This window comes from Palleronia sp., from assembly GCF_042089775.1.
In the GTDB taxonomy this organism is placed as follows: domain Bacteria; phylum Pseudomonadota; class Alphaproteobacteria; order Rhodobacterales; family Rhodobacteraceae; genus Palleronia.
Genome location: NZ_JBELKF010000002.1, coordinates 54,973 through 109,694, shown reverse-complemented (window position 1 = coordinate 109,694; position 54,722 = coordinate 54,973). Strand labels below are relative to the sequence as shown.

Genomic DNA, 54,722 nt, shown 5'->3' with positions numbered 1-54,722 from the left:
ACAGGAGCGGCACGTTGTCCGAGAACTGCACCGAGTAGCTGCCGACGATCACAGTTGTGCCGCGGTCGGTCCAGGACCACATGCCCTGGCCGCGGCCGGGAATTTCGGCCGTGCAGGCTTCGGTCAAATAGATCGTCTCGTTGCCAGTCGTGAGGCGGCTGGCGGAATGACCAGCGCTTTCGGCATAGACGACGCCCGAATCGGAGACGAGCGCCCGCTCTGCCAGGGTCGGGGTCGCGCAGAGCGCGGCCGCGGCGAACGCCAGGGTGCGAATGGCCTGCATATGAACTGCTCCTTTTCTTGTTGCTGACGAGTACAGCGCAGCACCGGCGATTCGGTAAACTTGTATACGGGGGAAGACCGGATTCCGTGGCGGAGCGTCACCGTTCCATCACATGGTGGCCTCTGCAGGGTCCAGTTCTAGCCATGAGCCCGGCGCAAGGTTGCCAAGCTCGTACGGTCCGACGGACCAGCGCACCAGGCGCAGGCAGGGCAGACCGACATGGGCGGTCATGCGCCGGACCTGGCGATTGCGCCCCTCGCGGATCGTCAGGCTGAGCCAGGCGTCGGTCACCGACTTGCGCTCGCGGACCGGCGGATCGCGGGGCCAGAGCTTGGGCGGGGCGATCAGCTCTGCCGTGGCAGGCAGGGTGGGGCCGTCCTTCAGCTCGACCCCCTCGCAGAGGGCCTTCAGGTGCTCGGGCTCGGGCGTGCCTTCCACCTGGACGAGGTAGGTCTTGGGCATCTTGTGACGGGGATCGGTCAGGCGGGCCTGGAGCTTTCCGTCATTCGTCAGCAGCAGCAGCCCCTCGCTGTCGCGGTCGAGGCGACCGGCGGGATAGAGGCCGGGCAGGTCAAGATGTCGCGCCAGACCCGGCCAGCGGCCGTCGTCGGTGAATTGCGACAGCACGTTCATCGGCTTGTTGAACGCGATCAGCCGGGTGCGACCGGTCTGCTTCGCATGGGGTTTTGGGCGGGAGCGGGCCATGATCGACTGCCGGTCTGCTGAAAAGGTCAGGGGCCCGTTTCGGCCAAGAGCGCCCGTCGTGCAACCGTCGGGGCGGTGGCTTAGCTGGCCACCCACCACACCACGAAGGCCACCAGAAGCGCGACGGCGAGCGCCGCCATCGCCACCATGCCGCTGGCGCGGCGGTCGCGGCTGGCGGGAGGAGGTGCCGCGGGGGGAACGCCCGAGGCCGAGCCCTCGGCCGATGCGGCGCGCAGCGGCACGCTTGCCGGCGTGCCGCGCTCGAGCCGGTAGGACCCGAGGTGGCGCAGCGGCTCTTGCGGGCGGAACGACTGACCGACCGCGCGCGGGCGCAGGATAAGGACCGGCCCCTTCACCGCCATGAGCCTACCGGCATCGGGCTCGATACTTTCCTTGGTGATGCCCTCGCCCTCGACGAGGTAGTTCGGCAGCCCGAGATCGCCGAGCGAACGGCTGTCGAGCGCGACGGCCCGTTCCGGATCGGCGCTGACACCGCCGAGCGCGCGGCTGAGCGCAGCGCCGTCGCCGGCAAGCTCCACCGTCTCTTGCATGGACAGGTCCACGGCGAACACGTGGATCGTTTCGGGGTCTGTGATAATCTCCGGCATCCGGCCCTCCGCTTTGAAAGCGCAACGTGGTGGGCGCCCGTGAGGTTCATCGGAATGCGCGGGCGACAGCTTGAGAGGGGTGTTGGATGGTTCGGACGATTGCAGTGGTGGTGGTTCCGTCTCTCATGCCGATAGCGACCGCCGCGGGCTGCGATGGGCAGAACCAGGCCGAGATCAACTTCTGCGCCAGAGAGCGGTGGAGAACCGTGGACACCGGGTTCAACCGGCTATGGCGCTTGGTCAAGCCGATGGCCGGCACACGGAGCAGGGCAGCCACCTTCTGCGTGAGCAGTGCGCGTGGCTGCGCCACCGCGACGCCACCTGCGATCTCGAACTGTCGGGCGGCGGATAGGCCGCCTGGGTGTTGTACTGGTTCTGCATGGAAGATCTGACGACCGCCCGAAACCACGAGCTGCGGGCGCGCTTGCGCTAGACGCGGGTGCGCCGGTTCCGCGCCAGCAGGTCCATCGCGGCCATGCGCACGGCCACGCCCATTTCGACCTGTTCCTGGATGACCGAGCGGTTGATGTCGTCGGCGATGGTCCCGTCGATTTCGACCCCGCGGTTCATCGGGCCGGGATGCATGACGATGGCGTCCGGCTTCGCGTGGCCGAGCTTCTCGGCATCGAGTCCGTAGCGGTGGTAGTATTCTCGTTCGGACGGGATGAAGCCGCCATCCATCCGCTCGCGCTGGAGACGCAGCATCATCACCACGTCGGCATCGGCAAGACCCGCTTTCATGTCGTGATGCACCTCGACGCCCCAATCCGCCGCGCCCGCGGGGATCAGCGTGGGCGGCCCGACGAGGCGGATGCGGCTTTCCATCTTGCCCAGCAGCCAGATGTTCGACCTTGCGACGCGGGAATGGGCGATGTCGCCGCAAATCGCCACCGTCAGGCGGTGAAGCCGTCCCTTGGCGCGCCGGATCGTCAGGGCGTCAAGAAGCGCCTGTGTCGGATGCTCGTGCCGCCCGTCGCCCGCGTTCAGAACCGCAGCGTTCACCTTCTGCGCCAAGAGGTCCACCGCGCCGGAATGGGGGTGTCGCACGACCAGAAGGTCCGGGTGCATGGCGTTCAGAGTCAGCGCCGTGTCGATCAGAGTCTCGCCCTTTTTGATCGAGGACGCCTGCATCGCCATGTTCATCACGTCCGCACCCAGCCGCTGGCCCGCGATTTCGAAGCTGGCCAGCGTGCGGGTGGAGTTCTCGAAGAACATGTTGATCTGGGTGAGGCCCTTCAGCGCCTGCGCGTGCTTTTCGGCGCCGCGGTTGAGATCCACGTAGGTCTCGGCCAGGTCGAGGATCGTCGTGATCTCGTCGGGGGCGAGGGGCTCGATCCCCAGAAGGTGGTCCTGCCGGAAGGCCATGCGCGCTCCTGTCGTTCGGGCGCGGTATGGAAAGGTGCGGGCGATCCGTCAAGCGTGGTTCGCGCTCACGAGATCTTCAGGGTGGGGGCGTGGGTTCCGCGCGGGTTTCTGCTAGGACGCGGGGAAGCTCAACCGGAGGTTTGCAATGTTGCGCGTCGTTCTCTTGTCGATCCTGATGGCTCTGCCCGCCGCTGCGCAGGACCGCGTGGGGGTGGAGCAGCAATTCCGCGCATGGCTGGACCAGACTGTCTGGCCCCGTGCGTCGCGCGAGGGGGTCTCTCGCGGCACGTTCGATGCGGCCTTCGATGGCGTCACCTTGCAATGGGAGCTTCCCGACCTGCGCCCGCCTGGCTTCCCGCCGCCCGCCGAGACGCGCCAGACCCAGGCCGAGTTCGGCCAACCCGGCAAGTACTTCAACCGCGGCTCGATCGACGGGGCGACCAGCATCGGGCGGCAGATGGCGCGCACCCACGCGAGCGCGCTTGCGGCGGTCGAGCGGGCGACGGGCGTGCCCGGCCACATCATCCTCGCGATCTGGGGCCGCGAAAGCGGCTACGGGCGCGTGGACATCCCGCATAACGCGTTCCGGGTCCTTGGCACCAAGGGCTTCATGAGCACGCGGGCTGACTACTTCACCGACGAGCTGGTGGCGCTTCTGCAGATCGCCGAGGCAGGTCATGCCCCGGAAGCCGCCATGCGCTCAAGCTGGGCCGGTGCGCTGGGTCAGCCGCAATTCATGCCGTCGAGCTTCCTCAACTACGCGGCCGACGGGAGCGGGGACGGGCGCGCGGACATCTGGCGGTCCGAGGCCGACACGATCGCGTCGATCGGAACGTATCTCGCGCGGCATGGCTGGCAGCCCGGCCGCGACTGGGGCTTCGAGGTCGCGGTGCCGGAAAACGTCTCGTGCACCTTGGAAGGGCCCGATCAGGGGCGCCCGATCGCCGACTGGGCCGCGATGGGCATCAAGCGCGTGGGCGGCAAGTCCTTCCCCGCGCACGAACTGCGAGGCGAGGGCTACCTGCTGATGCCGGCCGGGCGCAACGGGCCCGCCTTCATCGTGACGCCGAATTTCTACGTCCTGAAGGACTACAACATGAGCGACCTCTACGCCCTGTTCGTCGGCCATGTGGGAGATCGGATCGCCTATGGAGTCGGCGACTTTCAGGGCGACTGGCAGGCGGTCGGCGGGCTGATGCGCTCGGACGTGGCGGAGATGCAGCGTGCGTTGCAGGCGCAGGGGCACGATGTCGGTGGGGCGGACGGGCTGGCGGGGTTCAAGACGCGCCGCTCCATCGGCCTGTGGCAGGAGGCGAACGGACGCCCCGCGACCTGCTTCCCGGAGCCTGAGATGCGGGCGGCCCTTCGCTAGGCCTCAAACAGGTTGCGGATGCAGGCGCAGCAATCTAACGGTTACGCATAGCGATACGACACAAAGTTGCGAGGCCGCGCCAGATGTCCTTCAGGGTCCAACCCACGCCCCCCGCCCGCCCGAACCGTTGCCAGCTGTTCGGGCCGGGCTCGCGCCCATCGATCTTCGCGAAGATGGCGGCCAGCGAGGCGGACGTCATCAACCTCGACCTCGAGGACTCGGTCGGCCCCGACGACAAAGCCGAGGCGCGCAAGAACATCGTGCAGGCCATCGGGGACGTGGACTGGGGGGACAAGCACCTGAGCGTGCGGATCAACGGGCTCGACACGCCCTACTGGTATCGCGACGTGGTCGACCTGCTGGAAAACGCCAGCGACCGGATCGACCAGATCATGATCCCCAAGGTCGGCAACGCGGCCGATCTCTATGCCGTTGATGCGCTCGTGACCTCCATCGAAAGCGCCAAGGGCCGGACGAAGCCGATCGCCTTCGAGGTCATCATCGAGACGGCAGCCGGCCTGTCGAACGTGAACCAGATCGCTGCCGCCACGCCCCGCCTTCAGGCGATGAGCCTCGGCGCCGCCGACTACGCCGCCTCGATGGGCATGGCGACGACGGGAATCGGCGGCACGCAGGAGAACTATTACATGGTCCACGAGGGGCAGAAGTTCTGGGGCGATCCGTGGCACTGGGTCCAGACCGCCATCGTCGCCGCCTGTCGGACGCATGGCGTGCTGCCCGTGGATGGTCCGTTCGGCGATTTCAGCGATGACGAAGGATTCCGCGCGCAGGCGCTCCGGTCGGCCACGCTTGGAATGGTCGGTAAATGGGCGATCCACCCCAAGCAGGTCTCGCTGGCGAACGAGGTCTTCACCCCCTCGGACGAGGCCGTGACCGAAGCCCGCGAGATCCTTGCCGCGATGGAGGAGGCCAAGCACACCGGGCAGGGAGCTGCGGTCTACAAGGGACGGCTGGTCGATCTGGCCTCGGTCCGGCAGGCCGAGGTCATCGTTACGCAGTCCGACATGATCGCGGCACGCCAGTAGTTCCGCCCATACGTTGAATCCGCCGCGCGACCCGGCTAGATGCCGGGGCGACAGGCATGGAGCGTGCGGATGACCCAGTATCTCGATTTCGAGAAACCCCTGGCCGATCTGGAAGGCAAGGCAGAGGAACTGCGCGCCCTTGCCGAATCCGACAAGGACGTCACAGATCAGGCCAAGGCGCTCGACCAGAAGGCCAAGGCGCGGCTGGAGCAGCTTTATACCGGGCTGACCCCGTGGCAGAAGTGCCAGGTCGCCCGCCACCCCGAGCGTCCCCACTGCCGCGACTACATCCGCGAACTGTTTACCGAATACACGCCACTCGCCGGCGACCGGAACTTCGCCGACGACCACGCGGTGCTGGGCGGTCTTGCGCGGCTGGAGGGGCGGCCGGTCATGGTGATCGGCCACGAGAAGGGCCACGACACGAAGTCCCGGCTCGAGCATAATTTCGGCATGGCCCGCCCCGAAGGCTACCGCAAGGCGATCCGCCTGATGGAGATGGCCGACCGCTTCGGCCTGCCGGTCGTGACGCTGATCGATACGCCGGGCGCCTATCCCGGTAAGGGCGCCGAGGAACGCGGCCAGTCCGAAGCCATCGCGCGGTCGACCCAGACCTGCCTGCGTCTTGGCGTGCCGCTGGTGTCGGTGGTGATCGGCGAGGGCGGCTCGGGAGGTGCTGTGGCCTTTGCAACGGCCAATCGGATCGCGATGCTGGAACACTCGATCTACTCGGTAATCTCGCCCGAGGGCTGCGCGTCGATCCTGTGGAAGGACGCCGAGAAGATGCGCGAAGCCGCCGAGGCGCTGCGCCTGACCGCGCAGGATCTGAAGAAGCTGGGCGTGATCGACCGCATTATCGCCGAACCCGTGGGTGGCGCACAGCGCGCCCGCACCGAGGCGATCCTTGCGGTGGGTCGCGCCATGCAGGAGATGCTGACCGACATGGACGGCCATGACGCCGAACGCGTGCGGGCCGACCGCCGCGCGAAATTCGTCGCCATGGGCGCAAAGGGCCTGACCGGGTGACGCCCGCCCCCGCGCTGCAACGCAGTCGCGGGCATGGCCGCATCGTCGTCGGCCCGCGTGGCCTGAGTGGCCTGCGGCAGGAGGGGGCGGCGCGGATCGGCCTGCCGCGCGGACCCGGCGCCGTTCAGGCCGTGCTTGTGAACACCTCGGGCGGCATGACCTCGGGCGACCGGATGCTGTGGGAGGCCGAGGCCGGCGCCGATCTGACCCTCACCACCCAGGCCTGCGAGCGCATCTACCGCTGCGACGACGACGCGGCCAAGACGACGGTGCGCCTGACCGCCGGCCCCGGCGCCCGTCTGGCCTGGCTTCCGCAAGAGACGCTGCTGTTCGAAGGCGCGCGCTATCGCCGCCGGATCGACGCCGAACTCGCCCCCGATGCAGAACTTCTGGTGGTCGAGCCGCTGCTGTTTGGCCGCCTCGCCATGGGAGAGACCGTGCGTCGTGCCGATCTGCGGGACGACTGGCGCCTGTCGCGCGGCGGTCGCCTGATCCACGCCGAGGCGCTGAGGCTGGCGACCGACGACCTGCCCTACGAACTCGCCGGGGTCGCCGGAGGGGCTTGCGCCCTTGCGACGGTGGTTTTCATTTCCGCCCGTTCCGAAGGCATGTTGCCGAATGTGCGCCGCATTATCGGGCAGTCGGGCGGAGCCTCGGTAATGGGCGAGCGGCTGGTCTGTCGGCTGATGGCGCCTGACGGCTACGAGTTGCGCAAGCGCCTCGTGCCGCTCGTCGCCCTGCTCGCCGGCGACGTGCCGCGCCTCTGGAGGCTTTGAGGAAGACACATGAACCTGACCCCGCGCGAGAAGGACAAGCTGCTGATCTCGATGGCCGCGATGGTGGCGCGGCGGCGGCTGGAGCGGGGGGTCAAGCTGAACCACCCCGAGGCCGTGGCGCTGATCACCGATTTCGTCGTCGAAGGGGCGCGGGACGGCCGGTCCGTCGCCGACCTGATGGAGATCGGCGCGACCGTGCTGACCCGCGATCAGGTCATGGAGGGCATCGCCGAGATGATCCACGACGTCCAGGTCGAGGCCACGTTTCCCGACGGCACCAAGCTCGTCACCGTTCACCAACCGATCCGCTAGAGGAATCCCGATGCGCGCCTTCGCCGTCCTGATGCTGTCCGCCCTTCCCGCCGCCGCCCATGAAGGCGCGCACCTGCACCCCCACGGCTCCGGCTCGTGGCTGATCGTCGTCGTGGCCCTCGGACTCGTCGCCGCCGTGGGCTTGGCGGGCCGCCGCGTCCTGACCCGCCGGTCAAGGGACGAGGAATGATCCCCGGCGAGGTCATTCCCGCCGAGGGCACGCTCGCCCTGAACGAAGGGCGCGAGACCCTGACGCTGAAGGTCGCGAACACCGGCGACCGTCCTGTGCAGGTCGGCAGCCACTACCACTTCGCCGAATCCAATCCGGCACTGGACTTCGACCGCACCGCGGCGCGGGGCATGCGCCTGGACATCGCGGCCGGCACCGCCGTGCGGTTCGAGCCTGGACAGGCCCGCGACGTGACGCTGGTGCCATATGCCGGCGATCGTCGCGTCTTCGGCTTCCGCCAGGACGTGATGGGAGACCTCTGACATGGCCGAGATCAGCCGCGCTGACTATGCCGCGATGTATGGCCCCACCACCGGCGACCGGGTGCGGCTGGCCGACACGGACCTCGTGATCGAGGTCGAGCGTGACCTGACGACCTACGGCGAAGAGGTGAAGTTCGGCGGCGGCAAGGTGATCCGCGACGGAATGGGCCAATCTCAGGCCAGCCGCGCCGAGGGCGCGGTGGACACCGTCATCACCAACGCGCTGATCGTGGACCATACCGGCATCTACAAGGCCGATGTGGGCCTTCGGGACGGCCGCATCGCCGCCGTCGGCAAGGCCGGCAACCCCGACACACAGCCGAATGTCGACATCATCATCGGCCCCGGCACCGAGGCCATCGCCGCCGAGGGTCGCATCCTGACCGCCGGCGGCTTCGACAGCCACATCCACTTCATCTGCCCCCAGCAGATCGAAGAGGCGCTGATGTCGGGCGTCACCACCATGCTCGGCGGTGGCACCGGGCCCGCCCATGGCACTCTGGCCACGACCTGCACGCCCGGGCCGTGGCACTTGGGCCGCATGATCCAGAGCTTCGACGCCTTCCCGATGAACATCGGCCTGTCAGGCAAGGGCAACGCCTCGCGCCCCGCAGCCTTGGTCGAGATGGTCGAAGGCGGCGCCTGCGCCCTGAAACTGCATGAGGATTGGGGCACCACCCCCGCCGCCATCGACTGCTGCCTGAGCGTCGCCGACGACATGGACGTGCAGGTGATGATCCACACCGACACGCTGAACGAGAGCGGCTTCGTCGAATCCACCATTGACGCCGTCGCCGGCCGCACCATCCACGCCTTCCACACCGAGGGCGCGGGCGGCGGCCATGCGCCCGACATCATCAAGGTCGCGGGCTTGCCGAACTTTCTGCCGTCCTCCACCAACCCGACGCGGCCCTACACCGGCAACACCATCGCCGAGCATCTGGACATGCTGATGGTGTGCCACCACCTCGACCCGTCGATCCCCGAGGATATCGCCTTCGCGGAGTCGCGCATCCGCAAGGAGACCATCGCGGCCGAGGATATCCTGCACGACATGGGCGCGTTCTCGATCATCGCGTCGGACAGCCAGGCGATGGGGCGGGTGGGCGAGGTGCTGATCCGCACCTGGCAGACCGCCGACAAGATGAAGCGCCAGCGCGGGCGGCTGGCCGACGAGACGGGAGAGAACGACAACCTGCGCGTCCGCCGTTACATCGCCAAGTACACGATCAATCCGGCGATCGTGCACGGCATGTCGTCGCAGATCGGCTCGATCGAGGTCGGCAAGCGTGCCGATCTTGTCCTGTGGAACCCCGCCTTCTTCGCCGTGAAGCCCAAGATGGTGATGATCGGCGGCATGATCGCCGCGGCCCCCATGGGCGATCCGAGCGCCTCGATCCCGACGCCCCAGCCGGTGCACTTGCGTCCGATGTTCGGGGCCTATGGCGGGGCGGTGGCGGCGTCCTCGGTCACGTTTGTCAGCGCGGCGGCGGCCGGTAACGGTCTGCGCGAGCGGCTTGGCGTGGCGAAGGAGTTGGTCGCCGTCGAGAACACTCGAAAGATCGGCAAGTCCGACATGATCCTGAACGACGCGATGCCCGAGATCACCGTCGATCCCGAAAGCTATGAGGTCCGCGCGAATGGCGAGCTTCTGACCTGCGAACCGGCGGACGTCCTTCCCATGGCCCAGAGGTATTTCCTGTTTTGATCCGCGCGACCGAGGTTCTGTCCCACACGCACGCACCTGTGGACACGATCACTCTGGACGAGGGGGATCGCCACCGGCGGCGCATGGCGATGCGCTCGGACGGGGGAATCGAGTTCCTGCTGGACCTGCCTGCCGCGCGGCTTCTGCGCCACGGCGAGGGACTGCGGCTGGGGGACGGCCGCGTGATCGAGGTGCGCGCCGTGCCTGAACGCCTGCTCGAGGTGCGGGGCCGCGACGCGCGGCACCTGCTGGCGCTGACCTGGCAGATCGGCAACCGCCACCTTGCCGCCCAGATCGAGGACGGGCGCGTCCTGATCCGCCATGACCGCGTGATCGCCGAGATGCTCGAAGGGCTTGGCGCGAGCCTGCGCGATGTAGAAGAGGCGTTCGACCCCGAAGGCGGCGCCTATGGTGGCCACCACCACGACCACCACCATGATTGAGCTGACGCTGCTCAGTTGGCTCTCGCCCGTGTTCCCGACCGGCGGCTACGCCTATTCCGGCGGGCTCGAAGCCGCTGTCGCCGAGGGCCGGGTGCATGATGCCGAGACGCTCGCACGGCGGATTGCGACCGTCGTGGGGCAGGGTGCGCTGTGGAACGACGTGGTCCTGGCGATGGCTGCGTGGCGCGGTCAGGACGTGACGGACTTGGCCATTGCTCTTGCCGGATCGGCCGAGCGGCTGCGCGAGACGGTCGATCAGGGCCGAGCCTTCCGCGCGGCGGCCGTCTACTGGGCGACGGTGCCGGATCTGCAAGGCGACGTCCCGTTTCCCGTGGCATTGGGCGCGTTTTCCGCCGCAGCCGGAATTGCGCCGCTTTCGATGTGCGCCACGTTCCTTCATGCTTGGGCGTCGGCGCAGGCGCAGGCCGCGATTCGCCTGTCGGTCACCGGGCAGGACGGCGCGGCGCGGGTGCTGGCGGGGTTGCAACCCGTGATCGCGGAAACCGCTGCCCGCGCGGCGGACAGCGATCTGGATGCGCTTGGCGGTTTCGCCCCCGGCCCCGAGATCGATAGCCTCAGGCACGAAACGCTGGACGGAAGGTTGTTCTTGTCATGAAAGACACCCCTCTTCCCGAACGCCATGCCCCGACCACCGGCCCCCTGCGGGTCGGCATCGGCGGCCCCGTGGGGTCGGGCAAGACGACGCTCACCGCCCGGCTGTGCGAAGCGCTGCGCGACACGTTGTCGGTCGGCGTGGTGACCAACGACATCTACACGCGCGAGGACGCCGACGCGCTGGTGCGGATGCAGGCCCTGCAGTCGAGCCGTATCGAAGGGGTCGAGACCGGCGGCTGCCCCCATACGGCGATCCGCGAGGACGCCTCGATCAACCTGCGCGCCATCGAACGGCTGCGCGAGCGCCACGACGACCTGGACCTCGTGCTGATCGAGTCGGGCGGAGACAACCTGGCCGCGACCTTCTCGCCCGACCTTGCAGACATCACGATCTATGTCATCAGCGTCTGCCAGGGCGACGACATCCCGCGCAAGGGTGGCCCGGCCATCAACAGATCCGACCTGCTGATCGTGAACAAGACCGACCTTGCGCCGTATGTCGGGGCCGACCTCGACCGAATGCGGCAGGACGCGGCCTCGGCCCGCGCGGGCCGGCCGACGGTATTCGCCGACCTGCGTCATGGTGCAGGCCTGAAGGGGATCGTAGACTGGCTGAAGGCCACCGGCGGCGTATAGCCGCCGGTCGTGGGTGGGATCAGGAGGCGACGCCCGTCCCGATGGGGCAGGTCACGCCTGTGCCGCCAAGGCCGCAGTACCCGCCCGGGTTCTTGGCCAGGTACTGCTGGTGGTAATCCTCGGCATAGAAGAACTCCGGCGCGTCGAGGATCTCGGTCGTGATCGGGCCATAGCCTGCCTCGCGGAACTTCGGTTGCACCGCCTCTTTCGTCCGCTCCGCCGCCTCTTTCTGCGCCTCGGTGAAGGTATAGATGCCCGACCGATATTGCGTGCCGCGGTCATTCCCCTGCCGCATGCCCTGCGTCGGATCGTGGCCCTCCCAGAAGACCTTGAGCAGCTCTTCGTAGGACACGCCCGAAGGGTCGTAGATCACGCGGACGACCTCGTTATGGCCGGTCCGACCCGAGCAGACCTCTTCGTAGGTGGGGTTGGGGGTGTAGCCGCCGGCATAGCCGACCATCGTGTTCCACACGCCCGGCACCTTCCAGAACATCCGCTCGACGCCCCAGAAGCAGCCCATGCCGAAGATGGCTTCCTCCATCCCCTCGGGGATGTCGCCCTTCAGGGGGCGATCGTTGACGAAATGCTGTTCGGCGGTCGGGATCGCGCGATCGCGGCCGGGCAGGGCCTCGTCCTGCGAGGGCATTTCCGTGGATTTGCGCAGGATCTGGAACATGGGGTCGTCTCCTAATCGTGGTCGCCCTGATATAGGGGCGCCCCGTGCCGGGTGCTACTCGGCCGGGGTGGCGGTTTGCACAAGCGGGGCAAGCACAGTCTCGTGACCCGGCGCAGGGTGGCGCGTGATCAGCAGGCCCAGCGCCAGCGAGGTCGCGGCCATGCTCGCCGCCAGCACGAAGACGCCGCCCGGTGCCACCACCCACATGTATCCCAATGCTGCGGGCAGGAAGACCGCCGCGATACGGTTGATGGTGAAGGCGACGGCCGCCGTGGGGGCGATGTCGCGGGGGTCGGCGATCTTCTGGAAATAGGTCCTCAGCGCCAGGGCCAGCCCGAAGAAGATGTGGTCGATGATGTAGAGCGTCGCCGCCAGCACCACGCCCCAGCTGAAATAGTAGACCCCGCCATAGGCCAGGAACACGAGGATCAGGCCCCCGTACTCCACCGTCAGGGTGGCGCGCTCACCGAAATGGCCGACGGCGCGGCCCAGAAGCGGCGCGATGGCGATGTTCGCGAGGTAGTTCACCAGAAGCAGGGCGGTGACCTCGTGCACCTCGAAGCCGAAGCGCTCGACCATCATGAAGCCGGCGAAGACGACGAAGATCTGCCGGCGGCCACCCGACATGAACTGCAGCGCGTAATACAGCCAGTAGCGCCGGCGCAGCACGAAGGTCTTGAGCTGCGGGTGCGGCGCCTCGAACTGCGGGTAGGCGAACAGGCAGAACACGGCGATCAGCGCGCAGAGCCCGCCGCCCACGCCATAGACGAAGGCATAGCTCAGCTCGAAGGACCGCCAGGTCAGCACCAGCAGTCCGTAGGACAGAAGCGACGCGGCCGAGGCGGTCGCCATGATCCAGCCGAGCATCTGCGGCGCGCGGTCCTTCTCGATCCATTGCAGCTGTAGCGACTGGTTCACCGTCTCGAAGTAGTGAAACCCGATCGAGCTGAGCATCGTCAGCGCGAGGATGCCGCCGAAGGTCGGGAAGTAGGCCGTCAGCGCCGTCGCGATCCCCAGGAGCAACAGGGACAAGAGCCCCAGCACCTGTTCACGGATGACCATGATCAGCGCGATGACCCCGATCGCGAGGAAGCCGGGGATCTCGCGGACCGTGTGCAGCCACCCGGTCTCGACCCCCGAGAAGTTTGCGACCTCGATCACGAAATTGTTTAGCAGGGCCATCCATGTCGCAAAGGCCAGCGGCATCGCGAACGCCATTAGGAAGAGAAGCGCCTCAGGCCGCTTCCACAGCGGCAAAAGGCGGGCTTCGGAGAGGGGCAGGGTGCGCATGCCATCGGCGGTACGCCGCCCGTTTCGCCCTGGCGACCAAAAACGGAGTGGAACAGGGCGCCCCTCCGTCCGTTGGATGGACGAAACGTCAACTGGACGCAGAATTTGGAGGTTTCCATGAACCGTAACCGTATACTTTCCCCCGTTCTCGCCGCCGCTCTGATCGCGCCGGTCTCCCTTCCCGCGATGGCGCAGGAAGCCGAGGTCAATGTCGATAGCCCAACCGCGCAAGGCACAACCGAAGCCGACACGATCGGCGTCGACGGCGATCTGACGCCCTCGGGCGACACCAGCTCGGACAGCATGTCCGATGCCGGCGGCTCCGACGCTTCGAGCGACACGAACATGTCGAGCGACGGTTCCTCGGACAGCTCGAACGCCACGGATTCGGGCGAAATGACCGCCGATCCGCTGATCGTCACCGTGGGCGATGCCGAGATCACCGCGTCGGATATTCAGACCGCCATCGAGGCGTTCCCGCCGCAGCTGGCCCAGCAGGTTCCGCCCGAGCAGCTGCTTTCGGTCGCCGTTGACCAACTGGTCCTGCGCGAACTGATCCTGCAGCGCGCCGAGCAGGAGAACCTCGCCGACGATCCCGAAGTGCAGCAGATGGTCGAAGAGAACGGCGAGCGCAGCCAGGAAGACGCGATCGTGCAGGTCTATGTTCAGCGCGTGCTGGACGAGTCGGTCTCGGACGAAGCCGTCCAGAGCGCCTATGACGAAGCCGACTCGCAGACCGAGCAGGAGCTTCCGCCGATCGACCAGGTGCGCCCGCAGATTGAACAGCAACTCCGCCAGGAGCGTCTGGGCCAGCTGCGCCAGGACCTGATCGACCAGGGTACCGTGATCACGTTCTACGACGAGAGCGGCCAGCCGGTGGAAGAAGGCAACGCCGGCACCTCGAACGGCGGCAGCATGTCGACCTCGACCGACGGTGACGCGTCGGCCAGCGGCAGCGCTTCGGGCTCGACGGACGGCGACGACATGTCGAGCGACAGCAGCTCGCCGAACGGCGACGACGCGTCCGACGACAGCAACTCGTCGAACAACGGCAGCTCCCAGTAAGATCGGGTAATGATGCGCCGGGTAACCGGCGCACCGCTACACTTCCGCCCGCCGGTTACCGCCGGCGGGCGGTTTCGTGTCCAGAACCCGCAGTTTCCGAGCCGATGCGGCCACGGCCTTCGCCTCGATGCCGAGGCGCCGTAGCTGCCCTTCCGGCGCTGCGCGAAGGCCGACGAAGTAAAGCCCCCGCGCCGCCGTCGGCTCTCCCACGACAAGCGGCCGCCCTTCCTTGTCCAGCACGTCGTCACGCGCGCCCAGGATCGGGCGCAGGTCGACCTTGTAGCCGGTGGCCCAGATCACCGCGTCGAAGCTCTCGGTGCGGCCATCCGCAAACCGGATGTCGTGCCCACTCGCCGCTTCGATTCCGGCCCGGACGGCAACGCTCCCTGCGCTGATGAGGGGGAGGACGCCCGGGTCGATCAGCGGCACCCGCCCGTCCTCGACCAAGCGCTGCATCGGCCCCTTGGGGTGCTGGCGCAGCCCGTAATCCTCGGGCCGTCCGATCGAGCGGCGAAACAACGGCGCCGCAGCCCGGTCCGCGGCCTTCGCGCCCAGCACCTGCCGCAGGAGGCCCAGCGAGGTGACCGGCACGCCGAACAGGGTCTTCGGGACGAGGTTCACCGGGCTGCGCACGGACAGCGCCACGTCGATCCCTGCTTCGGCCAGTTGCACAGCAATGTCGCCGCCCGAATTGCCCAGACCCACGACAAGCACGCGCTGGCCCCGGAACGCGTCGGGCCGGCGATAGACCGAGGAATGGAGCACCTGTCCGGTGAAGCCCGGAAGCTCGGGCTGCACCGGCTGGTTGTTGAGGCCTGTCGCCACCACGACAATTCCCGCCGTTTCGCTGCCGCCCTCCCACTCCACGCGCCAGCCGCCGCTGGTTTCCGCGATCCGCTCGACCGTCGCGCCCGCCCGGATGTCGAGCGCGAAGTGCCGGGCATAGGAGTCGAGGTAAGCGACGACCTGCTCACGGGTGGGAAAGCGGGGGTAGTCCGTGGGCATCGGCAGCCCTGGCAGACTCGAGCGGGTCCGGGCGGTGTGCAGCTTCAGCCCGTCGTAGTGGCGGTGCCAGGCCGCGCCGAGGCGGTCGGCGCGCTCCAGCACATGAACCGAGAGTCCCGCGCGGGTCTGCAGCATGGCGGCGACCGCCAGACCGCCGGGACCGGCCCCGATCACGATCGCCTGTGCCATTCTTCGCGCCTCCGCCCGTCGCTTCAGCTCATAGGTAGCGGGGCGCGATGGTCAGTAGAAGCTCTGCGGATCGATATCGACGCTGAGGCGGATGTCGCCCTTGATCCTGACCTGCGCGAGCCAGTCCGACACGGCGCTCTGCAGGGGCGCGCCTTTTTCGGCCTTCACCAGCATCCGCAGTCGGTGCCGCCCGCGGATGCGCGCGATCGGCGCGGGCGCAGGGCCGTACAGCACCGCCCCGATCCGCCGGAGCGGCCCGTCGATCCGCGCAAGGTGATTGCCCAGGTCGAACACCGCCTGGATGTCGGGTGAGGAGAGAACGATCCCGGCCATCCGGCCGTAGGGCGGCACGCCTGCGGCCTTGCGCTCGGCGGCTTCAGCGGCCCAGAAGCCGTCCTCGTCGCCGGACAGGATTGCCTTGATGACGTGGTGCTCGGGCTGGAAGGTCTGAAGCCACGCCTCGCCCGGCCGCTCGGCACGGCCCGCGCGCCCCGCGACCTGCCGCATCAGCTGGAACGTGCGCTCCGCCGCCCGCAAATCCGAGCCCTGAAGCCCCAGGTCCGCGTCGATCACGCCCACCAGCGTCAGCAGCGGAAAGTTGTGTCCCTTGGCAACAAGCTGCGTGCCCACGACGATGTCGGCATCGCCCGCCGCGATGGCCTCGATCCGGGCCTTCAGCGCGCGGGCGGATTGGTACATGTCCGAAGACAGCACCTCGACCCGCGCGTCGGGGAACAGGGCGGCGGCTTCCTCGGCCATCCGCTCGACGCCGGGGCCGACGGCAGCGAGTTTGCCCTCGACCTTGCACGAGGGGCAGACCTCGGGCATCGGCTTGGTCTCTCCGCATTGGTGGCAGACGAGGCGCTTGAGAAAGCGATGCTCGACCATGCGCGCGTCGCAGTGGTCGCAGGCGATCATCTCGCCACAGGCCCGGCAGATGGTCACGGGCGCATAGCCGCGGCGGTTGAGGAAAAGGAGGCTCTGCTCCCCTCGTTCCAGCCGGTCCGCGATCTGGCCCTGAAGCGAGGGTGAGACCCAGCGGCCCCCTGGCAGATCCTCGCCCCGCATGTCGATGGCGCGCATCTGGGGCATGGCGCGGTCGCCAAAGCGCGACGTCAGGGTCAGCGCGCTGTATTTCCCGGCTTCGACATTCGCCCAAGTCTCCAGCGACGGGGTGGCCGAAGCCAGCACCACCTGCGCCTTGCAGATCGAGGCGCGCAGCACCGCCATGTCCCGCGCGGAATAAAGGACGCCATCTTCCTGCTTATAGGACGTGTCATGCTCTTCATCGACGACGACCAAGCCCAGGTCGCTGAACGGCAGGAACAGCGCGGACCGCGCCCCGACGATCAGCGAGGAATTGCCTTCGCCAACCATCCGCCAGCAGCGGCGACGCTCGGTCTGGGTGACGCCGTGGTGCCATTCGGCGGGCTTCGCGCCGAAGCGGGCCTCAACCCGGGACAGGAATTCCGAGGTCAGCGCGATCTCGGGCAGCAGCACCAGCGCCTGCCGCCCCTGTCGCAGGCATTCGGCGACGGCTTCGAGGTAGACCTCGGTCTTGCCCGAGCCGGTGACGCCGCGCAGCATCGTGGTGCCGTAGGTCCCGCTTGCCACGGCCTTGATCAGCATGTCCGCGGCTCCGGCCTGATCGCCCGCCAGCGTCTTGCCCGGCAGGTCGGGGTCGAGCCGAGGGTATGGCGCGTCACGGGGGGTGTCGCGCTCGATCACCGCGCCCTGCTTGACCAGCCCCTTCACGACGGAAGAACCCACGCCCGCCATCTCGGACAGCTCCGACAGGGTGAAGGACAGGTCGCCGTATTCGGCCAGCGCGTCCAGAACCCGACGGCGGGCGTCGGTTATCCGGTCGGGCTCTTCTGACCCGCGCGCATAGACCTTGCGCATCGACACATCCGACCCCAGCCCCGGCGAGCGCGTGGCCAGCCGCAGCATCGCGGGCATCGGGGTCAGCGTGTATTCGGCGGCGCGGTTCAGGAACTGGCGCATCTCGTCCCGCATCGGCACAACGTCCAGCACGCGGTTGATCGTGCGGACCTTTGATAGATCGTAGCCGCCGATCCCCTCGCCCCAGACCACCCCAAGCACCTTGCGCGGGCCCAGCGGTACCTCGACGAAGTCACCCGTCCCGCAGCCGCCTTCCGGCGCGCGGTAGTCGAGCGCCCGGTCGAGCGGCTGGGTGGTGAGGACGGCGACGAGGTCGCCCGGCGCGAAGCGGATCATGGCGTGGTCGATGTGCCCCCTCGGGCGCGGCGCTGCAAGGGCGCTGACCTTTGCACGCCGATCCTGTAGACGGGCCGAAACAGGAGCCACTGCCCATGAAGTTCTTCGACGTCCGCTCGCCCTGGTTTCGCCCGATGTGGCGGCGCATCCTCGTCTTCGGCGTCACCGCCGCGTGGAGCGTGTTTGAGCTGGTGAACGGCAACCCCGGCTGGGCGCTTCTGTTCGGGGCGGCGGCAGCGTGGCTGGCGTGGCAGTTCTTCTTCGTGTTCGACCAGGCGGACTAGGCCGGGTCGACTTGTTCGATCGTGCACTCGGCGCGGAGGGTCTCGATCATGTCGGGCTGGCACAGGTCGGTGGCCGGCGTCGTGACGGTGGCCGCGGCGGCGGCGGTGCCCCAGCGCAGCGCCTCTTCGGGTGGGGTGCCGATGGACAGCGCCCAGGTCATCGCTGCAAGGAAGCTGTCGCCCGCGCCGGTCGCAGAGACGACCTCGACCTTCGGCGGGCGGACGAACCAGACCCCATCGGCCGAGGCCAGGAGGTTGCCTTCGGCATCGCGACCCACGACGACGTAGCGCGCGGCACCTGCGGCCACTGCATCGGCCGCAAAGCGCGCGGTGTCGCCCAGCGCGGGCATCGGACGCCCGCCGGCCTCTTCGGCCTCGAGATGGTCGATACGCAGCAGCTCGGGCCGCATCTCCGGATCGCTGTCGGGGGTGCGGACGAGATCGTTCAGCGCTGCGCCCGAGGTGTCCACGACCAGCCGCGTGCCCATTGGACCCGAGGCACGGGCCAGCGCACGCGGGAACGTGCCCGCCAGCGCGCCGGGGAGAGAGCCTGACAGCACCACGAAATCGCCCCGCACCGATTCCTCGGATACGGCCTGGATGGCACGCTCGCCATCCTCGACCGTCAGGTCGGGTCCCGGCAGGATGAAACGGAACTGCTTGCCGGTCGAGCGGTCGGTGACGCCGAGGCTGGCGCGTGTCTCGCCCTCGACCGGGATGACGCGAACCGACAGCCCCTCGCGCTCCATCGCTTCGTGCAGGCGCTGGCCCATGCTGCCGCCAAGGGCAACGATGGCCGCCGTTTCGCCGCCCAGCCGTTGCACGAGGCGCGAGACGTTGATGCCGCCGCCGCCCGGATCGACGCGCGGGGCGTCGCACCGCAGTTTGGGACCCGGAACGACCCGCTCGGTCCCCGTGGCAAGATCGAGCGCGGGGTTCATGGTCACGGTCAGGATGGCGGGCAGCTGGTCGATGCTCATGGACGCCAAGGTGCGCAGGAGGCCCCGCAAGTCAACCCCGTCCCTCTTCCCGGATGGGGGCGGGACGATTACCTGCGCCAGAGCCCCGACCGAAGGTCCGCCATGCTTCGCCTTGTCCTCTGCCTGCTGCTGCTCGGCCTTCCCGCGTGGGCCGCGCCCGATCATGGGTTGATCGAGAATCGCACCGGCCTTCCGCTGACCCTGCCCCTGCAGGTTCGAACTGAGCCGGGGCGAGACGTCTACCTCGTGATGCGCGACGCAGCGACGACCGAGATCGCGGTGATAGCCTATATCGAGGGCGGACGGTTCTTTCAGCTTCTGATGCCGCCGGGCACCTACACGATGCACACCGCGATCGGCCGCGAGTGGCGAGACGCTGAGGAGCTGTTCGGCAAAGACACCGAGTTCCATACCCTGCCCGAGGCGCTGACCTTCCGGGCCGGGATGACGCGCAAGCGCGGACATCTTGTGGATCTCACCGCCCGCGACCGCCTGGCAGAGGCGCCGGTCCGCGACATCGCCCTGTGCCAGTATTACGGCGCCGCACCCGCACCCGAGCGACCTGCACCGCCCCGCGACCAGACCCGGTCCATCGCGCCCGAAGTGCCGGATGGCTTCCCGCGCCCGCCGGGGCCGCGCGACCCGCTTCTCGACGGCGCGCCCGAGCTGGGGCTGGAGATCGGCAACACCGTCCCCGACATTCCGCTGTGGCAACGGCTCGACGCACCGGACTCGCGGATCGCGGCAGAGCGCGAAGGGGCCGAACGGGCACCCCTGCTCCAACGCCCCTGTGATCCGGCCTGATGGCTGGCACCGGCGCGCGGTTCGTGGCATTCCACGCGCACCATTAGGAGGCACATCATGAGCGGCGCATTCGGCAAGGGCCACCACCTGCACCTGATCGACGGATCGGCCTTCATCTTCCGCGCCTTCCACGCGCTGCCGCCGCTGACGCGCAAATCCGACGGGCTGCCGGTGGGGGCGGTCTCGGGCTTCGTGAACATGCTGTGGAAGACGGTGCAGGACAACAAGGGCGCCGACGCGCCGACCCATGCGGCGGTGGTGTTCGACAAGGGCTCGATCACCTTCCGCAACGAGATGTACGACCTGTACAAGGCGAACCGGGACGAGATGCCCGAGGATCTGCGCCCCCAGATCCCCCTGACGCGCGACGCCACCCGCGCCTTCAACATCGCCTGCCTTGAAGAAGAGGGGTTCGAGGCCGACGACATCATCGCCACGCTCGCCTGCAAGGCCCGCGACGCCGGGGGGCGCGTGACCATCGTGTCGTCGGACAAGGACCTGATGCAGCTCGTGGGCGATGGCGTGGTGATGTTCGACGCCATGAAGAACACCGTGATCGACCGCGAGGGGGTCGAGGCCAAGTTCGGCGTCGGCCCCGAGCGCGTAGTGGACGTGCAGGCGCTGGCCGGCGACAGCGTGGACAACGTGCCCGGCGCGCCCGGCATCGGCATCAAGACCGCCGCCCAGCTGATCAACGAATACGGCTCGCTCGAAGAGCTTCTGTCCCGCGCCGAGGAGGTCAAGCAGCCCAAGCGCCGCCAGACCCTGATCGATCACGCCGACCAGATCCGGCTGTCGAAGAAGCTGGTGCAGCTCGATTGCGGGATGGCGCTGGATTACGACCTCGACACGCTCGAGGTGAAGGACCCCGACGCCGACACCCTGATCGGCTTCCTGACCGAAATGGAGTTCCGCACCATCATCCGCCGCGTGGCGCAGGAGCTGGGCGTCGAGGCCCCCGCCGTGCCCGAGACCGCCCCGGTCAGCGCCGCCGCCGAGGCCGAAGAGATCGAGCAGCCCCCGTTCCCCGAGGACTACATCTGGATCAGGACCGAGGAAGAACTGGCCACCTGGATCGCCCGCGCGAAGGATCAGGGCTACGTCGCCGTCGACACCGAGACGACGGCCCTGAACGAGATGCGGGCGCTGCTGGTCGGCGTCTCGCTGGCGCTGGCCCCGGGCGAGGCGTGCTACATCCCGCTCGCCCACAAGGAGAACGCCGAGGCCGACCTTTTCGCCACCGACGCGCTGGCCGAGGGGCAGATGCCGATGGAGCGGGCGCTGGCGCTGCTCAAGCCGTTGTTGGAGGATGAAAGCGTTCTGAAGATCCTCCAGAACGCCAAGTACGACTACAAGATCCTCAAGCGCAACGGCATCGAGATGCGCCCGATGGACGACACGATGCTGATCTCCTACGCGCAGCATGCGGGGCTGCATGGCCACGGCATGGACACGTTGGCCGAGCGCTACCTCAGCCACACCTGCATCCCCATCAAGGACCTGATCGGAAGCGGCAAGGCGCAGGTCACCTTCGACAAGGTCCCCGTGGACAAGGCCGTGCGCTACGCCGCCGAGGATGCCGACGTGACCCTGCGCCTGCACGAGTTGCTGAAGCCGCAGCTTCACCGCGCGCGCGTGACGACCGTGTACGAGACGCTGGAACGCCCGCTGATCCCGGTTCTCGCGCGGATGGAGATGGCTGGCATCGCCGTCGACCGCAGCACGCTGTCGCGCATGTCGGGTGCCTTTGCGCAGAAGATGGGCGCGCTCGAGGCAGAGATCCGCGAGATTGCGGGCGAGGGGTTCAATGTCGGGTCGCCCAAGCAGCTGGGCGACATCCTGTTTGGCAAGCTGGGCCTGCCCGGCGGCAAGAAGGGCAAGACGGGCGCCTACGGGACCGGGGCCGACGTGCTCGAGGATCTGGCGACCGAGCACGAGCTGCCCCGCAAGGTGCTGGACTGGCGGCAGGTCTCGAAGCTGAAATCGACCTATACGGACGCGCTGCAGGACCATATCGACCCTGTCACGGGCCGCGTCCACACCTGCTATTCGATCGCCGGGGCCAACACCGGCCGCCTCGCCTCGACCGACCCGAACCTGCAGAACATCCCGATCCGCACCGAGGAAGGCCGCCGCATCCGCGAGGCCTTCGTCGCGCCCGAGGGCAAGACGCTGGTCAGCCTCGACTACTCCCAGATCGAGCTGCGCATCCTCGCCCATATCGCCGGGATCGACGCGCTGAAGCAGGCCTTCAAGGAAGGGCAGGACATCCACGCCGCCACCGCGTCCGAGATGTTCGGCGTGCCTTTGGACCAGATGACCCCCGACATCCGCCGCCAGGCCAAGGCCATCAATTTCGGCGTCATCTACGGGATCAGCGGCTTCGGCCTTGCCCGCAACCTGCGCATCCCCCGCGACGAGGCGCAGGGCTTCATCGACCGCTATTTCGAGCGCTTCCCGGGCATCAAGGACTACATGGCCGAAACCACGGCCTTCGCGAAGGAGCACGGCTACGTCCAGACCCTGTTCGGCCGTCGCATCAACACGCCCGAGATCAATGCCAAGGGTCCCGGCGCAGGCTTCGCCAAGCGCGCCGCCATCAACGCTCCGATTCAGGGAACCGCCGCCGACGTGATCCGCCGCGCGATGATCCGGATGGAGGCCGCGATCGAGGGCCTGCCCGCCACCATGCTGCTGCAGGTCCACGACGAACTCCTGTTCGAGGTCGACGAGGGCCACGAAGACGCCCTGATCACTCGCGCCCGCGAGGTGATGGAGGCCGCAGCCGCTCCGGCGGTGCACCTGACAGTCCCCCTTGACGCCGATGCGGGGCAAGGCCCGAACTGGGCGGCCGCGCACTGAACCAGCCCGGTCTGGCAGGGCGGCCCCGCGCGCGCTAGGTGCGGGGCGCAGGCAGCAAGGAAGGTCTCGTCATGCGCGTCGTCTTCATGGGAACGCCCGATTTCTCGGTCCCCGCGCTCGAGGCGCTGGATCGCGAGGGGCACGAGGTGATCTGCGCCTACACCCAGCCCCCGCGCCCTGCCGGACGTGGCAAGAAGGACCGTCCCACCGCCGTCCACCGCGCCGCCGAGGCGCGCAGGATCGAGGTGCGCCACCCCCGCACGCTACGCGATGCTGACGCGCAAGCCGAGTTCGCCGCGCTGGGCGCCGACGTGGCGGTCGTGGTGGCCTACGGGCTGATCCTGCCGCAACCGGTGCTGGACGCGCCGCGGCATGGCTGCCTGAACATCCACGCCTCGCTCCTGCCGCGCTGGCGGGGGGCCGCGCCGATTCACCGCGCGATCATGGCGGGCGATCCCACGACAGGAGTGTGCATCATGCGGATGGAGGCGGGGCTGGATACCGGCCCCGTGATCCTGCGCGAGACGACCCCCATCGGCCCCGAGGATACCACCGGCGATCTGCATGATCGCCTTTCGGGCATGGGGGCGAGCGCCATCGTCGCGACGCTGGGGCGGCTGGGTGCGCTGCCAGAGATGCCCCAGCCCGAGATCGGCGTGACCTATGCCGAAAAGGTCGACAAGGCCGAGGCACGGATCGACTGGTCGCGCCCCGCGGTCGAGGTGGACCGGCAGATTCGCGGCCTGTCTCCGTTCCCCGGGGCCTGGTGCGAGGCGGATGGTGCCCGGCTGAAGCTGCTGCGCTCGCGGCTGGCCGAGGGGGCCGGCGTGCCGGGCGAGGTGCTGGAGGGTTTCACCATCGCCTGCGGCAACGGCGCCGTCGAGATCCTCGAGGTGCAGCGCGAGGGGCGGCGGCCGCAATCCTCGGACGAGGCTCTGCGGGGCATGGCGCTGCCTGAGCGGCTGACTTGACCCCTAGCGGCCGTTTTGCCGGCGCCGAGGGCAGCGCTAAATCCAGCGTATGACGCCCCCGAAGCAACAGATGGCGGAAGAGCGCACAGATTGGGCCGAGGATCGCACGATGCTCGCGGCCGAGCGCACTTTTGCGGGCTGGGTGCGAACAGGTCTGACCATCATCGTCCTCGCCATTGGCCTTCAGGCGCTGTTCCGCGCGGCCGAGCCGACGTGGCTGCCGAAAGCTATCGCAAGCCTGTTCCTGATCACGGCGATCCTGATCTTCGCCGCGGCCTGGCGCGAGGCGATCATCAGCCATCGCAACTTCACCAATCACGGCTGCACCGTGCAGCCGATCTGGCGGGTGTCGCTCCTGTGCGCGCTTCTGATCGTCGGGACGACAGGAACGGGCCTCGTGCTCTGGCTGCTGTGAACCGGGCGCGGTAGGGTCGAGGCGACCCGACTCGGAACAGAGGTGTCATGGCCGACAGTCCCGCCTACCAGGTGCTTGCCCGGAAATACCGCCCCGCGACCTTCTCCGATCTGATTGGGCAGGACGCTATGGTGCGCGTGCTGAAGAACGCCTTCGCCGCCGACCGGATCGCGCAGGCCTTCATCATGACCGGCATCCGCGGCACGGGGAAAACCACCACCGCACGGATCATCGCCAAGGGGATGAACTGCATTGGTCCCGACGGCAATGGCGGCCCCACGACCCAGCCCTGCGGCGTGTGCGAGCCCTGCCGCGCCATCACCGAGGGCCGGCATGTCGACGTAATGGAGATGGACGGCGCCTCGCAGACCGGCGTCAACGACATCCGCGAGAACGTGCTGAACTCGGTCCAGTATGCGCCCGCCTCGGCGCGCTACAAGATCTACATCATCGACGAGGTTCACATGCTCTCGACCAGCGCGTTCAACGCGCTGCTCAAGACGCTGGAAGAGCCGCCCGCCCATGTGAAGTTCATCTTCGCCACGACCGAGATCCGCAAGGTCCCGGTCACGGTCCTGTCCCGCTGCCAGCGCTTCGACCTGCGCCGGATCGAACCCGAGGTGATGATCGGCCACCTGAAGTGGATCGCCGAGCAGGAGGGGGCGCAGGTTTCGGACGACGCCTACGCGCTGCTTGTGCGTACCGCCGAGGGGTCCGTGCGGGACGCGCTGTCGCTGATGGATCAGGCGATCGCGCATGGGCAGGGCGAAACCTCGGCCGAGCAGGTGCGCGCGATGCTGGGCCTCGCCGACCGGGGCCGGGTCATGGACCTGTTCGACATGGTGATGAAGGGCGACGCGGCGGCGGCGCTGTCGGAACTGGCTGGCCAATATGCCGACGGCGCCGACCCCATGGCCGTGCTGCGTGACCTGGCCGAGGTCACGCATTGGATCAGCGTGGTCAAGATTACCCCTGACGCCGCCGAGGATCCCACGGTCGGCCCGGACGAGCGCGAGCGGGGTCGTGACATGGCCGAACGTCTGCCGATGCGGGCGCTGACGCGGATGTGGCAGATGCTGCTGAAGGCGCTCGAGGAAGTCTCGGCCGCGCCGAACGCGATGATGGCCGCCGAGATGGCGATCATCCGCCTGACCCACGTGGCCGATCTGCCGCCGCCAGGGGACCTCGTGCGCAAGTTGAAGGACGGTCCGCCCGTGGGGGCGCCCGCTCCGCAGAACGGTGGCACGCCAGCTGGGGCAGGTCCGACCGCACACATGGCCGCGCCGCCCGCGCGCGCGGGACATGGGGGACACGGCACGGCGACCGCGCTCGCGCACCAGCCCGACGACGCGCTGATCCGCTATCAGCGCTTCGATCAGGTGGTCGAGCTGATCCGGGCCAACCGCGACGCCAAGCTGCTGATCGACGTCGAGACCGGCGTCCGGCTCGTCCACTACGCTCCTGGCCGGATCGAGTTTGCGCCCACCGACGCCGCACCGCGCGATCTTGCCGCCCGCCTTGGCGCCGCGCTCAGCCGGTGGACGGGGGTACGCTGGGGCGTCTCGGTGGTTTCGGAAGGGGGTGAGTCCACCATTGCCGAGGTGCGCGACGCCGCAGCCGAAGCGTTGCGCGCCAAGGCGTTGGCGCACCCGATGATGCAGGCGGTGCTCGACGCGTTCCCCAAGGCGAAGATCGTCGAGATCAGAACCCCCGAACAGATTGCCGCCGAAGCCGAGGCGCAGGCCCTGCCCGAAGTTGACGAGGAATGGGACCCCTTCGCCGAAGACGATTGATGGACCCCGGCGCGATCACGCGGCGTTGAGCGGTGCAACATCAACCGGAGACCCCAATGTCGCGCATCATCTACCTCATCGGCCTCGTCGTCGTCATCGCCATCATCCTGTCGCTGCTGGGTCTCATCTGAGCCGCCGCTTGAACGGCAGACCCTGCGCCCGTATCTGAAGGACAACTTCACATACGGGAGAGAGCGATGTTCAAGGGAATGGGCGGCCTCGGCGACATGGGCAAGATGATGAAGGCCGCGCAGGAAATGCAGGGCAAGATGGAGACCCTGCAGGAAGACCTGCGCAACATGCATGTCACCGGCGAAAGCGGCGCGGGGCTGGTCAAGGCGACCTCGACCGCCAAGGGCGAGCTCGTGGGCCTCGACATCGACCCCTCGATCTTCAATCCGGACGAAAAGGAAGTGGTCGAGGATCTGATCCTTGCCGCGATCAAGGACGCCCAGCAAAAGGCTTCGGACAAGGCGCAGGAAGAGATGTCCAAGCTGACCGAGGGTCTGGGCCTGCCGCCAGGCATGAAGCTGCCGTTCTGAGCAGCGCCTGATGCCCGATGCCCCCAACGACATCCAGGCGCTGATCGATTTGATGGCGCGCTTGCCGGGGCTCGGGCCGCGCTCGGCCCGTCGGGCCGTGCTGCACCTCATCAAGAAGCGCGCCGCCGTCATGCGCCCCCTCGCGCAGGCGTTGACGACCGTCGCCGACGAGGCCCGCGAATGTCTCGTCTGCGGTAATATCGGGACGCAGGACGTCTGCGAGATCTGCCGGTCCGAGAAACGCGCCACGGGCGAGATCTGCGTGGTCGAGGATGTCGCCGATCTCTGGGCGATGGAACGTGCCGGCGTCTTTCGTGGCCGCTACCACGTGCTCGGTGGCACACTATCGGCGCTGGACGCCGTGGGGCCGGACGAGCTGCGCATCCCCCGCCTCGAGGCGCGCGTGACCGAAGAGGGGATCAGCGAGGTGATCCTTGCCCTTGGGGCGACCGTGGATGGGCAGACCACCGCGCATTACATCGCCGACCGTCTCGCGGGGATCGACGGGCTGCGGCTGACCACGCTGGCGCAAGGCGTGCCGGTGGGCGGCGAGCTCGACTTCCTCGACGACGGGACCATCGGCGCAGCGTTGCGCGCGCGCCTCAGTCTCTAGGCGCTCTGTCACAGAAACGTATCAATCGGCATCCCATATCTTGCGTTCGGCGCGCGGATATCCACAACTTTGCGGCTGCCCCACGCAAATTACCGCTTTACAGATTCGCGGAGTGCCCACACCATATCTTGTGAGGACAGGGGGCGAACAAGACCCCTCCTCGTGCAGGCACCGAGACCTTGGGCGATTCGCAGCATCCCCTCGGTCCCACAGACATGGGGATGCCAATGTCGTTGAGCGAGCAGTATATCACGCCCGAAGATCTCGACCCGATCGACCTGGTCGAGCATCTGGCGACCTACAACGAATGGGAATTCGACCGCGTTGCCGACGACCAGATCGCCATGGCGGTCGAGGGCAAGTGGCGCACCTACTCCCTCACCCTGGCCTGGGCGCCCTATGACGAGACGCTCCGCCTGATCTGCACCTTCGAGATGGAGCCCCCCGAGGAGCGTCTACCCGAACTCTACGAGGTGCTGAACGCCGCCAACGATCAATGCTGGCTGGGCGCCTTCACATACTGGGCCGAGCCCAAGCTGATGGTCTATCGCTATGCGCTGTCGCTGTCGGGCGCACAGCTTGCCGGGTCCGAGCAGATCGACCGCATGATCGACGCCGCCATCCGCAATGCGGAACGCTTCTATCCCGCCTTCCAATTGGTTTGCTGGGGCAATCGCGCGCCCCGCGACGCCATGCAGGTCGCAATAGCCGAGGCCTACGGCCGGGCGTGACCTGCCCCCGCAGGGGCCGCGATCACAATCACCTCTCATAAGAATCCAGATCGCGGCCCCACTCCTTAATCCACGCTAACCACCCCAGCGGTTTTCGCCTGCGCCCGGCCGTACGGCGGGCTAGATAGGGCGTCATGGCCGGCGAACTCGAACTTGCAGCGATCCTGTGCAGCCTGATCCTTGGTGGTGAGACCGAGGTCAGCCACGCCTATTCCGTGGGCTATGACCTGCACCGCGTGCGCGTCGATTGCGAGACCGAAGGTACGGTGATCGAGGTCGGGCTCGACAAGCGCTCGTCGCTCGACAGCGTGCAGCAGGCGATCTTTGCCGGATCGCTGACCGGGAAGCGGCCCGTGGTCGTGCTGATCGACACCGACGGGCGCGAGGGGCCGTTCGAACTGCGCATCCGCACCGTGTCCGATCTTGCAGGCGTCGACTACCTGACGTGGAGCGCGGATGCCCTGCTGCGCCACGAGGCCGCCCAAGCTCCGCATCCTGCACCGGCTCCCTTGGTGCGGGATCGCCAGCCCAGGCCGGACGAGGGTTCCTGAGTACCTCCCGCGCCCCCGTGACATCTCCGCCGGCCTCTGGTCTGTTGCGCCAAACGGAAGAGGTGACGCGATGGACATGAACGAACTCAAGCGCCGCGGGCTGGTGCTGCTGGGCTGCGGAAAGATGGGCTCGGCGATGCTCGAAGGGTGGTTAAAGGGCGCGCTCGACCCGGCCGACGTGTGGGTGATCGACCCCAAGCCGTCCGAGTGGCTCCAGCAGACGGGCGTCCACATCAATGAGGGGCGGCCCGAGAACCCGGCCATGCTGCTGGTCGCCGTCAAGCCGCAGATGATGACCGGCGCGCTGCCCGACGTCGCGGCTTTGGGTGGCGGCAAAACGGTGGTTCTGTCGGTTGCTGCCGGCGTCACCATCGCCAAGTTCGAGGACGCGTTCGGCGCGGGCACGCCGATTGTGCGCGCCATGCCCAACACGCCCGCCGCCGTCGGGCGCGGGATCACGGCGATCGTGGCGAATGACGACGGGCAGTCGTCGCTCGACCTTGCGGCCGAGTTGCTGGACGCCGTCGGCCAGACGGTCAGGCTCGAGAGCGAGGGCCAGATGGATGCGGTCACCGCCGTCTCGGGGTCAGGGCCGGCCTACGTGTTCCACATGATCGAATGCATGGCCAAGGCCGGCGAGGCGCAGGGCCTGTCGCCCGATCTTGCGCTCGCTCTGGCCAAGGCCACCGTCGGCGGCGCGGGCCAACTGGCCGAGGACAGCCCCAAGGACCCGACGACCCTGCGGCAAGAGGTGACCTCGCCCAACGGGACGACGCAGGCGGGGCTCGACGTGCTGATGGCAGACTTGCCGGACCTCATGCGCCGCACCATCACCGCCGCCGCCGACCGCTCGCGCGAGCTCGGCGCATGAGCGCCACGTTCGACGATTTCCTCAAGCTCGACATCCGCGTCGGGCGCATCGTCGAGGCCGAGCCGTTCCCCGAGGCGCGCAAGCCTGCAATCAAGCTGCGCGTGGATTTCGGGGGCGGGATCGGCGTGAAGAGGTCATCGGCCCAGATCACCCGGCACTACGATCCCGAAGCGCTTGTCGGCAAGCAGGTGCTGGCGGTGGTAAACTTCCCGCCCCGCCAGATCGGCCCGGTCAAGTCAGAGGTCCTGGTTCTGGGCGTCCCCGATCCCGACGGCGAGGTCGTCCTCGTTGCGCCGGACCAGGACGTGCCCCTGGGCGGCAAGCTGCATTAGCGCTGGCTGAGGATGGCGTGGGTCTGCGAGCGGTACTCGCGCGCCCAGATCACCCAGAACACCACGACGCTCGCCAGGATCAGCGGCAGCGGGCCGATCAGCCACGCCAGCGCCGCCAGCGCGACATAGATCGCCCGCAACCCGCGATTGAAGTTCCATGCCGCGCGAATGTTCAGCTCTGCCGCGCGGGCGGCGCGGGGCAGCGCCTCGGGATCGTCGGGGTCGTTCGGCACCGCCGCCATGACGACCGCACAATAGCCGAACAGCCGATTGGACCATACGAATTTCAGGAAGGACTCTGTCAGCAGAAGCGCCACGAAGCCCAGCTTCACCTGGTAGATCACCGGGGTTGCATGGGCGCCGAGCTCTTCTGCCACGCCGCCGATCTGTTCCGCGTTGCCGATCAGGGCCAGCACGCCTCCGATGGCAAGGACCACGGTCGAGGCGAAGAAGCTTGTCGCCTGCCGCAGGGTGGACAGGATCGTCGCGTCGAAGATGCGCGGCTGCCGGGTGACCATCTGCACCATCCACGCGCGCCGCTCGGCCATCATCAGCACCGTGACCGACGGCTTTCTTGCCCCCTCGCGCTCAATCCAGAAGCCGAAAGCCTGCCACCCCGCCAGAAGCAGAAAGACAGCGAAAGCGTCGAGCGGGGACAGGTGCAACAGGCGGTCAAGCAGAGACATGACGCGGACCATAGGCCGCGCCCGCCGCGCTTGCCAGTGCCCGGCCCCGCGCATAGCCTCGAGTCTTCAGGAGGACCCTTCATGCAGATGCCGGACCCGAACCCCGCCATCCTGTCGCGCAAGGCGGCCGTCGTGCGCCGCCTGGCCGAGGCGCTGCCGGACGGCGCGGTGATTCACGCCCCGGAAGAGGTGCGCGCCTACGAATGTGACGCGCTGACGGCCTATGCCTGTCCGCCGCTGGCGGTGGTGCTGGCGTCGTCGACCGAGGAAGTCTCGGCCTGCCTGCGCATCTGCCACGAAGAAGGTGTCCCCGTCGTCCCGCGTGGTGCGGGCACGTCGCTGGCGGGTGGCTCGTTGCCCACGGCTGACGCGGTGGTCCTTGGCGTTGCCCGGATGGACGAGGTGCTCGAGGTCAGCTACCCCGACCGCATCATCCGGGTGCAGACTGGGATCACCAACCTCGGCGTGACCGGCGCGGTCGAGGAGGACGGGTTCTTCTACGCTCCCGACCCCTCATCCCAGCTGGCCTGCGCCATTGCCGGGAACATCGCGATGAACTCGGGCGGGGCGCATTGCCTGAAATACGGGGTGACCACGAACAACCTTGTGGGTGCGACGGTCGTGCTGATGAACGGCACCGTGGTCGAGCTGGGCGGCGGTCACATGGATGCGCCCGGCCTCGACCTTCTGGGCGTGATCTGCGGGTCTGAGGGGCAGCTTGGCGTCGTGACCGAGGCGACGCTGCGCATCCTGCCCAAGCCCGAGGGCGCGCGCCCGGTCCTGATCGGCTTCGACCGGTCCGAGGTGGCGGGGCGATGCGTCAGCGACATCCTCAAGGCCGGCATCCTGCCCGTCGCGATCGAGTTCATGGACAGCCCGGCCATCCGCGCCTGCGAGGCTTTCGCAGGCGCGGGTTATCCCGACTGCGCGGCGCTGCTGATCGTGGAGGTTGAAGGCTCGGACGCCGAGATCGACGCGCAGTTGGATCGGATCGCCGAAATTGCCCGCCGCCTGGATCCGGTCGAGCTGCGAGCCTCGACCAGTGCCGAGGAAAGCGCAGCGATCTGGCTGGGCCGCAAGTCGGCCTTCGGCGCGATGGGGCAGCTGGGCGACTACATCTGCCTCGACGGCACGATCCCGGTGGGCGAGCTGCCCCGCGTCCTGAACGGCATCACCGAGTTGACCGAAAGCTACGGGCTGGGCGTCGCCAACGTCTTCCACGCGGGCGATGGCAATATGCACCCACTGATCCTGTTCGACGCGAACAAGGCTGGCGACCTGGACAAGGCCGAGGCCTTGGGCGCTGACATCTTGCGCCTTTGCGTCGAGGTGGGCGGCTGCCTGACGGGCGAGCATGGCGTCGGCGTCGAAAAGCGCGACCTCATGGAAGTGCAGTTCGACCCCGCGGACCTAGAGGCGCAGATGCGGGTGAAGGATGTGTTCGACCCGAAATGGCTGCTGAACCCGGCCAAGGTGTTTCCGCTGTCCGTCAGCGCCGGGCGGCGAGCGGCCTGACGATGTTGCAGCCCGAAACCGAGAGCGACCTCGCCCGGATGATCCGCAGCGCCAACGCGCCCTTGGCCGTGCGCGGCGGCGGCACCCGCGCCCCGGTCGAGGCTGGCGACCTGACGACCCGCGGCCTGACGGGGATAACCCTCTACGAGCCCGGCGCACTGACGCTCGTGGCGCGCGCCGGAACGCCGATGGCCGAAATCCACGCAGCCCTCGACGCGGAAAACCAGCGCCTCGCCTTCGAGCCGTGGGAGGCGGCAAGCGTTCTGGGCCGCTCCGGCACCTCGACGCTGGGCGGCTGCATCGCCACGAACGCGAGCGGCCCACGTCGCATGGTGGCCGGTGCCGCCCGCGACGCCGTGATCGGCGTGCGCTTCGTCGATGGCGAGGGGCAGGTGGTGAAGAATGGCGGCCGGGTGATGAAGAACGTCACCGGGCTCGACCTCGCCAAGCTCATGTGCGGCTCGAGCGGTCGGCTCGGCGTGCTGACCGAGGTCGCGCTGAAGCTGCTGCCCGGTGTCGCGGCCACGGCGACACTTGCCGCCGATGGCCTCTCGCCTCAGGCCGCCGTCGATGCGATGTCGGCGGCGCTTGGCACGCCATTCGAGGTGACGGGCGCGGCACATGACCCCGCCGCCGGCACGTTCCTGCGGATCGAGGGCGACGCCGAATCCGTCGCCTACCGCGCGGAACGCCTTGCCGCCGCATTGCCCGATGAATGGCGGCAGATCAACTATGACGCGTGGCCCGCGATTCGGGATGCGACCGCCTTTGCAGGGGGCGAGGGCGACCTCTGGCGCCTCTCGGTCCGCCCCTCTCATGCGCCGGCGCTGGTCGCGGCGCTGCCCGGTCGCTGGTTGATGGACTGGGGTGGCGGTCTCATCTGGGCCGAGGCGCCTCCCGGCACCGACCTGCGCGCATCGATGACCTGTCCCGGCCACGCCACTCTCATCCGCGCCGCGCCAGAGACGCACGCCCGGCTCGGCACGCTCCATCCCGAAACCGCGCCCGTCGCACGCCTGACCGGCGGGATCGCCGAAAAGTTCGACCCCAAGCGCCTCTTCGCGCAATCGTGAGAGAGACATGCAGACCCGTTTCACCCCCGAGCAGCTGACCGACCCCGACATCGCGCGGTCGAACCAGGTGCTGCGCGCCTGCGTTCATTGCGGATTCTGCACCGCGACCTGCCCGACCTACAAGGTGCTGGGCGACGAGCTCGATTCCCCACGCGGGCGCATCTATCTGATCAAGGACATGCTCGAGAACGGTCGCCCCGCCGACGAAAAGACCGTAAAGCATATCGATCGCTGCCTGTCCTGCCTCGCCTGCATGACGACCTGCCCCTCGGGCGTGCACTACATGCATCTCGTCGATCACGCGCGGGTGCATATCGAACGCACCTACCGCCGCCCTTGGCGCGACCGCTCGCTGCGCTGGATGCTGGCCCGCGTGCTGCCTTACCCCGGGCGCTTCCGGCTGGCCCTCCGCGCCGCAAAGCTGGGCCGACCGCTCAGGGGGCTGATGCCTGACAAGCGGCTGAGGGCGATGCTCGACATGGCGCCGCCCCGGCTGGCGCGGAGGTCCGACGTGGATCGTCCGCAGACCCACCGCCCCGAGGGCGAGACCCGGATGCGCGTGGCGCTGCTGACCGGCTGCGCGCAGTCAACGCTCGACCCCGCGATCAACGAGGCGACGGTGCGGCTGTTGACGCGGCTGGGTTGCGAGGTCGTGGTGGCCGACGGCATGGGCTGCTGCGGGGCGCTGGTGCACCACATGGGAAAAGAGCACGAGGCACATGCCTTCGCGAAGGCCAACATCCGGGCGTGGCAGAAGGTAAAGCGCAATGGCGGGCTCGACGCGGTCGTGGTGAACACCAGCGGATGCGGTACGACGGTGAAGGACTACGGGCACATGCTGCGCACGACCGACATGGCCGAGGAGGCTGCCGAGATCAGCGCGCTGGCCTGCGACGTCTCTGAACTGCTCGCCCGGTTGCTGCCGGGTACGGAGCGGCTGCATACCCCGAACGAGGCCGCCGAACGCGTTGCGGGGATCGAGGCGCAGGCGCCTGCGGCGGCAGGGCAGGGACCGGTGCGGGTGGCGTATCACGCAGCCTGTTCGCTCCAGCACGGGCAAAAGGTGCGGGGCATGCCCAAGTCGCTGCTCGCCCGTGCTGGGTTCGAGGTGGTCGAGCCGAAGGACAGTCACCTGTGCTGCGGATCGGCCGGCACCTATAACCTGATGCAGCCCGAGATCAGCGCAGAGCTGAAGGCGCGCAAGGTTGCGACGCTCGAGGCGAAGGCGCCGCAGGTGATCGCGGCGGGCAATATCGGCTGCATGGCGCAGATCGCCAGCGGCACCGCCGTCCCGGTCGTTCACACGGTCGAGCTGCTGGACTGGGCCACCGGCGGCCCCCGTCCTGACAAGATTCCGCCCGATTTGCCCCGACCTTTCTGAGGTTCCGCCCCATCGCGGCCATCTGGGCCGCTCAGGGTAATGGGACCGAGCCACGGAAGGTCCCACCATGCGCATCCTTGCCACCCTCAGCCTCATCGCCCTGACGCTTGTGGCTGCGGGGGCGGCAACGGCGGCGGACAGTGACCTGCGCCAGCTTGCGACCGGCGACGACGTGCGGGCGTTCCGTGCGGTCGGACGGCTCGAGATCGCGGGGCAGGGGTTCTGCACGGCGACCCTGATCGACACGCGGCTGGTGCTGACCGCGGCCCATTGCGTCACGGACGAGGCCGGCGGCGCGGTGGCCTCCGACGTCCTGGTGTTCCGCGCGGGCCTGCGGGACGGCCGCGCGGATGCCGAGCGGGGCGCGCGGCGGGTGGTGATCTCTCGCGCCTACCGCCCCGGGGCCCTGGGGACCGAGGCGCTCGCCGCGGACATCGCGCTGATAGAGCTCGACCGCCCGATCGATCCGCATATCGTCGCGCCGATCCCCGCGGGTGCGATGTCGGGCGTGCGGATCGGTGTGGTCTCTTACGCGCATGACCGGGCAGAGCGCCCCTCGCTGCAACAGGAATGCCGCCTCCTGGCGCGCGAAGCCGGGGCGCTGGTGATGACCTGCGACGTCGATTTCGGCTCGTCCGGCGCGCCGGTCCTGCGGTTCGACGGCGCTGTGCCGCAGGTTGTGTCGGTGGTCTCGGCCAAGGCCGAGGCGGACGGGCGCAAGGTGTCGGTCGGAGCCGACATCGCCCATGTCTTGCCCGCGCTCCGGGCCGAGCTGACGTCCTCGAACGGGGTGTTCTGGCGCAGCGCCGACAGCGGTGCACGGCCTGAAACGGGCGCCAAGTTCGTCCGGCCCTGATCCGAACTAGGCGACTGCTTTCGCGGGATAATATCGCGCCCCGCAGACCTCTTGAACCGGATTTCGCCTCATCCCATATTGCTGATGTCGGACGCCTGTCGAGGGTCCGGCCGCCGCCTGTCCCCGAAGGGGAAGGCAACGAAAATTGGTGATCGCTTAACGCAAGGATGAACCGATATGCGAACCTTTGATCTTGCTCCGCTGTACCGTGCCACCGTTGGCTTCGATCAGATGGCCGACCTGATGGACCGCGTTCTGCGTGACAACGCGAATGCGCAGACGACCTACCCGCCCTACAACATCGAGAAGACCGGCGACGACGCCTGGGCCATCGAGATCGCCGTGGCGGGCTTCACCGATGACGAGCTGAACGTCGAGCAGCGCGAGAATGCGCTGATCGTGTCGGCGAAGAAGGCCGACGATGACTCGGGCCGCACCTACCTGCACCGTGGGATCGCCACCCGCGCCTTCGAGCGCCGCTTCCATCTTGCCGATCACGTCCGTGTCGAAGGTGCCCGCCACGTCAACGGCATGTTGATCGTCGAGTTGAAGCGCGAGGTGCCCGAGGCCCTCAAGCCCCGCCGCATCGCCATCGAAGCTGCGCCGAAGACGGTCGAGCACCAGGTCGCGGCCGGGTAAGCCAGACCTTTGACTGGCAAAGGCCGCGCCCAGCCGGGCGCGGCCTTTTTCGTGCGACGCTGGCTCCGTCCGGCGTCGGCGCGTCGGGGTGGATCAGCTCTTCTTCCTTGAGCGCGTCCCAGAACGACGGATCAACCGGGTTCGCCATCGCAGCCACGTCGTCGATCGCCTCGTCCGGGCGCCCCATGCCCACGACCACCGCCTGGCAGACATCGGGGGCCTTTGCGAATTGCAGCGCCGCAGCCAGCACGTCCACCCCGTGGTCGAAGGCAAGCTCCTTGATCTTGCGCCGCTTCTCCATCCGCGTGGCCGAGATCATCGTGTTCTCCGGGCCGTAGTGATAGCGGTGGACACCGGCAAGGAAACCCGCGTTCAGGGCCGAGCCGATGACGAAGCTGTTGCCCTTCTCGCGGGCCTTCGGGAACACCGTCTCGACCGCCTCGTCGTGCTCGATCAGGGAATACTGGCTGGCCAGAAGGTGCAGGTCGGGGTCGCTGTCCTCCATGCATTTCAGGATCGGCTCGGGGCAGTTGACGCCCATCCCCCAGGCCTTGATGACCCCCTCGTCGCGCAGTTCGCAAAGCGCGGGGAAAGCGCCCCCGACCGCTTCGGGCCAGACTTCGTCCCACGGCTTGGGCAGGGCGCCGTTGTCGGGCGACAGGTCGTGGACATAGACGATGTCGATGCTGTCGAGGCCGGTGCGCTGCAGCGAATCCTCGATCGAGCGCATTACGCCGTCCCGGCTGTAGTCGTAGACCTCGGCATTGGGCGAGGGCGAGAACGGCATCTGCTGCTGGTCGCGGTGTTCGCGCCCGGCTTTCAGAAGACGGCCGATCTTGGTGGACATCACGAAGCTGTCGCGCGGCTGGTGGTGCAGGAACTGGCCGTAGCGACGCTCGGCCAGGCCCAGCCCGTAATGGGGTGCGACATCGAAATAGCGGACGCCGCACTCCCACGCGGCGGCGAGCGTGTCGGCGGCCTGCGCGTCGGTGGTGACGCGGAATTCGTTGCCCAAGGACACGCCGCCCATGCCGAGGTCATGGGGCAGGCGGTAGTGGTCGGTGGTCATGGGGGATCCTGTCGTCGGTTTCATGGTCCGAACGGGTTCGGCGCCATGCTGTTCCGCGACAGGAAGGGCCGCCCGTCCGGCGGCCCTTCGCAGGCGTCAGATCTCGACGTCGAGGCAGACGTATTTCATCTCGAGATACTCGTCGATGCCGTGCCGCGAGCCCTCGCGCCCGAGGCCGGACTGCTTCACTCCGCCGAACGGCGCGACGGGAGTCGAGATCAGGCCGGTATTCACCCCGACGATGCCGTATTCCAGCGCTTCGGAGACGCGGGTGATCCGGCTGTAGTCCTTGGCGAAGAAATACGACGCGAGGCCGAAGATCGTGTCGTTGGCCAGCTGGATGCCCTCTTCCTCGGTCTCGAACCGGAAGAGCGGGGCGAGGGGGCCGAAGGTCTCCTCGGTCGCGAAGGCCATGTCCTGTGTCGCGCCGGTCACGATGGTCGGCTGAAAGAAGGTGCCGCCCATCTCGTGCCGGTCGCCGCCATAGATCACGTCGGCGCCCTTGGATTTGGCGTCGGCGATATGGTTCTCGACCTTCTGCACCGCATCCTCGTCGATCAGCGGACCGAAATCGACCTCGCCTTCGAGCGCGTCGCCCACGCTCATCTGCGACACCCGGTCCTTCAGCTTCTGCGCGAACGCATCATAGACGCCCGATTGCACGTAAAGGCGATTGGCGCAGACGCAGGTCTGTCCCGCATTGCGGAACTTGCAGGCGATGGCGCCCTCGACCGCCTTGTCGAGATCGGCATCGTCGAACACGAGGAAGGGGGCGTTGCCACCAAGCTCCATCGAGGTCTTCTTTACCTGATCGGCCGACTGCTTCAGCAGGATGCGCCCCACCTCGGTCGAGCCGGTGAAGGTCAGCTTGCTCACCTTCGGATTCTCGCAGAACTCCTTGCCGGTGCCCGAGCTGTCGGTCGAGGGCAGGACCGACAGGACCCCCTCGGGCAGGCCGGCGCGGGTCGCCAGCACGCCGAGCGCCAGCGACGACAGCGGCGTCAAGGATGGCGGGCGGACGACGAAGCTGCACCCGGCGGCCAGCGCGGGCCCGGCCTTGCGGGTGATCATCGCGTTGGGGAAGTTCCAGGGCGTGATGGCGGCAGCGACACCCACAGGCTGCTTGATGACGTGGATGCGCTTGTCGGGGGCATGGGAGGGGATGATCTCGCCGTAGATGCGGCGCCCCTCTTCGGCGAACCACTTGATGAAGCCCGCGCCGTAGATCACCTCGGCCTTGGCTTCGGCGACGGGCTTGCCCTGCTCGGCCGTCAGGATGAGGGCGAGGTCATCGGCATTTTCGACCATCAGGTCGTGCCATTTCATCAGGATGTCACGGCGATCCTCGGCGGTGCGTTTCGCCCAGGCCTTCTGCGCTTCGTAGGCGGCGTCGATGCCGCGGCCGATATCCTCGCGCGACAGGTCGGCGACCTCGGCCAGGACGTCGCCCTTGGCGGGATTCGTCACCCGGAACGTCTTTCCGCTTGCGGCGTCAGACCATTTTCCTCCCAGATAGGCGCGGCTCTGCAGCAGTTCGGGATCGGACAGGCGGGAGGCAAGATCGGTCTGGGCCATGGGAGAAACCTTCGGTTTGGAATGATGGCAGGCGTCTAAGGGGCGGGTGTGGCCGCGAGTTCCATGCCGCAACGGAACTGCGCCGCGTGTATGTTACTTCATCAAGAGGGCGGTGAAGGTGCGGCATGAAAGATATGGAACGACTCATGGCGCGGGACGCCGACTATGACAACAGCGGCGCCGTGCCGGACGCTGCCCGGTTCGGGCCCATGTGGCACGACGAAGCGCAGAATTTCCGAGACAAGCTGGGAGAGCGTGCCCGTTGCGCCATCCCCTACGGCGCCACGGCGCGCGAGAAGCTGGACCTGTTCCTGCCCGTGGGCGCGCCCGCAGGCCTCGTCGTGTTCGTCCACGGGGGATACTGGCGCTCGAAGCATCGGCATGACTGGTCGCATTTCGCCGAAGGCGCGCTGGCGCGCGGGCACGCCGTGGCCATGCCCTCGTACACGCTTGCCCCCGATGCACGCGTCTCGCAGATAACGCTGCAGATCAGCCAGGCCATCTCTGTTGCGGCGGACGAGGTGCCCGATGGGCCGATCCGTCTGGCAGGCCATTCGGCGGGCGGACACCTGGTGGCGCGCATGCTCTGCGCGGACCCGATGCTGCCGGTGGCGGTGGTCGACCGGCTGACGCATGTCCTGCCGATCTCACCCGTCTCGGACCTGCGGCCGCTGTTGAGCCTGTCGATGAACGACGACTTGAACCTGACGGCAGAAGAGGCGGTGCTGGAAAGCCCGATTCTCTGCGAGGTGGCCCATCAGAAGCCCGTGACTGTGTGGGTCGGTGGCGCCGAGTTGCCCGCCTTCCACGACCAGGCGCGGTGGCTGTCCGAAGCCTGGAACGCGGCCTTGGTCATCGACGAAGGGCGCCATCATTTCGACGTCATCGACGGGTTGCGCGGACCCGACACGCCGATGATGCGGGCTTTGTTCGCTGATTGAGAGGGCCGGCGGGAGCAAGCGCTCCGATGGGTCCGCAGTCAATCCTGTGCGCGGAGGATTTGTGCAGGACGGGCGGCCAACGGACCCCAGGCGAAGGCAAGGCCGGCGAGTAGCGTCAGCAGAACCCCGCCCGCGATGATGGCCAGGGCGGACATGGGCGCGAAGCGGTAGCTCGTCTCCATGATGTAGACCGACACACCCCAGCCGGCAGCCGCACCGGCGAGAGTCGCGACCAATCCGGCGGCAAGGCCGAGGATCGCCCAGCGGAGGGCGAAGCTCGCCAGGATTGTCGCGCGCGCGGCCCCGACCGTCTTGAGGATCGACGCCTCGTAGGTCCGGCCCCGCGTCCCCGCCGCCGCCGCGCCGATCAGCACCACCGCCCCGGTGACGAGCGTTGCGGACGCGCCGTAGGTGATCGCCGCGGCGACCCCCGCGAGGATGTCCGACACCCTGTCGATCGCGTCCCGCACCCGGATCGCGGTGATGTTCGGGAACTGGCCGGCGATGTCGCGCAGGATGCGGGCTTCGGCCTCGGGCGCGGCATAGATGGTGGCAATCCACGTGTGGGGTGCGCCCTGCAGCGCAGCGGGGTTCATCGAAAGCACGAACCCGATTCCGGCGGTCGAGAAGTCGACCTCCCGGAACGAGGTGATCTCTCCCTCAATGTCGCGGCCCAGGATGTTGATCTTGAGGCTATCGCCCAGCTCCAGCCCCAGTTCGGCGGCCTCTTCGGCAGCAAAGCTGATCTGGTTCGGCCCATCGTAGTCCGCAGGCCACCACTTCCCGGCAGTGATCGCCGTCTCGGGCGGCGGGGTCGGGGAATAGGTCACGCCGCGATCGCCGCGCAGGACCCAGTGCTCGCCCGCCACCTCTTCGGCGTCCTGGCCGTTGATCTGGGTGATGACGCCGCGCAGCATGGGGGCGGCCTCGACCCGTTCGACCTGTGGGTCGTCTTCGAGGGCGCGGATCGTGTCGATCTGGTCGGGCTGGATATCGACCATGAAGTAGGCCGGCGCGACGTCGGGCAGGTCGCGCTGGATCGCGGCGCGAAGGTTGGCGTCGATCTGCCCGACGGCGGCAAGCACCGTCAGCCCGAGGCCGAGCGACAGCACGACTGCGGCAGCCTCGCCCGAGGGGCCACCGACCGCGCCGAGCGCGGTGCGCAGCGCGGTGTTCCCGTGCAGCGCGGGAAGGCGCGCGAGCCGCCGGGCGAGGCGGCGCACCCCCCAGGCGGTGGCGAGCAGCGCCAAGAACGCGGCTAGAAGCCCGCCCGCGGTATAAAGCGTGAGCGTCGGGATGCCCGACAGCAGCGCCGCGGCCCCCACGAGAATCGCGAGGATCAGGACCGTCGCGACGATATAGCCGCGCCGGGGCAGGCCGCCCGGCAGGCCGCCGGCCTCGCGAAACAGCGCGGCGGCGCGGATGTCCTGCGCCTTGGCGAGCGGCCAGAGCGTGAAGAGCGCCGCGGCGAGGGTGCCATAAAGAGCGGCCTCGATCAGCGCCATCGGGTAGATCGAAATCGCGGCCGGGACCGGCAGGCGATCCTGAATCAGCGGCGCAAAGGCGACGGGCAGGGCGGCGCCGATCGCGAGGCCCAGAACGACCGCGATCGCGGTAATCGCGCCGATCTGGAGCGTGAAGGCCAGGAACAGCGTCCGTGCTTCGGCTCCCAGCGTCTTGAGCGTGGCAATCGTCGCGGTCCTTTCGACCATGTGCGCGCGCACGGCCGATGCGACGCCGACCCCGCCGACAGCCAGCCCCGCCAGCCCCACGAGCACGAGAAACGCCGACAGCCGCTCGATAAAGATCTGGATGCCGGGGGCGCCGTTGCGGCGGTCTCGCCAGCGGTAGCCCTCGTCGGGCATGGCGGCCGCTAAGCTCTCGCTTGCCGCGTCGAGGTCGGCCCCAGAGGGCAGGCGGAGGCGATACTCGGTCTCGTAGAGGGTGCCGGGCTGGAGCAGGCCGGTGCCTTCCAGGTCCTCGGTCAGGACAAGCGTGCGCGGGCCAAGGTCGAAGCCGCCGGCGGTGTTGTCGGGTTCGGTCACGATCCGGGCGGCGAGGCGGAAGGTCTTGTCGCCCAGCGTGAAGGTTTCGCCCACGGACAGGCCCAGGCGGTCGGCCAGGATCGGGTCCATCGCGGCTCCTGGCGGGTCGCCTGCCGTCGCCTCGGCCAAGGGCTGCGGCGGGTCGAGACGGAGCGTGCCGTAAATCGGGTAGGCGTCGTCCACGCCTTTCACTTCGGTCAGGGCGCGGTCGTCTCCGACAGCGACCATCGAGCGGAAGTCGACGATCTCGGAGACCTCGCTCAGATCTTCGAGGGCCGCGCGCTCGGCCTCGGTTGCGAAACGATAGGTGAACTCGACGCTGGCATCGCCGCCCAGAAGTGTCGCGCCTTCGCGGGCCAGCCCCTCAGTGATCGCCTCGCGGACCGACCCCACGGCGGCGATCGCGGCAATTCCGAGTGCGAGGCAGGCGAGGAAGACGCGAAAGCCCCGCAACCCACGCCGGAACCCGTTGCGCAACTCGCGGCGGGCGATGCTCAGGGCTGGGGTCACTCCGCCGCCTCGGCGGTGCGCGCCAGACGGCCGTCCTCCAGCCGGATCGTCCGCTGACAACGGGCGGCAAGGTCGGGCGCGTGGGTCACGAGGATGAGCGTCGCGCCGTGACGCTCGTTGAGGCCGAAGAGCAGGTCCATGATCGTCTGGCCCGTGGGGCCGTCGAGATTGCCGGTCGGCTCGTCCGCCAGCAGGATCTCGGGCCGGGGTGCCGCGGCGCGAGCGAGGGCGACGCGTTGCTGCTCGCCGCCCGACAGCTCGGACGGATAATGGTGCAGCCGGTGACCAAGGCCGACGGCCTCGAGTTCGGCCGCCGCGCGGTCGAACGCGTCACCGTGCCGCGCCAGTTCCAGCGGCGTCGCGACGTTTTCCAGCGCGGTCATCGTCGGGATCAGGTGGAAGGACTGGAACACTACGCCCATATGGGATCGACGGAAGCGGGCGAGCGCGTCCTCGTTCATCGCGGTCAGGTCATGACCGAGCGCGTGGACGGTGCCGCCCGTGGCCCGCTCGAGCCCGCCCATGACCATGAGGAGCGACGACTTGCCCGACCCGCTTGGCCCCACCAGCCCCACCGTCTCGCCCCGGCGCACGTCGAGCGTGACGCCCTTCAGGATCTCCAACGGCCCGGCATTGCCGTCGAGTGTGAGTTCCGTATTAGCGAGCGTGAGAATAGTGTCGGACATGTGTGTCTCCGTACTGCGTTCCGCATATGGGGCCGGGGCAACCGCGCTCAAGGCGGGCGCGCTGATCTGTCTGGCCGGGCCCGCGCTGGCAGAGGTCACGGTCGCGGCGCTGGGCGACTCGCTGACGCATGGCTACGGCCTGCGGCAGGACGAGGGCTTCGTCCCGCAGCTTCAGGCGTGGCTGGACGCCAAGGGAGCCGAGGTCGAGGTCATCAACGCCGGTGTCTCGGGCGACACGACGGCGGGCGGGCTCAGCCGTGTCGACTGGACGCTGACCGACGACGTGGACGCATTGATCGTGGCGCTGGGCGGGAACGACCTGCTGCGCGGGATCGACCCGGCCACGTCGATGGGCAACCTCGACGGTATCCTCGCGGCGGCGGACGAGGCGGGCGTCGAGGTGCTGCTGGTCGGCATGGAGGCACCCGGCAACTACGGGCAGGACTACAAGCGCGCCTTTGACGGGATGTATGGCGATCTGGCCGCGAAGTGGGGCGTGGCGCTTTCCGACAACACGTTCCTTGGTTCGCTGATGGCGATGGAGGACCGCGAGGCCGCCACCGCGACCTACATGCAGGGCGACGGCATCCACCCCAACGCCGAGGGCGTGAAGGTGGTCGTCGAGGCGCTGGGCCCCGCCGTGCTGGACCTGGTTGAGCGCGCCGAGGGCGACTGACGGGGTGGCGCCCGCCCGGCGCTTGGGCAATGCTGCGCGCCGGCAAGGAGGGTGCGCCATGGACATCGTTGAGACACTTCGCGGTATCGTCGGGCCTTCGCACGTCCTGACGGGCGACGACGCGGCGCCGTTCGCGCGGGACTGGACTGGACAGTACGAGGGCGCCCCCCTCTGCGCCGTGCGGCCGGGCTCGACCGAAGAGGTTGCCGCGGTCGTCAAGACAGCCGCGGCGGCAGGGGTGCCCGTGGTGCCGGTCGGCGGCAACACCGGCCTGATGGGTGGCACGCATGCGCCGGGGCGGATCGCCGTCAGCCTCGAACGGATGAACCGCATCCGCGAGATCCGGGACGGGGCCCGCATCGCGATCGCCGAGGCCGGCGTTGTCCTGAGCCAGCTGCACGAGGCCGCCGAGGCGCGTGGGCTGGTCTTTCCGCTGACCTTCGGCGCCAAGGGGTCGGCCCGGATCGGCGGCGTGCTCGGCACCAATGCGGGCGGGTCGAATGTGCTGCGCTATGGCAGCACGCGGGCGCTGTGCCTCGGGCTCGAAGTCGTGATGCCGGACGGGCAGGTGCTGAACGGCATGACGGAGCTGGTGAAGGACAACTCCGGCTACGACCTGCGCGACCTGTTCATCGGGGCCGAAGGGACGCTGGGGATCGTGACGGCCGCCGTCCTGCGCCTGCATCCCAAGCCACTTGCCTATGCGACGGCGATGGTCGCAACCCCCTCGGTCGGCGCGGCGCTGGAGCTTCTGAACCGGCTTCAGGGTGCGACGGGCGGGGCGGTCGAGGCGTTCGAGTACATGCCTCGCAGCTATTGGGCTGGCTGGAGCGCCCGCCATCCCGACGCCCGCGCGCCCTTTGTGCAGAGCTATGACCATACGGTGATGGTCGAGGTCGGCGCGACCGCGCCCCGCGATGCCGAGCCGGGGCCGGACGGCACGGTGCCGATCCAGGCCTATCTCGAGGATGTGCTGGGCGAGATGATCGAAGCCGGCGCGGCGCTCGACGCGGTGGTTGCCCGGTCCGGGGCGCAGCGGCGCGAGATGTGGGCGCGGCGCGAGGTGGCGGGCGAGCTGTCGCTGGGGTTGGGGCCGTTCGTGCTGACCGACGTGTCGGTGCCGCTCGACCGGGTCGAGACGTTTCTCGATGAGAGCTACGCCCGGCTCGAGACCGACGACCCCGACGTGCGCCATCTGGTGGTCAGCCATCTGGGGGACGGCAACCTGCACCTGACCGTCTGGCCCTCGGACGGCGATGCCGGCCACGACCGCGTGATGGAGATCGTCGAGGGCGTCGTCGCCGAGCTTGGCGGCTCGTTCTCGGCCGAGCATGGCATCGGGCTGGGAAAGAAGTCGGCGATGGCGCGGCGCAAGGATCAGGTCGCGCTCGAGGTGATGGGCAAGATCAAGGCGGCGCTGGATCCACAGGGCATCATGAATCCCGGGAAGGTGCTTCCCTGATATTGCGCGGGCGCGCGGGCCGTGCCAAGCGGCGCTCATGCAGGCCATCCGACTGATCGCGAGGGACCGGGCGCTTCAGCTCATCACCCTCGCATTCCTCCTACACGGCAGTTTCGCCGCCTCGCTGGTGCCCTACCGCTCGCTTCTGGGGGTGGAGTGGTTCGGGCTGTCCGACGGCATGTTCTCGCTGGTGTTTGCCTGCGGGTCCACGCTCAGCCTGTTCTGCGCCATCGGCGTGGGGGTGCTGACCGACCGGACCGGGCGGCGGCGCAACGCGGCACGGCTGGCTTCGGCGGCAGGGGTCGCGGGCGCGGCGCTGGTGTTCCTTGTGAACGAGACCTGGGCCTTCGTCGTCGCCCACATCCTGCTGTTTCCCATCGGGATGACCCTGTTCGCCCAGCTTTTCACGCTGGCGCGCCTCGCGGCGTCCGTCCACCCGCCCGAGGTTCGGACGGGACTTCTGTCGGCGATCCGTGCGGCCTTCGCAGTGCCCTTCGTCGTCGTGCTGCCCATCTGGTCGGTCGTGCTGTCGGCGGGCGTGCCGCTGATCTGGGTCTATGGCATCTGCGCGATAGCCGAGTTGACCACGCTGACGCTGTTCATCCTGGCCTGGCCGGCGGATGGACGGACGCTGTGGAAGGACGCGCCGTCGGGCCTGACGCTTGTGGGCGCGCTGCGCGAGCTGTCGGCCCCGCGGGTGGTCGGCGGGGCGGCAATGGTCGTCCTGGTGTTGTCGGGAGTGCAGATGTACCTGATCCTCGTCGGCCTGATCCTGACCGGGTTCGAGGGGCGCGATGCCGGCGACGTGGCGATCTTTGTCGGCGCCGTGGCGGCCTTGGAGATCCCGTTCATGCTGGCGATGTCGGGACCCTTGCAGCGCTTCGGGCAGGTCCGGGTGATCGCCTTCGGTGCGCTGATCTATGCCGCCTTTGTCGGGCTGATGCCGGTGCTCGGCCCGCTTCCGATCGTCTGGGTGCTGCCGCTGCTGGGTGCGCTGGGCGGCGCGGTGATCCTGACCGTGCCGAACGCCTACCTGCAGGACCTGATGGACGCGCGACCCGGCGCCGGGGGCTCGCTGATCGCTTTGTGCAACCTCGCGGCTCAGCTGTTGGCCGCGGCGCTGTTCGCGGCCGGGACGGCCGTGGGCGGATATGGCCTTGTGGCGTGGATCGGGGCCGCGGTCGTCGCGGCCGGTGGTGTGGGCCTGGCGCTGCGGGGCACGCCAAGCCGCGCGTGACACCATTGTCATCGCGCCCGGGGCCTGTAAGACAGGGCCGCACGCACGCGAGGAGCCTCATGAACGCCCCAGACCGCATCGGTATCGTCGGCACTGGCCTGATCGGCGCGGCGCTTGCCGCGCTCGTGGCTCGACGTGCGCCGAATGTCGCGATCGAGGCGGTCGAGCCGCAGGGCGCCTATCGCGAGACGGTCGCCGCGCAAATGCCCCGGATCACATGGCGGCACTGTGCCGAGGACCTCGCGCCGTGCGACATGGTTTTCCTGTGCTGCCCGCCGAATGCCGTCCAGCCGCTGGCGCGCGAGGTGCTCGCCGCGGGCGAGGGGCTGGTGATCGACGCAGGCTCGGTCAAGGGCCGCATCGTCGAGGGTCTCTCGGACGCGCCCCGCTTTATCGGCGGCCATCCCCTTGCCGGCGGCAATCGCCCCGGACCCTTCCGCGCCGAGCCGGACGCGCTGGTCGCCGCGCGCTTCGTGCTGACCCCGCACGCCGGCAATGCCGAGTCCGAGATCGAGCGGGTCGAGAGCTTCCTTGCCCGCCTCGGCTTCTCGGTGGTGCGGCTGAATGCTGCGGCGCATGACCAGATCGTGGCGCGCACCTCGCACCTGCCGCACCTTCTGTCCTACGCCTATGCCGGACTCCTGTCCGAGATGGACCCGGACGAGCTGGGGATCTTCGCGTCGCGCTCGACCCGGACCATGTCCCGCCACGCCGCGCAGAACACCCGCATGTGGGGCGAGATCCTCGAGCAGAACGGCCCAGCGGTCTCGGCCGCTCTGGACGAACTGATCCTTGAACTGATGACCCTGCGCAATGCCTTTGCCGGCCGCGGGGACAGCGTGGCAAAGCGCCTCGAACCGGCCGCCCAGACGGCCGCGATCCTCAACGGGAGCAACGACGAATGACCAAGATCGGCTATCTCGGCCAACCCGGCAGCTATTCGCACCAGGCCGCCACGCAACTGCGCCCCGAGGGCGAGCACGTGAACTTCCCCTCGTTCGAGGAACTCGTCGCCGCCTGCGAGCAGGGCGAGGTGGCCGAGTCCGTGCTGCCGCTGGAAAATTCGGAATCCGGCCGCATTCCCGACGTCCACCGGCTGGTGGTGTCGATGGAGCTGTTCATCGTCGGCGAGCTGCTGCTGGACGTCAGCCATTGCCTTGTGACCTGCGGCCCGGCTGTCGAGGCCGAGATCCACTCGATCTTCTCGCACCCGCAGGGGTTCCTGCAGTCGTCGAAGTTCCTGAAGGCGCGCTTCCCCGACGCGCAGCGCCGCACCCGGTCCGACACGGCCAGCGCCGTGCGCGAGGTCGTGGCCAGCGGCGACCGGCACATCGCGGCCATCGGGTCCGAGTTCGCCGCCAAGCACTATGGCGGCACGGTCTTGCATCGCGGCATCTCGAACCGCGAGGACAACATCACCCGCTTCGTGATCGTCGGGAAGGAAGCGACCTTCGACGAGACCGACGACATGTCCTCGCTGATCATCCAGGTCGGCCACAAGCCGGGCAGCCTCGTCCATGCACTGGCCGTGTTCGGCAACCACGGCGTGAACATCACCAAGCTCGAGACCTACATGATCTCGGAGCGGACCGAGCTGCCGACCTTCTACCTTGATATCGGCTGCGGCGGCCAGGCGCAGAAGCTGATCGACGCCATGTCCGAGATCGAGCCGCACATCTCGTATTCCAAGTTCCTCGGCTCTTACAAATCCGATCCGCGCCGCTCGGGCCGGAACGGGTTCCTGAAGCCGTGACGGAGATGACCATGACCAACGAGAAATTCGCCGACATCGCCTTCTTCGTCCCCGAGGAGAAGGCCAAGTTCGACGCCTTCGCCCGCGGCCGGTCGATCGCCGAACTGGGCAAGCTGGTCCTGTCGGTGCGCGGTGCCGAGCATGTGGGCGCTGCGGCCGAACCGCTCGCAGCCGCCTACCTGATCACCAACCTGCTGCTGATGAGCCGCGCGCAGCGACGCATCGCCAAGCTGGTCATCCTCGATATGGAGGGGACCGACCGGGCAGAGCTGTTCCCGGTGACGAACGCGCTGCGCTACTTCCTGATGGAGGATTACACCCAGCTCGACAATTTCGACGCATGGGTGACCTCGCTGAAGGAGGTGGCCGCCGTCTCACCCCGGCTTCGCGACGAGCTGAGCGACCTGTCGGATTTCATGACCTCGTCCGAGCTGGGCGATGCGGGATCGGGGCAGCGCAAGGCGGAAACGATGCTGGCCGTCCGCTCGCCCGATTTTGCCGAGGATCAGGGACTGATGGCCGACGTGGGCAACCCGTTCATGGTCCGCTTCCACGCCGCGGGCCAGGAAAGCCTCGATGTGCTGAGCCAGTCCGTGCACGGCGAGGCGTTCTCGCTGCGGGTGGCGAACTCGCGCGACGTGATCGTGATCGAGATCGACGGCAAGGATGTCGAGAAGGGGATCGCGCAGTGGATCGCGCGCCTGGACGACGTTCTCGACAACGCGCTTCTGGGGCTGAAGTCCGCCTGATCCTCAGCCGATCAGGCGCACAGCGAGCCTTCGGGCGCGCTCGGGCTCTGGCGTCCACAGGATCGCGACCTGCCAGGCCAGCCGGGCGCGGATGGCCTCGTCACTGTCAGCGGTGTCGAACATCCCGACATCGCGGCGGCAATTGTCCCAGCCGACGAGGCCGGGGCGACCGTCTTCGCACCAGATCAGGTTGCGCGCCGTCATGTCGCCGTGAACGATGGACAGCGGCAGGCCCTTGAGCGGCTGCCATGCCGCGCGGCAGGCGGCGGCGATGTCGCCGGGCAGGACGCTCATGTCGATGTCGCCGCTCTCGTCCGCTTGCAAAAGCGCCTGCGAGGACCGGAAGTCGGGCCGCTGCGGCACCCGGCGCGTCAGGTCGTGGAACATCTTGATCTGCGCGCGGACCTGCGACAGCTCGTCCGGGGCGAAGGGACGGCCGGGCATGTCCGGCTCGCAGGTCCACCCACGCTCGACCAGGCGGCCGTTCACGCCCGGGACGTGGTGCGCCACGGCAAAGCCCGCCCGTTCGGCAAGGTCGTGCACGTCGGCCAGCCACGCCACCGCCTCTTCGCTGCGCGTGGTGGTCCTGAAGAGCAGCTCGCCGCGCCGAACGCGTCGAGGGCCGGCAGGCGGAGGGGCGGCGTCGCTCATTCGGTCGCGGGTCGCGTCATTTCCAGTCGAAGAAGCCGTCGCCGGCGCGGGACAGAAGCGCGTCGGCCAGCTGGCGGCCCATCTCGGGACCGTCGGCGATGGGGCCTTCGATCTCGTCCGCGAGGCATTCGGACCCGTCCGTGCGCAGGATCTCGCCCCGAAGGCGCAGCGTGTCGCCCATCAGCTCGGCCAGCCCGGCGATCGGCGTCTCACAGGACCCGTCGAGCCGGGCGAGGAACGCGCGCTCGGCCGCGAGGCGCAGGCCGGTGTCGTGGTCGTGGATCGCCGCCAGCATCTCGGTCACGCGGTCGTCGGCGACGCGCCGTTCGATCCCGATGGCGCCCTGCGCGACGGCCGGCAGCATCTCGTCCTCGGGGATGGGCAGGCGGGGCACGTCATCGTCGCCGAGGCGGTTGAGGCCCGCCATGGCGAGGAAGGTCGCGTTGGCCACGCCATCCGCCAGCTTGCGCAGCCGGGTCTGCACGTTGCCGCGGAATTCAACCACGGTCAGGTCGGGCCGCCGGTTCAGAAGCTGCGCCTTGCGTCGCAGCGACGACGTACCCACCACGCGTCCTTCGGGCAGCTCGGCCAGCGTTCCGCCGTCGAGCGAGATGAACGCGTCGCGCGGGTCCTCGCGCGGGAGGTACGTGTCGAGCGTCAGCCCCTCGGGCTGGGCGACGGGCATGTCCTTCATCGAATGGACGGCGATGTCGATCTCGCCCGACAGCAGGGCCTCTTCGATCTCGCGCGTGAAGAGGCCCTTGCCGCCGATTTCCTTCAACGGGCGGTCGATCACGCGGTCGCCGGTGGTCTTGATGGTGACGATCTGGAACGCTTCGCCGGGCAGGTGGAAGGCCGTCGCCAGCCTGTCGCGCGTCTCGTTGGCCTGGGCAAGCGCCAGCGGCGAGCCGCGCGTGCCGATCTTCAGCGGGGTGTTCGGGGTGGGCATGTCCATGGCCCAAAGCCATAGGACGGCAGCCGGGGCGGGGCAACGGGCCTTGACACAGGCGCCAGCCCCCGTGACCAAGCGCGCGACCGGACGGAGGGCCATGATGACCAAGAAACTGCTGCGCGCGCTCGGGGGCGAAGTGATGGACGTGCCGCCCGCGTGGATGATGCGTCAGGCTGGGCGCTACCTGCCCGAATACCGCGAAACCCGGGCCAAGGCCGGCGACTTCCTGTCGCTATGCTACAACCCCGAGCTTGCGGCCGAGGTCACGCTGCAACCGATCCGCCGCTTCGGCTTCGACGCGGCGATCCTGTTCGCCGACATTCTGCTGGTGCCCCAGGCGCTTGGCGCCGACCTGTGGTTCGTCACCGGCGAGGGGCCGCGCCTGTCGCCCATCGACGCACCCGATGGGGTGGCGGCGCTGAAGCCCGTCGACGCGATCCACGAGACGCTGTCGCCGATCTACGAGACCGTCCGCATCCTGTCGCGCGAACTGCCCGAGGACGTGGCGCTGATCGGCTTTGCCGGCGCGCCCTGGACGGTGGCGACCTACATGATCGCCGGGCGCGGCACCCCGGATCAGGGGCCGGCCCATGCGCTGAAGGACGCCGACCGCGCCAGCTTTGACAAGCTGATGGAGCGGATCACCGAGGCGACGATCGAATACCTCTTGGCGCAGATCGACGCCGGAGCCGAGGTGGTCAAGATCTTCGACAGCTGGGCCGGCTCGCTGAAGGGCGATGACTTCCTCCGCTATGCGCAGGAGCCTGCGGCGCGGATCGTGGCGGAGCTGAAGGCGCGGCATCCGGGCATCCCCGTCATCGCCTTCCCGCGCGAGGCGGGCGAGCATTACGTCGGCTTCCACAAGGCCACCGGGGCGGATTGCGTTGCTCTCGATAATTCCGTCGATCCCGAGTGGGCAGCGTTGAACGTGCAGGTGTCGGGCTGCGTGCAGGGCAACCTGGCGCCGGGTCACATGGTGACGGGTGGGCAGGCGCTGGTGGACGAGGTGCGGCGCATCCGCGCGGCTTTTGCGGGCGGGCCGCACGTGTTCAACCTGGGCCACGGGATCACGCCGGATGCCGATCCCGAGAACGTGACCCTGATGCTCGAGACGCTGAGGGAGTAGGAACCGGGCGGTGCCTTGGCCGTTGCCGGGGCATGCTCGCTTTCCTTTCAGACCATTCCCAGGCGCTCACCGTGATCAGCAACATGATCATGACGATCATCTGGCTGGTCTATCTCAACCTCTTCTTCGTCAGCCACCGCCGGCAGAAGGCGCCGATGATCCTGATCAGCCGCGGGGCGGGGATCGGGCCCGAGGCACGGCTGTTCATCTCGAACATGGGGGCCGAGCCGATCTACGTCTCGGCCCTGATCGCTGACTGCTACACCGGCGACGAGGTGGCCACGGCCTTCATCACGCAAAACGACCACATCAGCGGCGAGGAACTGAGCTCTCCCGGCGCCGCGACGAACGAGGGGCCGCTGGGCTCCGGCGACTACATGGACGCCGGAAGTTTCGACAGCCTGATGAACAGGATCGAACGGCACTCGGACCATCCGCTGAAGGCCCGCGATGTGGACCGCGTCACGGTCACCGTCGTCGCCTCGACCGGATATTCGGCGCTCATTTCCGCGGCAAGCACGACCTACACGATCCTTCGCTCGGACGGTAACACGGTATTTCACCCCGAGCACATCTCGACCGTGCAGCACAGGGGCCTCAGGGCGAGACGGCGCGTCCGTCGCCGGCTTGAACAGCAGTCCGAGAGAGAGGTGAGCCTTGTCTCGGGAGACGAGGGCCGCGCCGCATCCGAGGCTGCCGCCTGAGGCAGAGGCCCGGTGGGCCAAGGCGCGGCATCCCGCCACGCCCGCGGAACGATGCGCCCGCCGCGACGCTGACTGGCCAACACGATCAAGAGGAAAAGACCATGCCGACGACTCCGACACCCGACGCTAAAGCACCCGACCTCAAGCTGTCGCTGATCATCGGGACGCAGTGGGACCTTGCCGATCAGAACCCCGGCGCGTTCACGCAGATCATCGTCTATCGCGGTCTGCATTGTCCGGTCTGCAAGCAGTACCTGTCGAAGATGCGCGAGCTTTACGAGCAGTTTCTCGAGAAGGGGGTGGAGACGATCCATGTCTCGATGGATAGCGAGGGCCGTGCGCGGCAGGCCCACGAAGACTGGCGCCTCGACCCGATCCCGATGGCCCACGGGCTGACCGAGGCGCAGGCGAAGGAGTGGGGCCTCTACCTCTCCGAGCCGATCCAGGAGAGCGAGAAGGGTGTCTTCGCCGAGCCTGCCGTGTTCTGGGTGCGACCAGATCAGCGGCTGTATCTGGCAAGCGTCTCGAACTCGCCCTTCGCGCGGCCCGACCTCGAAGAGCTGCTTGGCAAGGTCGATTTCATCAAGGAAAAGGACTATCCGGCGCGAGGTCGCAAGTCCGCCTGACGGCTTGCCGTGGGGCCTGTCGCGGCTAACATGCAGCGCCATACCCCACGATCACGGCCACTCCCACGTAGATCCCCGAGTCCGGCGACCGCCGCTTTGCCGCGGCCGTCGCGGTCAACCTGATCCTGACCGTCGCGCAATTCGTCGGCGGACTGCTGTCGGGCTCGCTCGCGCTGATCGTGGACGCGGTCCACAATCTCAGCGATGCGCTGTCCCTTGTCATCGCCTTCGCCGCGCGCCGGATCACACGCCGCCCGGCTGACGACACCATGACCTTCGGCTACGGCCGGGCCGAGGTGGTTGCGGCGCTTGTGAACCTGACCACGCTGATCGTCATCGGGTTGATGCTGGTCTATGAAGGGGTCCAGCGCCTGTTCGACCCGGTGCCGGTAGAGGGATGGATCGTCGTCATCCTCGCCGGCGTCGCAGTGGTCGTGGACCTGATCACGGTGCTTCTGACCGTGCGGATGGCGAACTCCTCGATGAACATCCGCGCGGCGTTCCTGCACAACCTTGCCGATGCGCTCGGGTCCGTGGCGGTGATCGTCGCGGGGACCCTGATCCTGCTCTACGACTGGCGGCTGGTGGACCCGCTCGTGACGCTGGGGATCGCCGCCTATATTCTGTGGCACGCGGGCAGCGAGTTGCGGCCGGTCATCCGGCTGCTCATACTCGCCGCACCTGCCGAGCCCGAGACCGAGCAGGTGCGCGCCGTCCTCGGCCGGATCGCCGGAGTCGAAGGCGTCCACCACGTCCACCTGTGGGAGATCGACGAACGGTGCCGGTCGAGGCGCATCTCGTCGTCGCCAATCCTGCCGACGGTCCCGAGGTCTGCCGCGCCGCGAAGGCCGCCCCGCAAGAGACGTTCGACATCGCCCACTCGACGCTCGAGGTCGAGACGCCCCGGACCGGCTGCGCCTGAGCGTCAGTCCGGCAGCTCGTCCGCGGGCACGATGGGAAAGAACACGCCGGCCGAGCGGACGCCGAACCAGTCGCCTTCGACCTCGCCCCTGTCGACCAGCCGATAAAAGCTCTTGCGGTCGATTCGCGCTTCCAGACCCCGCCGGACCATGACGTAGGGCGACGGCTCGCCGCTTTCGTCCCGCTCGACCCGGATGGGATGGTCGGCATCGGCGCTGACGCGGTCGCCGACATTGGTCGCGAAGGTCAACGTTCCGTCATCCTCCGTGAAGTCCACCGCGATGAAGGGCGCATCCTCGACCGTGATGCCGACCTTTTCGACCGGCGTGACGAGGAAATAGGCATCTCCCTCGCGTTTGAGGATGGTCGAAAACAGGCGCACCAGCCGGTGCCGCCCTATGGGCGTGCCCTCGTAGAACCACGTCCCGTCGCGCCGGATCTGCATGTCGATGTCACCGCAGAAGGGCGGGTCCCACTTCTCGACCGGCGGCAGGCCGCCCTTTGATGCGGCACGTGCGGCCTCGGCCAAGGCATTCGCGTCTGGCATCACGGCCATTTGTCTCAACCCCGCTTTTGTCATTTGTGCCCGCCGCGATACCTCTGCGATGGTGCGTGGAATGACCTAGTTGCCCAAGGAGCGATGTCATGGTGGACCCCATCCTGTACGAGATCGAGACGCTGGGCGACAAGCTTTCCCAGGCCCGTGCCTCGATCACCAAGCGATTCATCGGCCAGACCCGCGTGGTCGACCTGGTGCTGGCGACGCTGCTGTGCGGCGGGCATGGGCTGCTGATCGGTCTGCCCGGCCTCGGCAAGACGCGCCTGGTCGAAACGCTGTCGACCGTCATGGGCCTTGACGGCAAGCGCGTGCAGTTCACGCCCGACCTGATGCCCGCGGACATCCTGGGCTCGGAAGTGCTGGAAACCGGCGCCGACGGCAGCCGGGCGTTCAAGTTCATCCAGGGCCCGATCTTCACCCAGCTTCTGATGGCAGACGAGATCAACCGCGCCAGCCCCCGGACCCAGTCTGCCCTTCTGCAGGCGATGCAGGAGAAATCGGTGACCATCGCGGGCCAGGACCACGCGCTTGCCGCGCCCTTCCACGTCCTCGCCACCCAGAACCCGATCGAGCAGGAGGGGACCTATCCGCTACCCGAAGCGCAGCTTGACCGGTTCCTCGTGCAGATCGACGTGCCCTATCCCGACCGCGACACCGAGCGGGACATCCTGTTGGCGACCACCGGCTCGGCCGACGAAGCCGCCCACGCGGTATTCACCGATCACGATCTG

General features: G+C 68.2%; 58 protein-coding genes (2 of these 58 only partly in view). 41 read left to right on the top strand and 17 right to left on the bottom strand.

Annotated elements, in window-relative coordinates; translation table 11 throughout:
* The 4 genes from ACFDS3_RS01385 to ACFDS3_RS01370 all read right to left on the bottom strand — a co-directional run.
* Positions 1-283: the 5' portion of a hypothetical protein gene (locus tag ACFDS3_RS01385; RefSeq protein ID WP_375260539.1), read on the bottom strand. 23 nt of this gene lie to the left of the window's left edge; only the first 283 of its 306 coding nucleotides appear in the window; its start codon is at positions 281-283; the stop codon falls past the left edge of the window.
* Between the two features lie 108 nt (positions 284-391).
* Positions 392-988, bottom strand: coding sequence for a pseudouridine synthase (locus ACFDS3_RS01380; protein ID WP_375260538.1), 597 nt, complete (start codon positions 986-988; stop codon positions 392-394).
* Positions 989-1,068: 80 nt separating this feature from the next.
* Positions 1,069-1,596 carry a hypothetical protein gene (locus ACFDS3_RS01375; RefSeq protein WP_375260537.1) on the bottom strand — a complete coding sequence of 176 codons (528 nt, stop codon included), beginning with the start codon at positions 1,594-1,596 and terminating at the stop codon, positions 1,069-1,071.
* 429 nt (positions 1,597-2,025) lie between these two features.
* Positions 2,026-2,961 (bottom strand): aspartate carbamoyltransferase catalytic subunit, encoded by a 936-nt coding sequence (locus ACFDS3_RS01370; RefSeq protein ID WP_375260536.1) that lies wholly within the window; start codon positions 2,959-2,961, stop codon positions 2,026-2,028.
* A gap of 145 nt (positions 2,962-3,106) precedes the next feature.
* On the opposite strand from ACFDS3_RS01370, the gene ACFDS3_RS01365 reads away from it, so the two are divergent.
* The 11 genes from ACFDS3_RS01365 (at position 3,107) to ureG (ending at position 11,387) form a co-directional block, all read left to right on the top strand.
* On the top strand, positions 3,107-4,333 hold the full coding sequence (locus ACFDS3_RS01365; protein ID WP_375260535.1) for a lytic transglycosylase domain-containing protein: 1,227 nt from the start codon (positions 3,107-3,109) through the stop codon (positions 4,331-4,333).
* Positions 4,334-4,416: 83 nt separating this feature from the next.
* Positions 4,417-5,379, top strand: a complete 963-nt coding sequence (locus ACFDS3_RS01360) for an L-malyl-CoA/beta-methylmalyl-CoA lyase (protein WP_375260534.1) — start codon at positions 4,417-4,419, stop codon at positions 5,377-5,379.
* Positions 5,380-5,448: 69 nt separating this feature from the next.
* Positions 5,449-6,405, top strand: a complete 957-nt coding sequence (locus tag ACFDS3_RS01355) for an acetyl-CoA carboxylase carboxyltransferase subunit alpha (protein WP_375260533.1) — start codon at positions 5,449-5,451, stop codon at positions 6,403-6,405.
* Positions 6,402-7,181: an urease accessory protein UreD gene (locus ACFDS3_RS01350; protein WP_375260532.1), complete on the top strand. Its 780-nt coding sequence runs from the start codon at positions 6,402-6,404 to the stop codon at positions 7,179-7,181. Before ACFDS3_RS01355 ends, ACFDS3_RS01350 begins: the two co-directional genes overlap by 4 nt.
* A 9-nt stretch (positions 7,182-7,190) precedes the next feature.
* Positions 7,191-7,493, top strand: coding sequence for an urease subunit gamma (locus ACFDS3_RS01345; RefSeq protein WP_375260531.1), 303 nt, complete (start codon positions 7,191-7,193; stop codon positions 7,491-7,493).
* A 10-nt stretch (positions 7,494-7,503) separates the two neighbouring features.
* Positions 7,504-7,683 carry a hypothetical protein gene (locus ACFDS3_RS01340; RefSeq protein ID WP_375260530.1) on the top strand — a complete coding sequence of 60 codons (180 nt, stop codon included), beginning with the start codon at positions 7,504-7,506 and terminating at the stop codon, positions 7,681-7,683.
* Positions 7,680-7,985: an urease subunit beta gene (locus ACFDS3_RS01335; RefSeq protein ID WP_375260529.1), complete on the top strand. Its 306-nt coding sequence runs from the start codon at positions 7,680-7,682 to the stop codon at positions 7,983-7,985. Before ACFDS3_RS01340 ends, ACFDS3_RS01335 begins: the two co-directional genes overlap by 4 nt.
* A 1-nt stretch (position 7,986) precedes the next feature.
* Positions 7,987-9,693 carry an urease subunit alpha gene (gene ureC / locus ACFDS3_RS01330; protein WP_375260528.1) on the top strand — a complete coding sequence of 569 codons (1,707 nt, stop codon included), beginning with the start codon at positions 7,987-7,989 and terminating at the stop codon, positions 9,691-9,693.
* Positions 9,690-10,136 (top strand): urease accessory protein UreE, encoded by a 447-nt coding sequence (locus ACFDS3_RS01325; protein WP_375260527.1) that lies wholly within the window; start codon positions 9,690-9,692, stop codon positions 10,134-10,136. The genes ureC and ACFDS3_RS01325 overlap by 4 nt, the downstream gene beginning before the upstream one ends.
* Complete coding sequence (locus ACFDS3_RS01320; protein WP_375260526.1) at positions 10,102-10,752, top strand: urease accessory protein UreF; 651 nt, start codon at positions 10,102-10,104, stop codon at positions 10,750-10,752. The genes ACFDS3_RS01325 and ACFDS3_RS01320 overlap by 35 nt, the downstream gene beginning before the upstream one ends.
* Positions 10,749-11,387 carry an urease accessory protein UreG gene (ureG, locus tag ACFDS3_RS01315; RefSeq protein WP_375260525.1) on the top strand — a complete coding sequence of 213 codons (639 nt, stop codon included), beginning with the start codon at positions 10,749-10,751 and terminating at the stop codon, positions 11,385-11,387. Before ACFDS3_RS01320 ends, ureG begins: the two co-directional genes overlap by 4 nt.
* 19 nt (positions 11,388-11,406) lie before the next feature.
* Here the strand turns inward: ureG and msrA are convergent, their stop codons facing one another.
* On the bottom strand, positions 11,407-12,063 hold the full coding sequence (gene msrA / locus ACFDS3_RS01310; protein WP_375260524.1) for a peptide-methionine (S)-S-oxide reductase MsrA: 657 nt from the start codon (positions 12,061-12,063) through the stop codon (positions 11,407-11,409).
* Positions 12,064-12,117: 54 nt separating this feature from the next.
* A complete protein-coding gene (locus tag ACFDS3_RS01305) occupies positions 12,118-13,353 on the bottom strand; it encodes an MFS transporter (protein ID WP_375260523.1) in 1,236 nt (411 codons plus the stop codon).
* A 117-nt stretch (positions 13,354-13,470) separates the two neighbouring features.
* Here ACFDS3_RS01305 and ACFDS3_RS01300 point away from each other — a divergent pair, with 117 nt between their 5' ends.
* Entirely contained in the window at positions 13,471-14,418 is a 948-nt protein-coding gene (locus ACFDS3_RS01300; protein ID WP_375260522.1) for a hypothetical protein, read from the top strand.
* Between the two features lie 36 nt (positions 14,419-14,454).
* On the opposite strand, the gene ACFDS3_RS01295 is transcribed toward ACFDS3_RS01300, so the two are convergent.
* Both ACFDS3_RS01295 and ACFDS3_RS01290 read right to left on the bottom strand, forming a co-directional pair.
* Positions 14,455-15,612 carry a flavin-containing monooxygenase gene (locus tag ACFDS3_RS01295; protein WP_375260521.1) on the bottom strand — a complete coding sequence of 386 codons (1,158 nt, stop codon included), beginning with the start codon at positions 15,610-15,612 and terminating at the stop codon, positions 14,455-14,457.
* A gap of 51 nt (positions 15,613-15,663) precedes the next feature.
* Entirely contained in the window at positions 15,664-17,850 is a 2,187-nt protein-coding gene (locus ACFDS3_RS01290) for a primosomal protein N' (RefSeq protein WP_375260520.1), read from the bottom strand.
* 95 nt (positions 17,851-17,945) lie between these two features.
* Here ACFDS3_RS01290 and ACFDS3_RS01285 point away from each other — a divergent pair, with 95 nt between their 5' ends.
* On the top strand, positions 17,946-18,134 hold the full coding sequence (locus ACFDS3_RS01285; protein ID WP_375260519.1) for a hypothetical protein: 189 nt from the start codon (positions 17,946-17,948) through the stop codon (positions 18,132-18,134).
* On the opposite strand, the gene ACFDS3_RS01280 is transcribed toward ACFDS3_RS01285, so the two are convergent.
* Positions 18,131-19,114, bottom strand: a complete 984-nt coding sequence (locus tag ACFDS3_RS01280) for a 1-phosphofructokinase family hexose kinase (RefSeq protein WP_375260518.1) — start codon at positions 19,112-19,114, stop codon at positions 18,131-18,133. The two genes, ACFDS3_RS01285 and ACFDS3_RS01280, sit on opposite strands and share 4 nt — an antisense overlap.
* A 102-nt stretch (positions 19,115-19,216) precedes the next feature.
* On the opposite strand from ACFDS3_RS01280, the gene ACFDS3_RS01275 reads away from it, so the two are divergent.
* The 11 genes from ACFDS3_RS01275 to ACFDS3_RS01225 all read left to right on the top strand — a co-directional run bounded on the left by ACFDS3_RS01275 (position 19,217) and on the right by ACFDS3_RS01225 (position 29,599).
* Entirely contained in the window at positions 19,217-19,918 is a 702-nt protein-coding gene (locus tag ACFDS3_RS01275; RefSeq protein ID WP_375260517.1) for a hypothetical protein, read from the top strand.
* A 57-nt stretch (positions 19,919-19,975) separates the two neighbouring features.
* Entirely contained in the window at positions 19,976-22,780 is a 2,805-nt protein-coding gene (polA, locus tag ACFDS3_RS01270) for a DNA polymerase I (protein ID WP_375260516.1), read from the top strand.
* Between the two features lie 71 nt (positions 22,781-22,851).
* Positions 22,852-23,751, top strand: a complete 900-nt coding sequence (fmt, locus tag ACFDS3_RS01265) for a methionyl-tRNA formyltransferase (RefSeq protein WP_375260515.1) — start codon at positions 22,852-22,854, stop codon at positions 23,749-23,751.
* A 70-nt stretch (positions 23,752-23,821) separates the two neighbouring features.
* Positions 23,822-24,166: a DUF202 domain-containing protein gene (locus tag ACFDS3_RS01260; RefSeq protein WP_375260514.1), complete on the top strand. Its 345-nt coding sequence runs from the start codon at positions 23,822-23,824 to the stop codon at positions 24,164-24,166.
* A gap of 47 nt (positions 24,167-24,213) precedes the next feature.
* Positions 24,214-25,959: a DNA polymerase III subunit gamma/tau gene (locus ACFDS3_RS01255; RefSeq protein ID WP_375260513.1), complete on the top strand. Its 1,746-nt coding sequence runs from the start codon at positions 24,214-24,216 to the stop codon at positions 25,957-25,959.
* Between the two features lie 197 nt (positions 25,960-26,156).
* Complete coding sequence (locus ACFDS3_RS01250; RefSeq protein WP_375260512.1) at positions 26,157-26,501, top strand: YbaB/EbfC family nucleoid-associated protein; 345 nt, start codon at positions 26,157-26,159, stop codon at positions 26,499-26,501.
* Between the two features lie 10 nt (positions 26,502-26,511).
* Positions 26,512-27,114 (top strand): recombination mediator RecR, encoded by a 603-nt coding sequence (gene recR / locus ACFDS3_RS01245; RefSeq protein WP_375260511.1) that lies wholly within the window; start codon positions 26,512-26,514, stop codon positions 27,112-27,114.
* Positions 27,115-27,341: 227 nt separating this feature from the next.
* Positions 27,342-27,845: a YbjN domain-containing protein gene (locus ACFDS3_RS01240; protein WP_375260510.1), complete on the top strand. Its 504-nt coding sequence runs from the start codon at positions 27,342-27,344 to the stop codon at positions 27,843-27,845.
* A gap of 134 nt (positions 27,846-27,979) precedes the next feature.
* Positions 27,980-28,396, top strand: coding sequence for a hypothetical protein (locus ACFDS3_RS01235; protein ID WP_375260509.1), 417 nt, complete (start codon positions 27,980-27,982; stop codon positions 28,394-28,396).
* A gap of 70 nt (positions 28,397-28,466) precedes the next feature.
* Complete coding sequence (proC, locus tag ACFDS3_RS01230; protein WP_375260508.1) at positions 28,467-29,267, top strand: pyrroline-5-carboxylate reductase; 801 nt, start codon at positions 28,467-28,469, stop codon at positions 29,265-29,267.
* Positions 29,264-29,599 (top strand): tRNA-binding protein, encoded by a 336-nt coding sequence (locus tag ACFDS3_RS01225; RefSeq protein ID WP_375260507.1) that lies wholly within the window; start codon positions 29,264-29,266, stop codon positions 29,597-29,599. The genes proC and ACFDS3_RS01225 overlap by 4 nt, the downstream gene beginning before the upstream one ends.
* Here the strand turns inward: ACFDS3_RS01225 and ACFDS3_RS01220 are convergent.
* A complete protein-coding gene (locus ACFDS3_RS01220; RefSeq protein WP_375260506.1) occupies positions 29,596-30,285 on the bottom strand; it encodes a DUF599 domain-containing protein in 690 nt (229 codons plus the stop codon). The genes ACFDS3_RS01225 and ACFDS3_RS01220 overlap by 4 nt on opposite strands.
* A gap of 81 nt (positions 30,286-30,366) precedes the next feature.
* Between ACFDS3_RS01220 and ACFDS3_RS01215 the strand changes: the two genes are divergently transcribed.
* The 5 genes from ACFDS3_RS01215 (at position 30,367) to ACFDS3_RS01195 (ending at position 35,749) form a co-directional block, all read left to right on the top strand.
* Positions 30,367-31,800 carry an FAD-linked oxidase C-terminal domain-containing protein gene (locus ACFDS3_RS01215; protein ID WP_375260505.1) on the top strand — a complete coding sequence of 478 codons (1,434 nt, stop codon included), beginning with the start codon at positions 30,367-30,369 and terminating at the stop codon, positions 31,798-31,800.
* 5 nt (positions 31,801-31,805) lie between these two features.
* Positions 31,806-32,873, top strand: coding sequence for an FAD-binding protein (locus tag ACFDS3_RS01210; protein ID WP_375260559.1), 1,068 nt, complete (start codon positions 31,806-31,808; stop codon positions 32,871-32,873).
* A gap of 7 nt (positions 32,874-32,880) precedes the next feature.
* Complete coding sequence (glcF, locus tag ACFDS3_RS01205; protein WP_375260504.1) at positions 32,881-34,254, top strand: glycolate oxidase subunit GlcF; 1,374 nt, start codon at positions 32,881-32,883, stop codon at positions 34,252-34,254.
* 67 nt (positions 34,255-34,321) lie between these two features.
* A complete protein-coding gene (locus ACFDS3_RS01200) occupies positions 34,322-35,110 on the top strand; it encodes a trypsin-like serine peptidase (protein WP_375260503.1) in 789 nt (262 codons plus the stop codon).
* A gap of 177 nt (positions 35,111-35,287) precedes the next feature.
* The gene (locus ACFDS3_RS01195) at positions 35,288-35,749 is read left to right on the top strand and encodes an Hsp20 family protein (RefSeq protein WP_375260502.1); all 462 of its coding nucleotides are present in this window, start codon (positions 35,288-35,290) and stop codon (positions 35,747-35,749) included.
* On the opposite strand, the gene ACFDS3_RS01190 is transcribed toward ACFDS3_RS01195, so the two are convergent.
* Positions 35,682-36,818: an aldo/keto reductase gene (locus ACFDS3_RS01190; protein ID WP_375260501.1), complete on the bottom strand. Its 1,137-nt coding sequence runs from the start codon at positions 36,816-36,818 to the stop codon at positions 35,682-35,684. The genes ACFDS3_RS01195 and ACFDS3_RS01190 overlap by 68 nt on opposite strands.
* 96 nt (positions 36,819-36,914) lie before the next feature.
* A complete protein-coding gene (locus tag ACFDS3_RS01185) occupies positions 36,915-38,393 on the bottom strand; it encodes an NAD-dependent succinate-semialdehyde dehydrogenase (RefSeq protein WP_375260500.1) in 1,479 nt (492 codons plus the stop codon).
* A gap of 125 nt (positions 38,394-38,518) precedes the next feature.
* On the opposite strand from ACFDS3_RS01185, the gene ACFDS3_RS01180 reads away from it, so the two are divergent.
* Positions 38,519-39,334: an alpha/beta hydrolase gene (locus ACFDS3_RS01180; protein ID WP_375260499.1), complete on the top strand. Its 816-nt coding sequence runs from the start codon at positions 38,519-38,521 to the stop codon at positions 39,332-39,334.
* Positions 39,335-39,372: 38 nt separating this feature from the next.
* Here ACFDS3_RS01180 and ACFDS3_RS01175 read toward each other — a convergent pair whose 3' ends face one another.
* Positions 39,373-41,889 (bottom strand): ABC transporter permease, encoded by a 2,517-nt coding sequence (locus ACFDS3_RS01175; RefSeq protein ID WP_375260498.1) that lies wholly within the window; start codon positions 41,887-41,889, stop codon positions 39,373-39,375.
* The gene (locus ACFDS3_RS01170) at positions 41,886-42,575 is read right to left on the bottom strand and encodes an ABC transporter ATP-binding protein (RefSeq protein WP_375260497.1); all 690 of its coding nucleotides are present in this window, start codon (positions 42,573-42,575) and stop codon (positions 41,886-41,888) included. The genes ACFDS3_RS01175 and ACFDS3_RS01170 overlap by 4 nt, the downstream gene beginning before the upstream one ends.
* Here ACFDS3_RS01170 and ACFDS3_RS01165 point away from each other — a divergent pair.
* Genes ACFDS3_RS01165 through ACFDS3_RS01140 form a run of 6 tightly spaced genes read left to right on the top strand, consistent with a single transcriptional unit; the run spans position 42,574 to position 48,452 of the window.
* Positions 42,574-43,251, top strand: coding sequence for an arylesterase (locus ACFDS3_RS01165; RefSeq protein ID WP_375260496.1), 678 nt, complete (start codon positions 42,574-42,576; stop codon positions 43,249-43,251). The two genes, ACFDS3_RS01170 and ACFDS3_RS01165, sit on opposite strands and share 2 nt — an antisense overlap.
* A 58-nt stretch (positions 43,252-43,309) precedes the next feature.
* A complete protein-coding gene (locus ACFDS3_RS01160) occupies positions 43,310-44,713 on the top strand; it encodes an FAD-binding oxidoreductase (RefSeq protein ID WP_375260495.1) in 1,404 nt (467 codons plus the stop codon).
* A gap of 37 nt (positions 44,714-44,750) precedes the next feature.
* Positions 44,751-45,950 (top strand): hypothetical protein, encoded by a 1,200-nt coding sequence (locus tag ACFDS3_RS01155; protein ID WP_375260494.1) that lies wholly within the window; start codon positions 44,751-44,753, stop codon positions 45,948-45,950.
* A 59-nt stretch (positions 45,951-46,009) separates the two neighbouring features.
* Complete coding sequence (locus ACFDS3_RS01150) at positions 46,010-46,855, top strand: prephenate dehydrogenase (RefSeq protein WP_375260493.1); 846 nt, start codon at positions 46,010-46,012, stop codon at positions 46,853-46,855.
* Complete coding sequence (locus ACFDS3_RS01145; protein ID WP_375260492.1) at positions 46,852-47,703, top strand: prephenate dehydratase; 852 nt, start codon at positions 46,852-46,854, stop codon at positions 47,701-47,703. The genes ACFDS3_RS01150 and ACFDS3_RS01145 overlap by 4 nt, the downstream gene beginning before the upstream one ends.
* A gap of 11 nt (positions 47,704-47,714) precedes the next feature.
* Positions 47,715-48,452: a hypothetical protein gene (locus tag ACFDS3_RS01140; protein WP_375260491.1), complete on the top strand. Its 738-nt coding sequence runs from the start codon at positions 47,715-47,717 to the stop codon at positions 48,450-48,452.
* A gap of 3 nt (positions 48,453-48,455) precedes the next feature.
* Here ACFDS3_RS01140 and ACFDS3_RS01135 read toward each other — a convergent pair whose 3' ends face one another.
* Both ACFDS3_RS01135 and hemC read right to left on the bottom strand, forming a co-directional pair.
* A complete protein-coding gene (locus ACFDS3_RS01135; protein ID WP_375260490.1) occupies positions 48,456-49,103 on the bottom strand; it encodes a phosphotransferase in 648 nt (215 codons plus the stop codon).
* 16 nt (positions 49,104-49,119) lie between these two features.
* Positions 49,120-50,058 (bottom strand): hydroxymethylbilane synthase, encoded by a 939-nt coding sequence (gene hemC / locus ACFDS3_RS01130; protein ID WP_375260489.1) that lies wholly within the window; start codon positions 50,056-50,058, stop codon positions 49,120-49,122.
* Positions 50,059-50,152: 94 nt separating this feature from the next.
* On the opposite strand from hemC, the gene hemE reads away from it, so the two are divergent.
* The 4 genes from hemE (at position 50,153) to ACFDS3_RS01110 (ending at position 53,539) form a co-directional block, all read left to right on the top strand.
* Positions 50,153-51,181, top strand: a complete 1,029-nt coding sequence (gene hemE, locus ACFDS3_RS01125; protein WP_375260488.1) for a uroporphyrinogen decarboxylase — start codon at positions 50,153-50,155, stop codon at positions 51,179-51,181.
* A 71-nt stretch (positions 51,182-51,252) separates the two neighbouring features.
* Complete coding sequence (locus tag ACFDS3_RS01120) at positions 51,253-51,885, top strand: hypothetical protein (RefSeq protein ID WP_375260487.1); 633 nt, start codon at positions 51,253-51,255, stop codon at positions 51,883-51,885.
* Between the two features lie 101 nt (positions 51,886-51,986).
* Positions 51,987-52,511, top strand: a complete 525-nt coding sequence (locus ACFDS3_RS01115; RefSeq protein WP_375260486.1) for a redoxin domain-containing protein — start codon at positions 51,987-51,989, stop codon at positions 52,509-52,511.
* A gap of 71 nt (positions 52,512-52,582) precedes the next feature.
* On the top strand, positions 52,583-53,539 hold the full coding sequence (locus ACFDS3_RS01110; RefSeq protein WP_375260558.1) for a cation diffusion facilitator family transporter: 957 nt from the start codon (positions 52,583-52,585) through the stop codon (positions 53,537-53,539).
* On the opposite strand, the gene ACFDS3_RS01105 is transcribed toward ACFDS3_RS01110, so the two are convergent.
* On the bottom strand, positions 53,437-53,988 hold the full coding sequence (locus tag ACFDS3_RS01105) for a DUF1285 domain-containing protein (RefSeq protein WP_375260485.1): 552 nt from the start codon (positions 53,986-53,988) through the stop codon (positions 53,437-53,439). The two genes, ACFDS3_RS01110 and ACFDS3_RS01105, sit on opposite strands and share 103 nt — an antisense overlap.
* Positions 53,989-54,077: 89 nt before the next feature.
* Here ACFDS3_RS01105 and ACFDS3_RS01100 point away from each other — a divergent pair, with 89 nt between their 5' ends.
* Positions 54,078-54,722: the 5' portion of an AAA family ATPase gene (locus ACFDS3_RS01100; RefSeq protein WP_375260484.1), read on the top strand. It continues 357 nt past the right edge of the window; the window shows 645 of its 1,002 coding nt (coding positions 1-645); it begins with the start codon at positions 54,078-54,080; its stop codon lies beyond the right edge, outside the window.

Excerpts from the sequence above, each read along its gene's own strand:
- ACFDS3_RS01140 (WP_375260491.1), top strand. The coding sequence starts at position 47,715 with ATGACCAACGAGAAATTCGCCGACATCGCCTTCTTCGTCCCCGAGGAG.
- ACFDS3_RS01115 (WP_375260486.1), top strand. The coding sequence starts at position 51,987 with ATGCCGACGACTCCGACACCCGACGCTAAAGCACCCGACCTCAAGCTG.
- ACFDS3_RS01255 (WP_375260513.1), top strand. The coding sequence starts at position 24,214 with ATGGCCGACAGTCCCGCCTACCAGGTGCTTGCCCGGAAATACCGCCCC.
- proC (WP_375260508.1), top strand. The coding sequence starts at position 28,467 with ATGGACATGAACGAACTCAAGCGCCGCGGGCTGGTGCTGCTGGGCTGC.
- ACFDS3_RS01305 (WP_375260523.1), bottom strand. The coding sequence starts at position 13,353 with ATGCGCACCCTGCCCCTCTCCGAAGCCCGCCTTTTGCCGCTGTGGAAG.
- ACFDS3_RS01275 (WP_375260517.1), top strand. The coding sequence starts at position 19,217 with ATGCTTCGCCTTGTCCTCTGCCTGCTGCTGCTCGGCCTTCCCGCGTGG.
- hemC (WP_375260489.1), bottom strand. The coding sequence starts at position 50,058 with ATGGACATGCCCACCCCGAACACCCCGCTGAAGATCGGCACGCGCGGC.
- ACFDS3_RS01295 (WP_375260521.1), bottom strand. The coding sequence starts at position 15,612 with ATGGCACAGGCGATCGTGATCGGGGCCGGTCCCGGCGGTCTGGCGGTC.
- ACFDS3_RS01280 (WP_375260518.1), bottom strand. The coding sequence starts at position 19,114 with ATGAGCATCGACCAGCTGCCCGCCATCCTGACCGTGACCATGAACCCC.
- ACFDS3_RS01135 (WP_375260490.1), bottom strand. The coding sequence starts at position 49,103 with ATGAGCGACGCCGCCCCTCCGCCTGCCGGCCCTCGACGCGTTCGGCGC.
- ACFDS3_RS01215 (WP_375260505.1), top strand. The coding sequence starts at position 30,367 with ATGCAGATGCCGGACCCGAACCCCGCCATCCTGTCGCGCAAGGCGGCC.
- recR (WP_375260511.1), top strand. The coding sequence starts at position 26,512 with ATGCCCGATGCCCCCAACGACATCCAGGCGCTGATCGATTTGATGGCG.
- ACFDS3_RS01150 (WP_375260493.1), top strand. The coding sequence starts at position 46,010 with ATGAACGCCCCAGACCGCATCGGTATCGTCGGCACTGGCCTGATCGGC.
- ACFDS3_RS01170 (WP_375260497.1), bottom strand. The coding sequence starts at position 42,575 with ATGTCCGACACTATTCTCACGCTCGCTAATACGGAACTCACACTCGAC.
- ACFDS3_RS01320 (WP_375260526.1), top strand. The coding sequence starts at position 10,102 with ATGGTGGCCACCACCACGACCACCACCATGATTGAGCTGACGCTGCTC.
- ACFDS3_RS01360 (WP_375260534.1), top strand. The coding sequence starts at position 4,417 with ATGTCCTTCAGGGTCCAACCCACGCCCCCCGCCCGCCCGAACCGTTGC.
- glcF (WP_375260504.1), top strand. The coding sequence starts at position 32,881 with ATGCAGACCCGTTTCACCCCCGAGCAGCTGACCGACCCCGACATCGCG.
- ACFDS3_RS01375 (WP_375260537.1), bottom strand. The coding sequence starts at position 1,596 with ATGCCGGAGATTATCACAGACCCCGAAACGATCCACGTGTTCGCCGTG.
- ACFDS3_RS01335 (WP_375260529.1), top strand. The coding sequence starts at position 7,680 with ATGATCCCCGGCGAGGTCATTCCCGCCGAGGGCACGCTCGCCCTGAAC.
- ACFDS3_RS01300 (WP_375260522.1), top strand. The coding sequence starts at position 13,471 with ATGAACCGTAACCGTATACTTTCCCCCGTTCTCGCCGCCGCTCTGATC.
- ACFDS3_RS01240 (WP_375260510.1), top strand. The coding sequence starts at position 27,342 with ATGTCGTTGAGCGAGCAGTATATCACGCCCGAAGATCTCGACCCGATC.
- ACFDS3_RS01190 (WP_375260501.1), bottom strand. The coding sequence starts at position 36,818 with ATGACCACCGACCACTACCGCCTGCCCCATGACCTCGGCATGGGCGGC.
- fmt (WP_375260515.1), top strand. The coding sequence starts at position 22,852 with ATGCGCGTCGTCTTCATGGGAACGCCCGATTTCTCGGTCCCCGCGCTC.
- ACFDS3_RS01155 (WP_375260494.1), top strand. The coding sequence starts at position 44,751 with ATGCAGGCCATCCGACTGATCGCGAGGGACCGGGCGCTTCAGCTCATC.
- ACFDS3_RS01160 (WP_375260495.1), top strand. The coding sequence starts at position 43,310 with ATGGACATCGTTGAGACACTTCGCGGTATCGTCGGGCCTTCGCACGTC.
- ACFDS3_RS01250 (WP_375260512.1), top strand. The coding sequence starts at position 26,157 with ATGTTCAAGGGAATGGGCGGCCTCGGCGACATGGGCAAGATGATGAAG.
- ACFDS3_RS01370 (WP_375260536.1), bottom strand. The coding sequence starts at position 2,961 with ATGGCCTTCCGGCAGGACCACCTTCTGGGGATCGAGCCCCTCGCCCCC.
- ACFDS3_RS01355 (WP_375260533.1), top strand. The coding sequence starts at position 5,449 with ATGACCCAGTATCTCGATTTCGAGAAACCCCTGGCCGATCTGGAAGGC.
- ACFDS3_RS01225 (WP_375260507.1), top strand. The coding sequence starts at position 29,264 with ATGAGCGCCACGTTCGACGATTTCCTCAAGCTCGACATCCGCGTCGGG.
- ACFDS3_RS01345 (WP_375260531.1), top strand. The coding sequence starts at position 7,191 with ATGAACCTGACCCCGCGCGAGAAGGACAAGCTGCTGATCTCGATGGCC.
- ACFDS3_RS01220 (WP_375260506.1), bottom strand. The coding sequence starts at position 30,285 with ATGTCTCTGCTTGACCGCCTGTTGCACCTGTCCCCGCTCGACGCTTTC.
- ACFDS3_RS01105 (WP_375260485.1), bottom strand. The coding sequence starts at position 53,988 with ATGGCCGTGATGCCAGACGCGAATGCCTTGGCCGAGGCCGCACGTGCC.
- ureC (WP_375260528.1), top strand. The coding sequence starts at position 7,987 with ATGGCCGAGATCAGCCGCGCTGACTATGCCGCGATGTATGGCCCCACC.
- ACFDS3_RS01235 (WP_375260509.1), top strand. The coding sequence starts at position 27,980 with ATGGCCGGCGAACTCGAACTTGCAGCGATCCTGTGCAGCCTGATCCTT.
- ureG (WP_375260525.1), top strand. The coding sequence starts at position 10,749 with ATGAAAGACACCCCTCTTCCCGAACGCCATGCCCCGACCACCGGCCCC.
- ACFDS3_RS01285 (WP_375260519.1), top strand. The coding sequence starts at position 17,946 with ATGAAGTTCTTCGACGTCCGCTCGCCCTGGTTTCGCCCGATGTGGCGG.
- ACFDS3_RS01195 (WP_375260502.1), top strand. The coding sequence starts at position 35,288 with ATGCGAACCTTTGATCTTGCTCCGCTGTACCGTGCCACCGTTGGCTTC.
- ACFDS3_RS01165 (WP_375260496.1), top strand. The coding sequence starts at position 42,574 with ATGTGTGTCTCCGTACTGCGTTCCGCATATGGGGCCGGGGCAACCGCG.
- ACFDS3_RS01200 (WP_375260503.1), top strand. The coding sequence starts at position 34,322 with ATGCGCATCCTTGCCACCCTCAGCCTCATCGCCCTGACGCTTGTGGCT.
- ACFDS3_RS01260 (WP_375260514.1), top strand. The coding sequence starts at position 23,822 with ATGGCGGAAGAGCGCACAGATTGGGCCGAGGATCGCACGATGCTCGCG.
- ACFDS3_RS01340 (WP_375260530.1), top strand. The coding sequence starts at position 7,504 with ATGCGCGCCTTCGCCGTCCTGATGCTGTCCGCCCTTCCCGCCGCCGCC.
- hemE (WP_375260488.1), top strand. The coding sequence starts at position 50,153 with ATGATGACCAAGAAACTGCTGCGCGCGCTCGGGGGCGAAGTGATGGAC.
- msrA (WP_375260524.1), bottom strand. The coding sequence starts at position 12,063 with ATGTTCCAGATCCTGCGCAAATCCACGGAAATGCCCTCGCAGGACGAG.
- polA (WP_375260516.1), top strand. The coding sequence starts at position 19,976 with ATGAGCGGCGCATTCGGCAAGGGCCACCACCTGCACCTGATCGACGGA.
- ACFDS3_RS01380 (WP_375260538.1), bottom strand. The coding sequence starts at position 988 with ATGGCCCGCTCCCGCCCAAAACCCCATGCGAAGCAGACCGGTCGCACC.
- ACFDS3_RS01185 (WP_375260500.1), bottom strand. The coding sequence starts at position 38,393 with ATGGCCCAGACCGATCTTGCCTCCCGCCTGTCCGATCCCGAACTGCTG.
- ACFDS3_RS01180 (WP_375260499.1), top strand. The coding sequence starts at position 38,519 with ATGAAAGATATGGAACGACTCATGGCGCGGGACGCCGACTATGACAAC.
- ACFDS3_RS01145 (WP_375260492.1), top strand. The coding sequence starts at position 46,852 with ATGACCAAGATCGGCTATCTCGGCCAACCCGGCAGCTATTCGCACCAG.
- ACFDS3_RS01290 (WP_375260520.1), bottom strand. The coding sequence starts at position 17,850 with ATGATCCGCTTCGCGCCGGGCGACCTCGTCGCCGTCCTCACCACCCAG.
- ACFDS3_RS01365 (WP_375260535.1), top strand. The coding sequence starts at position 3,107 with ATGTTGCGCGTCGTTCTCTTGTCGATCCTGATGGCTCTGCCCGCCGCT.